Below are 41757 nucleotides of genomic sequence, written 5' to 3'. Positions count from 1 at the left end.
ATCATCGTTGCCGCATGCAATGCCGATCCTTATCCTGAGCAGGATGCGGCCATCGCTGCGCTAGGAGCGCATTTCGGTCTCACGCTCGATCGCCACCGCTGCTTCCCCTACGGCCGCTAAGGAGCCTGACAAGTATCGCTGCTTGGAGCGATGTCGGCTCATGGCCCGAAGGCGAAGATCGCCATCGTGTCCGGCACGTCGGCAGTCGGGGCCAGAGCGGACATCGAGAAGACGCGGGCAAAATCGACGCGAATGGCCCAACTCCGACTCCGCCGAACGATTGCGTTGATTTACGCGACGCGATCCTTGTCGGACTGTTCCTCGACTGCCGTCACGGTTTCTTCGAATCCCTTTTCGTAATTGCCCGCAAACCTTTCGATGCTGTCGGCCCACATCCTCAGAATTGAGACCTGAAAATGCATGATTGGCTTCAAGGCAATCATACCGATTTCTGTCGCTGCGGTTGTGCGCTTTTGGGCGTCGCGCGCGAAACGGCCTGAATTAGAGATGTTGTCTACCATGGCTGCTTGCTCCTTCTGCTCGGGTGATTAAGCCCAAAGCGACCTGCCAGGTTGTGCACTACGTGATGCTAACCCCTCGGCTAAAGCCTGATCTGCGGCGAGTCTCGCATGTCGGTCGTCATGCAGTTCGTCCAGCTTTTTCAGGTAAGCGACCGCTGCTATCTGCAAGAGATCGAAATCATATTCGCCAGCATCGCGAAGATTGGTGACGTAGCGAAAGAGGGCGGATCGCCTGTTATCGTTCTCACTAATACCACTATGGCGCAGCAAGTAGTTCCGCCAGGCGAACGCACATGCGCCTTCTATGGCTTGAGAAGTCATGGGCACCTCCCGAAGGTCAGAGAAAGACTGATGAGCCGTTTCGTTCCGCGAAGTTCTCCGATGTAATGCTGTTCCGTAGGTGCGCCGCAAGGTGTTTCGCGAAGAGGTCAGTGCTGTGGTAGTGGCGGTGTGCACGTCATCGTGCGCTCTGTTGCGCCTAAAGCCGGCGATCTCCTTGTCGATTTTAAACGCAAATGACAAGGTCAAAGAACCTACCGCTCGCGCGGCGTTAACGTCGCAATGCGATGGCTTCCGGATTGATCACGAAGTCAGCCCCATCTCGGCTTGAACGAAAGGAGAGGACACGCAACTTTGGGCGGAGCGGGGGATTTACGCCGTGGACATCGATCATGATGACTTCCTCGTTAATGAGGTTGGCCATTCTCAAGCCGATAACCTTCCGAACCTGCGTCGGCTTTCAGACGATTGGAGACGTAGCGCCCAAACGCGCCCGCGCGGTAACCCGGATTGGATCAGCAACACCGTTCGGAATGATTTCTGGTATTGGCCCTTTTCGTCCGCGCTAGACGCTTGGCTCGACCTCGGCTCTCGGGGCAATCCGGACGTTATCGGCGCTGGTTCAAATCGACATTCATGACCCGGAGCGGAACTCAGAGCCGAATTGGATTGACGCCAATGGGCGCTACAGATCAGGTGTTAGACCAGTCGTCCGGCCCTACGTGCTTCGCCCTCGCGACCTTGTGTTGTGGAATTCCTGAGCATGACTTGCCCCGGGAATTCTGAGCGACAGAGCTCGATCAGCGGTCCTCTAACATCGGCGCAGCTCGTCGCCTCAAGCCGATTCGGGACCTTGTCCATCTCCCGGATGGTCTCGCGGATCACCGCGAAGGCTGACCGACCTTGCCGTGAATTTCGTGACGGGACATCTAAATATGACCAGTGCCCTCGAACGCCTCCCGACTTAAGGTCAACGAGCAGATCAGCGGCCGGGATTTTCGGCCGCTGATCTTCGCTCGAATTAAAATCAGGCTGCTCGCTTCATGGTCTCGGTCATGTGTGTTGCGGCGTCATCCACCGCCTTCACCGAAACGTCAGCAATCCGGCGACTGCTCTGTAGCGTACGCTCCAAACTTTCCCGCAGCAAATCAGTCTGCATCGCCGCAAAGTCGTGAGGCGTTCGGCACTGCCAAAGTTCGCTCATTCCTTTCATGCTCCTCTCGATCTGATATCGCGCAAGCTCAAGGCACTCTCGAGAAGCATCGTTCAGACCTTTGCTCATTGCTGTGGCCGAATAGAGGATGCTCTCAGCGTTCCGGGCAGATCTCTTGGTCGCATCCTGAGCTTCATCTCCAGACACACCAAGGGCTCTGCCCATGTGATCTGCTGAACGCCCCATCATCGCCGTCATCATATCCAGGCCAAAGCGCCACGTGTTCTGGAACATCTCTGCATTCTGCTGTACAAGATTGGCGCCTGTCTTCACTACTTGCTCGTTTGTCTCAGCCGCGGCCAATCCGATGCGCCGGGTCTGCTCAGTTGCTCTCTCGGCAGCGCGAGAAGCTTTATCCTCTGGATTATGGGTAGCCCTGTTCTCGTGGCGTTCGTGGGCCATTGTCCTTCTCCATCTCTCACGGGCATTTTCGGGGTGCTTTGCGGCTCCCCAATCAGAGCTGCATCCTAAGCAAAAAAAACGTGGTCAGTTTACGTCCGTTCCGGAAGGAATGAGATTTCACGTGCGGCTCGGCCGAGCGTGGAGCACCAATGGATCCGTGGAGTTGGTTACCCAACCGGTGCGATGGACCATTGCCTCAAGTGGATAGGCGCGCTGCCGTGCCACAGTCAGGAGAACTGACGTTTCGCACCTAGGCTCCAATCGGGCGCGTACTGCTGACCAACCGCGAGCACAGCGCCATGGACGCCAGTTTCAGACGCTGCCGGGGACGAGATTTGTGGTCAACGGCGGACGGCAGGCGGCTGCTGACCGGGTGCGCCGAAATGAAATGGATCACCGGCTGGTCTACGGCCGCAACCTTCGAAGGGGAGTTCTCCAACGTGACGCGCAGCTACGCCCGATATGCTTGGTAACGTCGCGACTTCCGCTGTTGACCCATAGCGCCAGTTGCGAAGTGCAGCGACATGTCCGGACGCAGGCGAGGACCGGAAGTCGGTCGCTCAGCGGGAAACCGGACATCATCCCTCCGGCACCTCCGCCAGCCGCAGGCCCTGATACACACGCTCGCGTTTGGCGAGGTAAATTGGGTTATCGCTGCAAGCTCCATCTCGGAAGCGGCGGATGGTGAAGCTTGGAACCAGCGCAAATATCGCCTTTGCAGCAGCTTTCGCCTCGTCCAGCGAGCCAAGCAACGCGAGCGCGGCAGCCAACCCGAAATGTGCGTTCACGTCATTTCGATTGGCCTCGATGCTGCGGCGGAACCAGCAGATTGCTTCAGCATCCTCGTTAAGCTGCAGCTTGGCAAAGCCGGCTATCATGAGCCATCGATGGCCGAAGATATCACGAGGAGACAGGCGAAGTGCTTCGTTGATATGAGCCACCGTCTGCGCTCCGCGCCCCATGTACAACTTAGCGCCGCCGATTTGCGCGTGAGCCTCAGCCAAATTGTGATCCAACGTCAACGCCCTCTCGAACTCAGCGATCCCCTGAGCCGCGCGGTTCGTGCACATTAATGCGCAGCCCAAAGCCAAGTGTGCGTAAGCATGGTTGGGCGCGAGGCACAGCGCCCTTATTGAGGTCGCCTCGGCCACTGCGTAATGCTCGCTCGTGGCGTCATCCAAGTAGCTCGCTCCAAGCATCAGATCGGCGCCAGCCATCCACACCATCGCGTCGACATTCTTGGGGTCGAGGGTCACCGCCCGTTCAAAAATCGCGCGCGCTTGTGGCACACCCTCCAACGTCCACCCCTTGTGCAACAAAGCTTTGCCTCGGAAATACAAGTCCATCGAATTGGGCTGCGGAGATCGCTCTGATCGCCTGGCCTCTTGTTCAGTGAGTTGGGCGTCCAGTGTGTTGGCGAGGCGCGATACGATCTCGTCTTGCATATCAAAAAGATCGGCGACGGGTTTGTCAAAGCGGTCGGCCCATAGATGCGCGCTGGTTTCCGCGTCCACGAGCTGAACGTTTACGCGAAGTCGATCGCCGGCTCCCTGCATAGAACCCTTTAGCACGTACCGAACATTCAGTTCGCGGCCAATCTGCTTGAGATCGATCGCTTTGCCCTTGTACGCGAATGCGGTGTGTCGGCCGATAACGAACGAGCCGGAGATGCGCGACAAATCTGTGGTCAAACTCTCGGTCACGCCATCGACAAAGTAGTCCTGCCCAGGATCGTCACTGAGGTTAGCGAAGGGCAACACAATGATGGAAAGGCGGGGCGGTGAAAGTGCGCTTGATCCCGCCCCCGGAGATAGCGCCGCCGTGCCGAACCCATCCAGAACCACAGCATAAGCTCGAACCGGACGGCCGATGTTTTTGAGGTTCTGTTCACCAATATCGGCGAACCTGTCGCCAAACTTGCCCTGGACCTGATCGTAGACAGCCGAAGAGATGCAGATGCCGCCGGGTGCTGCGACGCTCTCAAGCCGTGCGGCGATATTCACCCCATCGCCAAAGATGTCGTGGGGCTCGACGATGACGTCACCAATATTAATGCCCACTCGAAAAGCGATGCGCCTGTCTTCCGGGGCGCCGGCGGTAAGTTCGCGAACGCGCGCTTGGAATACCATCGCAGCCCGAAGAGCTTCGACGGCACTCGGAAACTCTGCGAGAAACCCGTCGCCGGTATTCTTGACGATCCGGCCGCTGTGTTCGGCGATTGTTGGATCAACAGCCTCCGCCAAGAGAACTGTCAGTTTGGTATGCGTGGTCTCTTCGTCATGGTGCATGAGCCTCGAATAGCCAGCCACATCGGCGGCCAATATAGCCGCCAACCTCCGTTCGATCCGTCCTAGCCGCTCCTGTGCCATGACCCGCGATCCAATCTGAATGCCATTCTACGCCGGATCGGAAGGAATGCCCACCCGGACCGACAATCGGTTATTGGCCCTAAGAAGAGCGGTTCAGCCTCCCTGACGTCCGCTGTCGCTGGATAAACCGGACGCCGAGCTGCGCGTGGCTCGCCAGCTGCTTTTGACCCACAGCAGACCTTCCCGGACCCCTCGCTCTGGCGGATTTCCTCTCTCACAGCTAGCCTTGGCATTTTTTTGAACGCACCCGGTCATCTGCTGAGAGGGAGGAAGATATGGTACTTCTCCGTGTGCTCGCTGCTGCTATTGTATGGGTCTGTTTTCAAGCTGGATTTGCCCTTGCGGAGGATACAGCGGGGCAACTCGCAGGTAGTTGGAAGCTAAGCTCATGGACAATTCAGATTATCGGTGGAGAGGCGACTGAGCCTTTCGGTCCCAATCCCAAAGGCAGGGCGGTCTTCGCGGCAGACGGATACGTGACATTCGTCATCGTGGCGGCAAATCGCAAACCGGCAACGAGCAATGAGGAGTCGGCAGTCCTTCTGAAGTCACTCCTCGCCTACTCCGGAAAATTTATGATCGAAGGAGACAAGTTTACGACCAAAGTTGATATATCGGGAAATGAGCTTTTGACCGGACAGGACCAAATACGATTCTTCAAGCTGGAAGGAGATAAGCTGACCATTCGAACGGCGGAACAAGTCAGCTCCGTTTTTCCCGGAAAGAGAGTGGTAGGAAGCCTGACTTGGGAACGCGAGCGCTAATAGCGCTGGGGTGGCACCTGTGTTCTGCTCCGCCCCGCGTCGATCAGGCATGAACTAAGAAACGACGACTTCCGTTATCGGACCAACGGAGCCAATATGCGCCGCAGGAAAGCTGCGATGCCAATCACCCTTTGAACCTTTATAGTCGCAACTTTGATTTACATTCATCAATGCGAGCAAATTCGCAGCGCTTGGATAGCGCGGGCTTCGGCCGCCACCGCGCGTGACAACATTAAGCAGTCAAGGAGGTTGAATGCTTTCACGTCGTCGTCTCCTCACCGGCAACCGTCGTGACCGGTGTCGCGCTGTCAGTTCATCCGGCCACGACATTTGCGCAGCCAAAACGGGTGATCGTCGATTCGCAGGTTCACCTCTGGCCGGCGAGCACTCCGGAGCGACCTTGGCTACCCGGTGCCAAGCCGCAGCTTCCCGAGCCCTTCACCATCGAGCGGGTCATACCGCTGATGGACGAGGCCGGCGTCGATCGCGTCGTCATCGTTCCGCCGGCATCACTCGAAGGCGAGCGCGTCGACTATGCCCAAGAGGCCGTCAAACGGTATCCGAACCGCTTCGCGATCATGGCGCGTGTGACCCTCAACAAGCCCGAGGGCGCAGCGCGGCTTGCGACGTGGCGCGACCAGCCCGGCGTTCTGGGCGTGAGATTGAACTTCGGGCCCGACGAAGCCGCGTGGCTGACTAACGGGACCGCGGACTGGTTCTGGCCGGCCGCGCAGAAGGCTCGTTTGCCTGTGATGTTTCTCACATCGGGCCAGACGTCGCTGTTCGCACGTATCGCCGAGCGACACCCCGGCCTTACGCTTATCCTCGACCACATGGGCGTCGGCGCGGGTCTTCGCCCTCGTGCTGATTCATCACAATCCGGGAAAAACAACCAAGTGGCGGAAGCTATTGCCGAGGCGGCCGAGCTCGCAAAATACCCGAACGTTTCGGTGAAGCTGTCCTCGGTGCCACTGATCTCGACCGAGTCCTATCCATTCCGCGATACCATTCCGCATATTCAGCGCCTTTTCGACGCGTATGGACCGGAGCGCTGCTATTGGGGCACCGATATTACCAATTCGTTCGCCCGGGCCACCTATCGGCAGCGCGTGACGCAATTTACGGAGGAGCTTCCATTCCTCACCGAAAGCGACAAGGACTGGGTCATGGGTCGGGCGATCTTGGCGCGGCTTCGCTGGGCATGAGCTAACCTTGCGGCGATGCGCGAGTCTGCTGTTGGCCCTTCAGCGACCTCGGCAGACGTCCGCTTTCCCGCCGCTGGTAGGGGGTGAGCGGACATAAGGCGGCCAGCTGCTTAATGAGTACACAGACTAGGAGGGTCCTGCTGCCAGTTAAATTCGGCGACTGTTCGCGATTCCTCGCCGTGCGCAGACGCCGCCCCTGCACTGGCGGTGATCCACAGGCGATGCTTGCGCTATTCCCGCCGCGGCATGCGGCACGGATCCGTAGCCCGCACATCGCCTGTTTCGTCCAGCCGTTTGCACGCAAATTCCCTGTTCACTACCGATAAATTCCCTGTTCGGATTCGGCGGATCGCGCCCCGGATGCGCTGAATTTCAAGGCAAATGTTCGCATTTCCATGGGATAGCGGCCTCACCGCAGGCGCGCTTTCCCTGTAAAATTCCCTGTTCGCAGGGGAATTCGGACCGCATGTTGGCGCAGAGCGAAATGACAACCATCCAGTCGCGCACGAGCGTCCATTGCACGTCCCAGGAGAGATGGCCCGCGATTGGGACCACCCCTGAGACTAGTCAAATTGGGCCATCGGGTCTGTTCGCTTTCGCACTCGCGCGAGAGCCGGACCAGGGAGTCCTGATCGTCTCCCATGATGGTGCGTGCATCCGAACCGCCGATGAAATGGCGGCGGTCGTCGGATTGAACCTAACGATATGAGTTGGCGCGTCCGCGCCATTTGCCTGGACGAAAGCCACCGGGATCTCCTGTTGTCGCGTTGCGAATACAGCTCTTGGCTGCACTGCCGCGAACCCCGCAGCTGCGGGGCGAGACACCGGCTCGACCTGTGCGCCCGGTCGAATGAGTAACGCCTCCCAAATGCAGAGGAATGCCAGTCCTTTCTGCGGCAATGTTGTTGCTCATCTTGCGGCCAAATTTGTGGTGCAATCGATAACTGGGAACTTCAAGCGAGCGAGCGGGCGGCCCGGCACCGGCTCTCGCCCAAAAGCGACAAATCAAAGCCAAATGCATGAAGGGGCACGGCAATGAATCATGGCGAAAGAACGCCCATTGATCGCCGCACCGGTTACGCTAGAGCCAAAGCCGAACGGTCGATGCCAACAACTCTGCAGGAACACCTTGAACAGGTTGAGCGCGACATCGAATTATACGCAGAGTTTGATAAGGCCGAGAAAGCTCGGTTCAATCGCGAGTCTTACTTATGGACGGCAGAAGAACGCATCGAGTGGCAGGAGACACAATCTGACAATGCCAAAAGAGTTCGTGAATTGCTCGAACAGCGCGGCGCCTTGCGCCGGCAGCGACCAGTAAAGTGGCTGTGAAGCGGAGAGTTGAAACTGTCATTCTAAGTACTTCCGCCATCTTTAATCCGACGGGTCGCCTCGCCACTTTTCTGCACATGACATGTTGGTATTTGGGTTGCAGCGGGATTATGTTTTGCGGGCGTCCGCCGCAAGTTTTTTGGCCTTCTCGTTCTCCACCTGCTCTTCGACGAACATGAGGATCCTGCGGCGAGTAGCTTCGTATCACATGCTGAAAACCGCAGCATCCAAAGGCCTTCGATAGTGTTCGGCCGGGCTAAAGCCGCAAGCGTGATAGGGCTCCGCGAGCTCACAATCGAGGTGCGCGATCGAGGCGTGTGGCTGCTCGGCGCCAGTTCTCCGGGCAACAGTTCGCCGCCGCTCACGACATGCCGACCCGTGCTGCGTTTTCGCGGGTGAAGCGAATGACCGATTAAGGCTTCTGTCGTGTCGCCCGCCCGCGCCAGATCGATTTTCGTCTGTGAAATAGCCTGTGCGGACCGTAGTCTCTTCAGCCCTCAACACGCGGAGTCTAAGGCTCTGAAGTTCGGCAAGCTCGGAACGGGCGCATCGCAATGCTGTCTCAGCAAAATTGCGTGATTATACGCCGCAGCAGGTTTACTCGTTGCACGCCCCTAGAAATATACGTTGATCAAAAAAGCGGCAACAACATGCAATAGAAATACAACCTATGAGGTTACAATAGTCAAGATGCGCCGCGGCGACGTGCGTGAACCACCTCGAAAAGAACTTCAGCAGCACCGCGCTCTTTGGCGAAATTCTGTAGGCGGCGGCCAGTGCAGTTGACCCAAATCACGACGATGGCGGCCGTTACGGTGACTGGGTTTGCGCACTCAAGCGCGACCGGAGCGGCCGAGGGCAATCGCGGCACCGGAAGGAACTTCCTGCGTCTGTGGTGGATTTGCTGTTCAAACAAAGGGAGATCATCCATGATCAGAAAATCTGCACTCGTGGCACTTGCATGCATTGCTCTGTCCTCACCGGCCTTCGCGCAAGGAGGTGGCGGAGCAGGAGGAGCCGCTGGCGGTGGCAGCGCGGGGGCGGCGGCGAGTTCCGGCGCTGGCACCGGCACCTCAACGAGCAGCACTAATTCCGGAGCCTCAGCTCCCTCAGGCATGGGAACGCAGGACACCACGATTGGCGCCAGCCACAGCAATGCATCGCAGAACAATCCGAACGTCCAGCCGCCGACGCCAAACGGAACATCGCCGACCGCTGCACAGGCGGAGCGAAATAGCGGCGTAGGTCATGCCGCCAACGGGTTGCCGATCGGTAGTCCCGGTACGGGCACCAGCAACGAAGACCAAAAATAGCGCTTCCCTGAGACTAACGCCCGCAAGTTTTGTGGGCCTCTTTCGCGCGCATGCGGCGCGCACTCCGAACCGCGACTGGTGAGGAGCCTTGAAAGTAGGTAGGCAAGACGCTCCTGCATTGATGGGCACCTCCAACTCTATGGCCCGCCGAATGGCGGCAGCGAGATTCTTGAGCGGCAGACTTGAAGTGTTAGCCCGCCCAAGGGAAATGTCTTGGAAGGAGCGAGATCGGGTAGGAAAGCGATGGCGTCTCGACGCAAACTCGGATCACTTGTTCGGCCGATCGCTCATGCGTAGGCTCGTGTAGTCGCCCTTTTGCTTTGGCGCTTTTGCTGCGCGAGGCCCGCTTGCGGCCTTCTGTCTCTGCTTGGCATGGTTGAGACGAGTCTCATCTGCAATGGCCGTCGACAGACAGAGCTCATAATAGACGCTCCGTCCCGGGCGGCCACGCTTGGCCTTCAGCTTGCCACGGACGGCTTGCATGTCCTTTGACGCTTCGGGCGAACAGTCCGTGAAGCGTCGCCTCGTGCGGGTGTAGCTTGGTCGTTCGCCTGTCAAGCTTAACCTCAATCGGCTGCTCCAAAAATCTCGTAAGCTTCGACGGCCGCGGGAAGTGGGCGCTCTTCGGCCGGCCGCGCCGCTGAGGCTGTGGCCGGACTCCAAAGTGCGTTGCTTTAGGCGGCTTGCCGTAGCCGACCTCGTACGGACGTTCCTCGTGCTGCTTCGCAAGTTTGCGGCGGTCGGTGCCACCGCTCTCATCAGCTTCCATCATCTCAACTCCACTTCGGCATCAGCGCCTCGGAGTGAGAGGTCTTGCAGCAGAAAGCCACGAAGACGCCACACGCCCAGGCGCGACAATCGCGCATCTAAAGGCTTGATGACACTTTTTATTTTGACTTGGTTAGTTGGGATCAGCGCCGAATTTGCTTCATTTGCCCTGCTAATTCCCGTTCGGGCGTTCGCCTAAGATGATCGATGGTCGCCCGGCGCGCGCACCACTCCGTTTGAAGCGCTCCGAATAGATCGGACAGTCTGCGGCCGGTGTGTTAAAGGCGGGGATGAAAAAATTCATTTTGGCGACGCTGCTCATTACGACGCCGGCATTGGCGCAGACCGAACCGCCAGCTCCGAAGGCCCCATTGACCGATCGCGAACGGGTTCAGGCCGATCGTGCGCAGGCCGCCACGCAGGAGAAGGACGCCCCAACAGCGCGCCCTTGGGACAGAGGGACGGACGGCAAGCGGCCCTGGGAGCGGGGCGCGTCGCCGAAGTAGCGGCCCTCGCGGCAATCGGCGGTCCTTCCTGACGGAGCGAAGTCTTATTTGCCTGGCCCGCTGGCGGTGTTCGGCTTGTGCCCGACCCTGCAGCGCGAGCTGCATGACCAGCTCAAGGCCATCATTCAAAGCCAACACTCAAGGCCAGGGTCAAATACAAGGCTCAAGGCCAAGACGCGCATTCGTGCGCGAGCGCATTCTCAATGGGATCCAAACGAAAAACCGCCGCCGCTGGTTCCCAGTCGTGCGGCGGTTCATTATCGGAGCGCAGCTCGGCTCTTGCCAAGCGCGCACATATCTAGCGGACGTACCAATATCCCCACCAACGCTGGGACACGGGCCGCGCTTCCGCCTTCATGGCCGCGACGTCCTCGACGGAGCGTAGCTGCGGGCCATAGATCGCGGGCGGATAGACGTCATCCCACAACACGACCCCGGTTCGGATATAGGCGGCGTGATGATGTGGCGGAACGAGTGTGAGCTCCGCGGCAGGGGCGGCAGTCGTGGTCAAAGCGAGGCCAAGGGCAGAAAGAGCAATGAATGTACCGGGAGCGCGAAAGTTCATTGGATTGAATCCCTCTCAAAATGCGGCGTGAAAATAATGCGACGGCTTCGGAATGGTTGCAAGTGTCTTCCTGAGCGTCGGCTCATTCCCGAGGGGGATAGTTCGCAACCGAACCGGCTTGAGCAACGCCGCCTTGGAGGCCGTCCGCGCCACTTGCGAAAGCTTGCGCCTCGACGGGCAGAAAGAATGCCGGAGCACCGCTGCTCCCCGACAGAGCAGGCCTGAACAATCTTTCGGCGTCCTCAATCATCGCGAACCATGATGTCGACACACTGCGTGCTCTTGATGGGCATCGCACCATCCAGGACGGTTTCCATGGCTTCTGGATTGTTGGCGTCGTCCCCGGACCTCAACCTTCCGCCATTCCGACAAGCGTTTCGGTCTCATGGGTTCGCGTGACGGGATCTCGTTCGGATAAGACGTCAAAAGAAGGTACAAGGGCATGACCAAGGCGAGGAAGGATGCTCCGAGGCGCTACATCGTAGATGGAGCCGGACAGCGTGTCCTGGTCGGGCTGACGAGTTCGGAAACCGTCGAGTTCGAGAGGCTGGATAGTCCGGAAGGGTCTCTGGGAGGCCCTTCTTTGCTCCAGGAGCACCTTCGCCTTGGTCAGAACAACAGCGATGAGCGCTGGTTGGAACTTTACCTCAAGCACGAGCGGGCCTGGAGCGTTTGGATGGCGGAAAGCCGAGCACGCTCGCATTCGCTGTGCATGCTCAATTAGGTGTCGGTTGGAGGCATATTCGCCCCTCCTCGTAGAGCTCGCCCCGGCCGATCGACAGCAGGCGAATGCGGATCGTTCACACCGCGAGCATTCGGCTTCCCTGGATGCTCATCAGCGTGAGATTGCCCGTCGCATAGGCGCCTGTGTCGATGTTGGCGCGATTGTTTCGCACGTCGGCGCTCCGCACCGGCGTGTGACCGTGCACGATATATTTCCCGAAATGCTTCTCGCTCTCCAGGAACTCCGCGCGAATCCACAAAAGATCGTTTTCCTGCTGTTCGGACAACCCCACGCCCGGTCGGACGCCCGCATGCACGAAGAAGAAATCCCCGCACGTAAAGCTCAGCCGCAGATTGTCCAGAAATTCCAGATGTTCAGTCGGCATTGCGCGAATCAAATCGCGCAAGATCGATGTTGGCTCATCGCGCTTCAGATCTGCCGGAGCGAGTCCATAGGACATCAATGTCTGGGTTCCGCCGACGGCAATCCAATCCTCGAACAGTGAAGGGTCTTCGAGCACCTCCACCAGAAATGCCTCGTGATTACCCTTGAGGAAGACCGCATTTCCTCGGCGACTCCGCTCGACTAGGATGTCGAGGGTGGCGCGCGTGTCCGGACCACGATCGATGTAATCGCCCATGAAGACCTCGATCGCATAGTGCGGGCGGCTGCGAGCCATGTCGGCGTCGATGACCCGCAACATGGGCTGCAGCAGATGCGCACAGCCGTGGATATCCGAGATCGCATAGATGCGAACCCCCTCGGGCAAGTGCGGCTTTTGGATTGGCCGACGTCGTCGGGCGAGAGATATCATGGCGCACAATCGATCAGGTGGTCGACAAAATCTCCCCAAGTCGCCGCACCTGAGAACTCTCCATCTGACGCGAACAGTGTGCGGTGGATAGAGTGACGTCCTCATTCTCCGGTGATCACGCCAAAAGAAGGGCGGAATTCTTTTGTGTGGTCCGCCGGACAACAGGGCCGTGGAAACTGCATTACTGAAGTGCACCGCGCGGCAAAGATGCATGCCTAATGCAAAGCCGGGGTACATCCGTAGATAGATATCCGCCGGAGTTCGCGCAAATGACTCCAGTAGCAGTCTCGCAACACGATGGAAACGTCGCAAAGATGAGCGGACACCGCTCGCGCGACCATTGAAGCATCGTGTTGGAATGTGGAACTTGGTTCAGAACAGGGCAACGCGTCACCGATATGTCAGCACTGTGACGAGAGCTTTGAGCGCCACAAATTCGATGCGCATTTTCGACGCGACGCATATCCGGGCATCGTAAATTTGCGTGCGGCGCCACACAATCGCTGCGATCACTTAACACCCTCTGCTTGGGAAGCGGCAAATCTTCAGCATCACAATGACCGCCAGGCACCCTCCACACTTCGAGGATCGAATGGTTGTTGCAGCTTATAGCTCTGAAAGCGCTTATGCGGTGTACTCCGCACGGGGCACGGCTCTTCAGAGGCCTTTTCAGCTTTTCGTTATCGCGGCCGACCTTTTGCAGATTTTGCTCTGCTACGCGCTAGCGTCGGAGCTTTATAACCTCGCCACGCCGTCATCCAGAGACGGAGCGCCCATCGGCGCCGGATTGATCGTCAGCACAGTGTTTGTTGTGATCGCCTATTCGCAGGGTGTGTATGCAACGCACCGTCTGCTAAATCTGGTCTGGCAATTGCGCAAAGCGGTGATCATCTGGCTGGTGTCACTGACAATCCTTGCGGTCGCGGCGTTTCTATTGAAATCGTCGGACAATCTGTCCCGCGGCACGTTCCTCATCTTTACCGGCGTTGGCGGTGTTGGGCTGCTCAGCCTGCGCTTTGCGTGGCAGTGGGCGCTCCAGACGAGCTTTGCCAAGGGCCGATTGGTCGACCGCAAGGTTGCCCTACTCAGTCTGAAGCCGCTTGATTTCACCTCGAGCCGTTTCAAGGACCTGCGCAAGAATGGGTTCGACGTGGTGCGCCATTTCGTGCTTCCCGCTAATAACGATGGGAACGGTTGGGAGAGGCAAATCCGCGATGTCATCCACCAAGCCCGTGCAGCAGATGTGCAGGAGTACCTGCTGGCGGTTGACTGGAACGAGCTACCGTTGTTGCAGCAACTCGAACTGCACTTGCGCGCCGTGCCACAGCCGATCCGGCTATTGCCGGATAATTCGATCGCCGATCTGGTATCGCGCCCGTTTTTGCCGGTCAGCGGCACGGTGGCAATTGAGATTCAACGGCCACCACTCAGCGTGTTTGAACGTCTCCAGAAGCGCTGCCTCGACATCGGTCTGGCCTTGTTTTCGCTCGTGGCCTTGGCGCCGGTGCTGATCACGGTTTCCATTCTAATCAAGCTGGATTCGCCCGGGAGCGTGATCTTTCGACAGTCGCGCCGCGGCTTCAACGGCAAGCCGTTCGACATTTGGAAATTTCGCAGCATGAACGTGTGCGAGGATGGTCACTCGATTACTCAGGCGACCAAGCGGGACGCCCGCGTCACGAGGATGGGGCGCTTCCTTCGCATGACCAGCATTGACGAGTTGCCCCAGCTCTGGAACGTGCTGCGAGGCGACATGTCGTTGGTCGGACCACGCCCACATGCGCTTGCCCACGACAACTATTATGACGAGATCATCAGCAATTATGTATACCGCCATCACATGAAGCCAGGCCTGACAGGCTGGGCCCAGGTTAACGGCTTTCGGGGCGAAACGCCGACCATCGACCTGATGGAAAAGCGGGTAGAATATGACGTTTGGTATGTAAGGAATTGGAGCATTTGGCTCGACCTGAAAATCATGGCGCGCACGGCGGCTACCGTCATTTCCCAAGAGGCCTACTAGGTCAGCGCAGCGGCTTTGGCGGCTGGGGCCGTGGACTCATTAGCGCTGAGCTAGCTGTGGATTGAGGCAAGCAGGCTCAGCGGAGAAGTTGCGTGTGAGCTTGTCGAAGCGGTCTGGTCGTCGGAACTGTTTACGCTTGCAGAAGAAGCGTTCGGTTTAGGTTGCCCTGACGGCACATCGCAGACCCGCAGATTGGATGTTGGGCTGAGCAACATTGCTCCCGATCGGATCGACCACGGCATTGCTGTCCTCGCCGGCGACGACCCTCGTGTGCGTAGGCGGGCCGGCGAGAGGTTGAGGTACTGCGCTTGGATCCGAGGCCTGTGAGCGCGAGAGCGGCAATCTCATGGACCAGCCATCTTGATCCACAACAGCGTGGATTTTTACACCAGTCCTCCACGAGAGCGGCCAATTGCGTGATCTATCAGCCGCCACTCCGCCTCGGTCAGACTCTCGCGCGCCATCGCAATGCTCCTTTTGGAGCTCGCGCCAATCACCGACCTTCAGGTTTTATGCCTCCCGCGCATCTTGTTCCACAGCCCCACGATGGCCTTTCTCAGTGCGAGCAGCCGGGGCATCAGGACGAAGAAAACTCCCGTTGCAAGTAATCCGAGAGCGTGGCGAAGGGAGAATTGTTCGTTGTGATCGAGCTGGTCTTGATGCTTTTCGATCGGGACCGGCGCCAAGATTGTTCCTGATCTGTTGAGGCGCGATCGCGACCCGCGGGGAGGAACCACGATGAGCACGAATAAAACGTTGAGCAGCAGCCAGATGCTTACTATGGCAAGTACCGTCATCCAATCCCACCGAAATGCAAGCTCAAATATGGGGCTAAATTAACCTTAGAAACCTCGGAACGGAAAGGCGCATAGCGCGCCTGGAGCGTAGATCGGCTCGTTCCGGCCAATGACGTCCCAAGATACTCTATCTCAATCACCTCACGGCTGCCTTCATCAATCCGTGCAAAATCGGCTACGACAGTGAGGGGCGTTTGTGGACTCCGTACGAACTACGGTCGGCGCTGGAGCCATGGATCGCGCGAGCGCTATGCCACAACGAAGCTCGCGTAGAACCGCTCGACATTCGAGGCGCAGCAGATGAGTCGGAAAGATGATCGAGCGGCAGCTCTCGGAGTGTCTTGCGCAACGGCGCTCGGCTCCCGCACTGCCATGAACCCCGTCTGGATGGGCATGACAATATGTCGGGCTACGGTGGAAATCGTACGTATAGCGCAGGAGAACTGATTATGAAAGGCAAACGCGCAGCGACGCGCCACGCACAACGGTTTGCCTGAACGATGGACGACCTGAAGCTGTGACGAAGCGGTAAACTCGGGCATCACCCCAGATCGGATCTGGTGAGGTTGAGAAGACCTGGTCAACTAGGTTCGGGCGACTGCAGCGAAGCGCGCCCACTAAACGCCACGAGGTCAACCGCGCAGTGTCGCTAGGAAGGACGAATCGATCGATCCAACGGCATCTTCCAGGAAAGTCTTGCCCAGTTTTGATGCCCGCCGATAAGCGGACACGAGTGCTGATCTCGACCCGGGTCGGCGAATTAGGATGAGCCGAACGTCACTGCGTACGAGGTCCTTGACGTCCGGAAGGGCGAGTGCGTCGAAGCGGGTCGCCATGTCGATCCGCGCCGGCATCAATCGCGCGTCGTTTGGTGCGACGAAATATGCCATCTTCAGGGCCTCGACCACGACCGGATCGTGCGGGTCGCGCTGGACCTGAAGCAGCGCCAGCGCCAGCCATAGTTCAGGATTGTAAGGAGACATCGACAGCGTTCGCCGGACCCGGCTGAGAGCGTCGGTATGCGCTATGGATCGCAGGATCGTGGCCCTTTGCCGACCGGACTCAATTGTCTGCAGCGCGGCGATCAAGGCATGATTGCTCTCCAGCTCCGATCCAAACGGCGGGCGCGTTTCCAGCAATGAGGGCGCGTCTCCAGTCCACCGCGCCCCAATCTCGGCCGCATCTGTAGGAAATGTCGTCCGACCCAGCGCCGTCACCTCCGTTACGGCCGACACAATCGCATAGGATCCGACCGTCAAGGTCAACGCCATCAAAAGAATGCGAAATGTGCTCGATGAATTCATTTTCGATGCATTGTTCATACAAAGCCAATGTTACGGCGCGCGCGTCATTCCGCCGAGCGGTCGGCGCCACTGGTCCGTCCTACCGATTGTGCAAGTCCAACTCCGACCATCACCGCCACGATCGCCTGAATCGTGGGGTTTGAGAGGCTTGAATCAAGAAAGCTCTCGCAGAGCGCGACGACGACGACGGCCGCCGCGGCGGCGGCGAAAAAGGAATCGCGTCCTCGCCGAACGGCGCCGCGAAAGCTAACGAGGAAGAACTGGGCGGCGAAGGCTGCCAGGATGGCGCTCGCCAATCTTCCTGCCTCGACAGCCATCAAGACTGCGGTGGAAGGAGGATCTGCCAGAGCAGCGCCGAACTCCCGATAGGCTATCGAAGTCAGCCTAAAGGTTCCGAGACCATTCCCCCACGTCGGTGCATCAGAGAGCAGGTGCTTTGCCGGCGTAATTGCTTCCGGGGGAAGGCTGACGAATCCAAGGAGGCCCAAGCCGCCGGATAGAGAGTGCGGCACAACCATCGCGCTGGCGATTGCTGCAAGGCCCGAGAACAACAGCGCCGAAGGCCAAAACCGAAATCCCAAGCGTCGCACAGCGGCTATGAAAACAAGGACCATCAATCCGCAGCCAGTAACCGCCACCAATGTGTGTTGTTCGAGGGCCATAAGTGCGGCGAGCGCTACGGTAATTCCCAACAAGCCCCAGAAAACGCCGACCCACAGTTGGGGCGAGGCCAGATTGCGGATGTCCTGCTGGTGCAGGTGGCGTTCGACGGCCCGGGCGACGAGTGCGCCATTTATCAACATTGCAAGAGCGGCTGCTGCCGGAAACAGATTCGTCGCCGCGCCTGTCTGGGGAATGAATCCAGCGAATGAATCGAGCTGGCTGAGTAGGAACTCGACTGATATGAGGGTCGTCACTGCGCTCAATACGTACAGGATCGTTTCGGCCGTGCGGCGATCCCTGGTGATGACGACAGTCGACACCAGGAGCGACACATTGACCAGATAGAGGAACAGGCTTTGCAACGTTGCGCCCGGATCAACGCTGATGCGGCCCGGCAACGATGGTTGATTCAACGCGATCGAAGTCGCCGACCAGATTGGGTTCGCAAGCGATGACATTGGAAAGATTTGCAACGTCATCCAGACGACCGGAAGCAAGAATATGAGGAGAAATTGCTTCAGCAATTGCGCGGCAGACGCGATTTGCGTCTCCGGACCTCTTGTTATCACGGCCACCATCACCGCAGTAGCAAGTGAAATCACATGCTGTGCGGAGGAGCCGCCTGTGATGGCCAAGATCGGAGTCGCGGCCAGCAATGCGATCAAAAGCCGGGACGCCACGAACAATCGGAGAACCGTGAGACGAGGAAGCGGGAATAGAGTGCAGCATTACACGAGTGGGACATTGATATGCGCCGCATGGCCAAGAAGGCGACGCCACCCTCGTCTCGGTGATTGCCACTATGACCCATCATCATTACGCGCCCTCCCAACTGGCCCCAGCATGCGGTTGATTTGCGGCATTCGCGCGGCATGACAGTTCCGGGCCAAATTATCGAACGTAGCAGTACTGCGACAAGTAACGGAGAGCCGTCGCCAGTCCAGCCATCGGCACCGCTCCGTGGATCGCACTCGGCGCGGTCCCAATTTCAACCGCAAGCTCGTTTGCGTTTTGCCAGTCGCTGGCAGCAAGCTTCGAGGCGTCGGCGGGTAGTAGGAGCGCCACGCCGCTCTGGATCACAGATGCGTGGAACTCTGCGCGCTTCTCTCCTGCTATGAGGGCTACGTTCGGTTGCGCCGAGCGGGACAGTGGCTCGAGTACAATGAGTACAATTTCGATACCACCTTTTCCACATTGCAGGCTCAGGCCAGCAAGGCCCGTATCCGACTTGGCACTATCGACGACATGCATCACTGAAATGGCATCGGCGCCACCGTCCGGATTTTTGCTCTTCACCAGTCGCCATCCGCTCTCAAGCTGTGTCGATTGGCTGCCGGACTGGATCTGCTTGAACGCCTCTTCGTCGCAACGTCGACGCTGCTCGGCGGTGATCCCAGACCCGCAGTTCACAATGCCCGGACTCACCGGCTCGGCTCGGCCGGGAGTTGTCGTCATCAAGAGACCAACACAGAGCAGAATTGAGCGCACCATCAGAAGTCCCGAATGCGCTAGCGCCAAATCATTCATGTTGTACCCAACGGCCCTGTCAAATATCGGGCAAGCGCTGCCCGCAGCTCCGGATCAAGCATCGGATGTTAATCGACGTAACCGTACCTCTTGTAGTATCGATTGCGATAGTAGGTCGCGCCGTACGTATCGTAGCGGCTCATCACTGACACGTTCACCTTGTTGAGAACCGCACCGAGCATACGCTCGCGTACAACCGGCGTTTCGCTTAACACGCGCTCGACGATATCCACTTTGGACTTCGCCCATTCGATGACAAGGATATAGGAATCAGCCAGCCCCCTGGTCGCCCGGACGTCGACGACGGGCGCCAACGGGCTAAGATCAAGAACGATACGATCAAAGTGCTGCCGTAGTTCCTGGAACAGGTCTTCCATCTGTTTCGAGGCCAGCAGGTCGCTCGAATTCGAGAAGCGCGATGTGATGGCACAAGGCAGAAATTGTAGATTCGTCTGCGGGTCTATCCAGACGACATCCCTCCAGTCGGCTTGGCCCAGGACGACATGGATCAAGCCGCCCTGCGCAGCCGGAGTAAGCCTCGCCGTGAGGCTTGGGTTGCGAATGTCGCCGTCCATCAGCAGTGTACGGCAGCCGCTTTGCGCCAAGGTTTGGGCCAGCGCTTCGCTGATGGTTGACTTTCCCTCGTTCGGAAGAGCGGAGGTAATCCCCAGGACCTTGCTGGAGCCTGCACCGAAATTCGCAAAATCGCTGGCTAGCTTAATCGACCGAAATCCCTCTGCGAAGCGTGAAAACGGGGCATTGATCACGTGCCGCCCGACGCTCTCTTCGGTCGAAAGCAGACGGTCGCGGTGGGACTGCTGGTGGCTGAACCCGGGCGCGGATCCGTGGAGTGGCAACGTCGTGCCGGATCTTCCGTAGTTCGTGGGTGCCTGCTGCAGATTGGGCTTGTCGCGTTTGCCGAATCGCCAGGCCGCTTTGCCGGATTGAGCGGAATTCGCTTTGACGGCGCCCCGCTCTATCACCGGAATCGAAGCGAGACAGCGGGTATCCACGAATTGCTCGACCTGCGAAACGGTACGGAAGACGCGATCCATCATGTCAAGCAGGATTGCAACGAGAGCTGCGAGAATCGACCCAGCCACGATCGCCGCAAGTAGGATGAGTGTCGTTCTTGGCGACGTCTTGTTGGGCAGAGTCGACGCGGCCTGGCTGATCACCCTCGCTTCGGTAATGGGAAACGACTGCTGCTGAACCGAGACCATGTAGAGTTGCAGGAAGTTGTCAGACAATGCGCGAGCGCTCTGAGCGTTGCTTTCCAGATCTCTGAGGACGATTTGGGCCTGACCTGTATTATTCGAGATCGCTATCGTATCGTTCAAGCTCTTCTGGCTGGACTCTTCGCGCGCCTTGGCAATTTCAAGGTCACTCTTGTAGACCTCGGCGGTGCGCCGCAATTCGTCAATGATCGAGCGTCGGAGTTCCCGCATCTGGTTGCGCAAATTGACGACCGCCAGATGTGTTGGTCCATATCGGTTCGACCAATCGGCCTGCTTGGCCGCGTACTCGAGATAGGTCTGGCGCAATTTGGTGATGACCGGGTTGGCCATCGTCTCGCTCACAGTCGCGAGGTCATTCAGAATGACCTTAGAATCGTCGCTGTCCGCATTCAATATCGCGGTGATGCGTTCGAGCTTAGCTTGTGCCTCCGCACGCTGGCTACGCGCAGCCGTCAGCGAAGTATTGATTTCAGCGAGTTGCTGCTCGGTGAGCAGTCGCCCGCCGGCGTCGATGATGTTGTTCTTGGCCTTGAAATCCGCAACAGTGCGTTCGGCAGAAGATGCCTGCGACCGCAATTCCTTCAATCGGTCCTGCAGCCAGACCGCCGCCCGTCTCGATGACTGATATTTCGATTCCAACGAGTCCAAGATATAGCCGTCGGCAACTGCGTTGGCGATCCGCGCTGCCAGCTCCTGCGATAATGCCTGAAAGGAGATCTCGATAACATAAGTCACGCCGACGCGCTTGATGCTGAGGCCGCTCGCAAAGCGAGAGAGTGCTGCGCGCAGTATTTGCTCTTCCGTGGGCGGGGTCGATTCGGAGAATATTCCGGTAATCGCGCCACTGATGCTGCTGAGCAATCCGCCACCGTCGCTCATGAAGTCTGCCGACCCCACAAGTTTTAAGTCCTTGATAACTTTGGTGGCGATCGCTTCGGACTTGAGAAGTTCGACCTGACTGTCGACCATCGCCGAGTCGATCGGGTTATCTCCGCCGCTCGCGGGCGCTTGTGTCTGCAGGCCCTGCATCTTACGGCTGTCGATCATCAGGATCGCCGTTCCGGTATATCGCTTCGGTGCCGTGAACACGTAGATGCCGGCAAGACCGATGCACAGGAGCAGCGTGAAAATCATCACAGGATACTGCCGGCTCACCAGCGCAAGCACGGAGGAGATGGTCTGCTCCAGCGATGGAGCCTCCGGCGCGGTGGTTTCGATCTCTCGAGATGTGATCTTCTGAAGCATCCCGCCCGCCTACCTAAATCTCTGTGAATGCGGCAACAGGCTGCCTTGCCGCCGCGCTGATTCTTGAATGGTAAAGTGCCGCTTAGAAGTCATGCCTTGGCAGAACTCGACACGCCGGATGTGGTGATCGAGATCGCGGCGCTCGAGGGTCGACCAATGCCATCGAGGCTCCGGCGAAACACCTACTTGGATCGTCCGACACGCTGTTTGGTCAGACAGGTTTCGGCAACGCTGCCGGGCCAACGTCGGGGCCGATCGCCGCAAAATCGTCACAATGCCTCTCCGCCAACTCTGCCAAAAAAAGGGACCTTCAAAACTAACGATTTACGCCGCCTGAGAAGATCAGGGGTTGCCCATGATCTGGGCAGACAGCTCGACCCGCCTGGCGCCGCGGTGGATTACGCGCGACCAGCATCGAATTCTGCAATGCAATATCGGCCTCAGTGTGACGGACAAGCATGAGGATCGAGCAACTCCCAGAGGCAAGGGATCCGGTCCGGAGTTACGTCCGAGCACGAGATGCCGGAGTGCGAACGAGCCGGGGGGCTTCGGAGCATCCGCTGTAGTGGCGAGGGTCGGCTTTGGAGTTCCACCGGTGAATCTCTGATCGGCCGGGCACTTAAAAATTAAGCCAACGAGACCTCAATCAAAATCCTTGGTCGAGGATTCCCGATGCCAATCGACAAGCGAGCTTGCCAGGTCGTAGTCGAATTTGAACCCGCTTGCGATCAGATGCTTCGGCAGAATGTTCGTAGAAAACCACAACTTCTTGATCCGGTCACGATTGATGCCGGTCTTGATGCCGACGGCCTGCAGCACCTCGAATGGAAGCACGGCGAGATCCATCAGCCATACCGGAATCGTTATCGTCGGCTTGGGGTATTCGGCAGCTTGAGAGAAGGCGGAGCAAATCTGGCTGATGGTGTAACGGTGCTCATAGCAGAAATTGTAGATCGACAGACTGTCGTTGCGAGACGCCATGAAGAGCATCGACGAGACGAGGTCCTTCACGTAGCCGCACGACTTGATAGTGTCGGTTCGGCCGGGATAGATGAAGGCCCGCCTTTCGAGAAGCCTCGACAATCGCGTGAAATTGCCTCGCTCGTAGCGGCCATAGATGACGGCGGGACGTACGATGGTCAGCCGCCTGTCCGGGTGTTCGGACTGCCATAGACGATGGATCGCTTCGGCCGAGAGTTTGGAGCGTCCATAGGCACTGACAGGGACTGGCGTCGCATCTTCGGTAAGTGGGGTTTCCGTCGGACCGTAGACCGATATCGAACTGGTAAAAATGATGTTCCGGCTGCCAGTGTCTTTCGCAAATCGGCAGACGTGCACCGCCCCCAGCACGTTTGTATAATAATAGTCTCCGTCCGGATGACCCGGGGTGACATGGATCGCAGCCAGGTTGAAGATGTCGGCAGGCACCCCGCCACCCAGCTTCGGGTCGATTGGCTCACGGACATCATGATGGACATATTCGACGCCTTCGACGTGCGCCCTAGGCTTCCCGATATCCACCGAAACGATCCGGTTGTAGCGCCCGGAAGCGAGCATCCGCGTCATCAGATGTGTACCGATGAAGCCTGCGCCTCCAAATACAATAGCCTGGGTGAGATTGGACATGTGCGCGAGGGTCAATGTGAGTGAAGGTGCCGAGTTAACTGCGATGAACTTCGGTCAAGGCTCCCCGGTAATCGAGCGCGCGCATCAGAGAGCTGCACGGCCCGCCGGTGCAAAAATTGTGCCCGCCAAAACCGAGATCGCTTGACGTGTGGTGCCCCCGCCGGCGAGCGTTGTTGCTTCTGCAGATCAAGCATGCGTGGCTCATGCGGCGAGAACAACATCGTTAGCGGGTGTGACATGCTCAGCGTCATCGGTTCCATTTAGGTGATCCTGAATGCGGTGGCACTGGTTCGATCGGCAACGCGAGTAGATGGGAGGATGTGTTCGCCACGGGTATGATCGTAGATGTCTTGTGAAGGTATCATTTCGCGTTCAACCAGGTTGCTCGTTTGGTTCAGCAGCTCAATAGAGCTCGCGATACTCAAATTGAAAATTCGTTGATCCGGCCGCGATCCCCAACAGCCTTTGCAGCTTCTGGTATCCTGCGAGTGGCACGTCCATGCAATCGGAACTTCCCGCGTAGCAAACCCGAACCCGGATCGATTGACCGCAAATGTTTTGAACCAGCACAATCTGCTCGATGATCTTGGGGTTGTTGGCTTGGGGGTGCGTCAACGGATTGACTGATATGCAAAGCTTTCCGTCTACTGTCGTGTGATTTGGAGCGAACGTACCTTCCATCGGCCGAACCGAACTCGAAGGCCGAGTGGAAATGCCGGAGCCGCCATACATCGGAGGAGACGTGCGACCGAAGCCTGAAATTTGAGCATCGGCTGTCGTTGCGACGAGCGATGAAGCGATCACCACAGAGATCGCCAAATAACCGTCTAAGTGCCTAGATAGGTTATCATGCATCTTCACTGCTCTGCACATCCATGATGGTTGGAAGCCGCGGTTATCGGCGGCAGGATAGAATTGCAGTTGCGGCAACAGAATGACGGGTAAAATAGTTCCGTGGAATTGCGGGCGAGGAACTTGCCTCTTCCTTGCGCTTGAAAACACGTGCTAAAGGCTGCACCTTCCTGGATTGGTGTCTGACGTCCGTTGAGTGTGATGTTCTCTCGGCCGTCATGCGACGTACTTACAACGCGAGTATTCTAGGCGGCGAATGTTGAAGAGACCAGGACACGCTGTGTTGTCGGAAGTCGAGCTGGCGATCCTGCCGCGCCTCTCGGTCGTCATTCCGAACCACAATTACGCAGCTTACGTGGGATCCGCGATCCGCAGCGCGCTGGATATACGATGGCCAAACGTCGAGGTGATCGTCGTCGATGACGGGTCGACGGACCATTCACTCCACGAGATCAACGAATTTGCAGACGAAGTCACAATCATCAGCCAGGCGAACGCCGGGCAAATGATGTCCTGCGTGAATGGCTTTCGCAGGTCGTCCGGCGATATCGTCATATTTCTCGATTCGGACGATGCCTTGCACCCTGATGTGATGACGGAGATCGTATCCGTTTGGTCCAAAGCCGCGAGCAAATATCAGTTTCAGATGCGCGTGATCGATGCCGAGGGGCAGCCGACCGGAAACCTCCTGCCGCAGTACTTCTCCTGTCCAACCTCGGAGGACGTCCGCAAGTGGATGGCAACCACCGGCGCTTATCCGACCCCGCCCGGGTCTGGAAATGCCTACCCGAAATGGTTTGTCGAGCGTATTTTCGATTTTGAGTCCGACTTCGTTGATCGGGCTCCCGACAGTTATCTGTTGGCGGCCGCTCCCGCCTGTGGCGAGATCGTGACGATCACCAAACCATTAGCATATTATCGGGTGCACGGCCTCAATCACGGGGCGTTCCTTCAACTAGACGATACCCGCTTTGCCAGAGAGATCGACCTCACGCAGAGGCGGTACGGATTCTTTTCCGAGATCGCACGCACGGAGAAGCTGCCGGTTGCGCCCGATGCGCTTAAGAGTAATTTGATATTTCTTTGCTTGCGGATAGCGTCGTTCAAGCTGCGGCCGGACCTTCATCCAATCGCGGCGGATAGTTCATTGAGCATCGCTGTCGATGCCCTTGGAGCGGCTGCGTCGCCACAAGGCTTCTCAAGGTCGCAGCGTATATCGCTGCTGGCGTGGATCTTCTGCATCCTCATCAGTCCGCGGTACTTTCGTCGTGCCCTGGTGAGTTTGCGGTACGTGCCCGCCCAGCGGCCGAAATGGTTGCGTGCGTTGCTCGGTCGATTCCGCATCATTCGATGATGGGGCTGGCTGGGACACTTCGGTCAGAGAGCCTGAGGACGGATCGACCTCAGGGCAGCGCCTGGCGATTGCGACCATACGCACAGCATTGCCATCAAGATCAGGAATGGAGCCATGGCGAGGTTGCCGCCGCCGAGCTGATAGCAGGCCAGCATTGTCAATGCGAGCATCGAGTTGTCTTTTCTGAATATCGAGAGGACGAGATAGAACAGGAAAATCAGTAGCCCGACAATTCCGTAGTCCGCAACGAGCTTGAGAACGGGATTTCCGCTGCCGCCGAAGTAGGCGGGCGACCGTTCCAATCCGCCGGGCCCGGAGCCGATAAGCACTCTGTCGGTCTGAAAGAGATAGTCCCAGGTCTGCAGTTGTGCGACGTAGCGGGCATAGCCGCTCGACTTGGTTGAACTGAATTCATCAAGCCTACTAACGATGGGATCAAAAGGCTCCGGTGCAATGAGGTACGTTGTACCGATCATCAAGGCAACGGCCGCCCCGATGGCGATAACCCGTAGTGATTTGAGCGGAGCAATCAGGGGATAGACACTCAGGGACACGACGAGCACCAGGAGGCCTGATCCGGACCGGGTGAGCACGTACGAGATGGCGTATAACGGAAGATAGGCAAGTCGCCGCAAAATGAACACATCGACGACAACTCCTATAGCGAGCAATTGGGACAGCGCTCCCGGCTCCATCGGGAAAAACCCGTTCGCGCGCCGATTCAGCGAGCCATAAAATTCCACCGCATTTTGATTGTAGGCGGACTCGACGAGGACGGGATCGAGCGCCGGGATTGTATCCTTGAACGAGAAGATCCGTATTCCGCCGAATTGAAGAACGATCTGGACGATTGCCAGAACGGCGCACAGGCGAACATAGAACAGGAAGACGGGAAGGACCGCCTCGTTGGAGAATCTCGTCGAGGGTCCGAACAGGAAGATCGAATTCGTGACAAGAACCATCGCAAGCGATGCCGAGCTGATCTCCACGCCGCGATCGGGAGATTCGGCTGCGGCGACCGCGCTGAAGAGAAACCAGACGACGACGAGTCCGAATGCGAGAGTCTGCGGCCCGCGAATGCTCACCAGACCAACCCACCATCCCCACGCGACGAGCGCGAAGAATCCGAACAGCGAAAAGAAGATCTGTCCGGTTCCAATGAGGAGTCCGAAGCGCTGCATGCAAATGCACAGAATGAAGGCGATGTGCGCGAAAATGACGCTATTGGTCTCGTCGCTTGACGCTGCTGCAGCGCGCTTGTTAGACGAGGTTCTGGCTGGGAATGTGTCGAGGCTCACCATGTTGGGACTCGTCGATTACTGTTTCGTGGCGCCTCGGTTGGTGGGTGCGTCTGGGCACAGGGTAACGATCGCGATCCACCTTGGTCTCTCTCGTGAGGCTGTTCACCCTCTATACTAGAGCCTGTAGCGACTTCCCACATGGAACACAACGCGAGCGCAAGAATTAACCCTTACGTTCATGGTGCCAGAGGTTTGTTTTGCCTCATGGTATTCGTCTATCACGTCGTTCATTCCGGATTACCCACGTTCGATCTGTTTGCCAGAGGGCTGTTGGGTGAAGCGCTGCAGTCCGGAAAATTCGGTGTCGAGTTCTTCTTCGGCATCAGTGGAATCGTGATTCTGCCAAGCCTTTATCGAGCATCCTCGGTCGTGACCTTTATTCTTGATCGCTATGCGAGGATTCTTCCTGTGCTCTGGATGACCGTGATCGCGATCGCGATTTCTGGCTGGCTTTCAGGAAAGGGTCCAAGTCTGCTGTTGGTTGGTGCAAATCTGTTGGCGCCGCCGCCATTTATTGACATCATCCAGATCAATCCCGCGGCGTGGTCGCTCGGATACGAATTCCTGTTCTATGGAGTATGTGCCGTCGTTTTCCTAGTCAGCGGCGTCAGTCGGCCGCTGGCGCTGACGTTAGCCGTCAGTTCGCTGGTCTTGCTCGTGTACTATCCCCGCGCGCTCCTGATGATTGGTGGCGTGCTCATTGCGGAGAAGTACCTATCGTCGACGTCGTTGCAATCGCTGGCGAAGTACCCGGCGATCTTCTTCGTGCTGTTCCTGACTGTCTGGAGAGGCCTCGAGCTTGCCAGTGCAACAGACTACGTTGGCTTTGTCACGCCGGCATATTTGCCATTCCATGACTGGATCTCTGCTTTTCCATTTGTTGTTCTTGGTGGCGTCTTCGGGACTATTTTCCTGCTTGGCATGTCCCGAGGGAACGGCCTGTTCGGAAGAATGCTGCGTTGGCAAATGATGCAGTGGCTTGGAACGATCAGCTTCAGTTTCTATCTCTGGCCGCCGATCGTCATGGCCGGGGTCAAGCTGATCATGTATCGAACGGGCATGGTCGATGCATTGGGGAGCGGATCGCAACTGTTTTTTCTCCTGGCCTCGCTTCCGCCGTCGCTTGTCGTTGCAACGATCAGCCATCGCCTGCTTGAAGTGAAGATGACGGGACAGATTCGAAGCCGGCTTGACCGCGCCGCGAACCGGCAGTCCGGCCGATCAATCAAGCACTCGACGGCACTCAAGGAGGGAACCTGATCGGGGAACAGTCAAATGTTCTTGATTGTTCGACAAGTCACCGCCCCAAAACGATCGCAAGTTGCACGTCTACTTGCGAAAAAGCCGCAGGGCCGTGCGCTTGCGTGTGCCGGCTCGCGACGTGGCAGCGTCACCATTGCCAAAGTCTTTGCGCATTGAGCCGGCACAGCGTTTCTCAGCCGGCTAACAGCCGTACCGAAAGGATCTCGTTGATGTTCGCAGCCGTGCGCAGGCAAGTCCTTTGTGTCGCCTCGATAGTCGTTGCATTCGGATCCGCAACGCCGGCCTGGTGCGCTGGCTGGGAGCTGGTGTTTTCGGATGAGTTCAACGGCGACAAGCTTGATCGAACCAAATGGGCGACCCGATACATCTACAACAACGAAACGATGGATCATTTCAACGATGAAAAGCAGCGCTACCGCGACAACCACGTGGTGTCCGAAGGTACGCTGAATCTGACTGCAAAAAAGAATGAGGGGGCGGACACGTTCGATTCCGGGATGATCCGGAGCCATCAGACATTCTACTACGGCTACTATGAAGCGCGGGTCTTTCTTCCGAATGCGCGGGGATCGTGGCCGGCATTCTGGCTCGAAGCCGATTACGATATCGATGGAAAGTTCTGGCATCCGCCGGAGATCGACATTTTCGAGTACGTCATCAATGGTGTGGAAGACAAGCCGAACATGCTGCACTCGAATGCCATGACTAAAGATAAGTGGACGCCGCAGTCCTACACGTATGTGGACAGCTCCTTCGTGCTCAGGTTTCAGGACATGGTCAGCAAGGAGGATCTGAACAAGGACTGGCATATTGCCGGCTTCGTTTGGGCTCCTGACCGCATTTCGTTCTTCTGGGATGGCCGTCTCGTCTACACGCGCATGTACCAGTGGCTCAGGAAGGATGGCCAACTGGGACCACCGGCGCACATCGATCTCAATTTTGCTGTCGGCGGAGCAGCCTGGGCCGGCCGGCACGGGATCGATGATGCGGCTTTCCCGCAGGCGTTCAAGATCGACTACGTTCGCGTCTGCCAGTTCACGCCCTCCGAACGGGGAAGCCGAAAATGCGGTCCGAGCGACGTGACACCGGATCCGAATGATTTTGGATATAGGGCAGCGCTCAACGACATGCCCAAGCCGACATTCCTCAACGTTACGAACGTAGTAGCGGATAAGAAGCCGAACGCGGGGGTATTGTCGCTGGGCACGACCGATCCGCTCAAGATCGAAATTCCGATCAAGATTCCGGACGACTATCCGACAAATCGAACGCTTCACGCGTACGTCTTCGACGAAATAACCGGCGCTATGGTCGCATCGGCAAAGAAGCCGCTGCAACAGGACTCTCGCAAGGAAGGGGAAAATGGCGTCAGCGTGATCGAGTTTGCGCTGCCGGCCGTGCGGCGTGAAGGGAACTATCTGCTGGGCAGCAAACTGACGGCCGAAGTCGCGGGCGAGGTCGGCCCCAAAGAAGTCCCAGTTGCTTGCGACACCACGGTGATCCAACCAAAAAAAGCCAGATCTTGCCGTCTACTGTCGCTGCATGTGCACCGCTGATCGGAGGGGTGCACATGCAGCGTGAGCACAGCTCCGTGTGATCTGAATCAAGCCGAGTACCGCTGATTGCGCTCGGCACGCTATCCGAAGGTCGGTCTGAATTTTGCTTGGCTGTGGCAGGTGAGCCGTCATGCGGGCTTGCCTGTCACGGTCAGTGTCTCTTGCATTGGTAGTTGTCCATGAACTCAAAAGTTCGCGCCGTCAGGCAAATCCTCCGTGGTACATTGCGCGGCAGCCCGAGCCGGCTTTGTGATCATCGCACGTGGCGAAGTGAACATCCGCATACGTGGGTCACTGCCGTCGAGGAACAGGTCCTGACCCGGAAGGCACCGGTTCGATTCGGCAGCCGCGACGCAGGTTTCGGTGAAAGCGTTGACAACAGAATGCCCGAGCTGGGCGTTCTCCGCCTGGACAAGGCCCGCATCCTCGGTCCCGACGGCTGGCTCGTGACGGAGGATGGATCGCTGCTCTACGAGAGCACTTGGTACGGATCGTCGTTCTCGCGCCATCCGCGATCAGTTGCCTATGGGACGCCGCTGCCGCTAAGCGGCACCTGTCTCTCGCTAGCGAGTGATTTCGCCGGAGGGAACTATGGGCACTTCCTGCTCGATTGCCTGGGACGCTTGGCGCTATTCCAGAAAAGTGGCCTGTCGCTCGAGGATGTCGACTATGTCTATTTGCCCAAGCCTGCGTCCGAAACGGCAGCCAAACTCGTTCGCCGGCTTGGAATTCCAGTGCACAAGTGCGTGTGGGCAGGCCAGGAGGACATCCAGGCCGATCTCGTGATCGGCACTTCGTTTCCAGGCTTGCGACGGAATTATGCACCATGGCTTACGGAGTTCTTCCGCTTGCCGGTCGCCAAGTCGCCGCTTCGTCACGACAGGCGCGTATACGTTCCGCGCAAAGGACAAAGGAAGGTTGCCAACGAACAAGAGCTGATGCCTGCACTGAGAAAGTTCGGCTTCCAGATCTACGATTTTGATGACGTTGAGGATGAAGCGGCGTTTTTCTCGGAATGCGCGATTGTCGTTGGCCCACACGGTGCAGGGCTGACCAATCTCGTATTCTGCTCGCCTGGAACGAAAGTCCTGGAGCTGATCCCCTCAGACCACGTGCATCCCTATTACTACACGATCGCTACGTCGGCCGGCGCGCACTATTCTTACATCGTGGGAGACAGCAAGGGAACACGCCCGCGGGGAGCGTTTGGGCCCAGTCCATTCGATTTCGAGGTTGCGCCTGACATCTTCGAGCGCGCACTGGAAACCATCTGTCAATGAACGAGCATTGAAAATGGTCGCTATTGGTGCGCGTACGGCGCTCCCTTTGTCGAAAAATTCAATCGCCATCGGAGCCGCCTGGATCGGCGTGAGCCGGCTGGTGGTTGCCAGTCTCGGCTTGCTGAACACGCTCATATTGGCGAGAATGCTCACGCCGGAAGATTTCGGCCTGGTTGCCGTCGCGACGGCCATCATTGCTGTTCTGACGTCGATGACGGAACTGTCCCTGGCATCGGCGCTCATTCACCACAAGGATCCTAGTGAGGATCAATTCCACTCCGCGTGGACGTTGAGCCTGGCTCGCGGCTGCTTGCTGGCACTCTTGCTCTCGCTGCTCGCTTATCCGGTGGCATTGTCGTACGGCGATGGCCGCTTGATTCCGATCCTGTTGGTCCTGAGCTGCTCGATTGTGATATCTGGGCTTCGAAATCCGATGCTTGCGATGATGCAGCGTCAACTCGTCTTCTGGCAGGAATTTGTGACGAGCAGCAGCCGGGCGCTCGCAACCATCCTCGTCTCATCCGGGATCGCCATTTGCTTCAGGAGCTACTGGGCGCTTATCGCAGGAGCCGTCATCGCCAACTTCATCGATGTCGTCGCCTCTTATCTCATCCATCCGTTCCGGCCGAAATTCCGGATAAGGGGGAGCCGCTCCCTATTCTCGTTCTCTGTTTGGCTATCACTCGGACAGGCCGTCAGCACGCTCAACTGGCGTTTCGACCAAATCATCATCGGATATTTTCTCGGGAAATCCGCCCTGGGTGCGTATGTGCTGGGCAGCGACTTGGCCGCCACGCCGACAAGAGAAGCAACAAATCCACTCGCCGGGACACTGTTTCCCGCGTTTGTGAGGCTGAGGGACGACAAGGCCGCCCTTCAACGCGCTTATCTGTCGGCGCAATCAATGCTGTGTGCGATTGCCTTTCCGGCTGGGTTCGGCTTCGCGTTGATCGCCGATCAATTCGTTCCGCTCGCACTGGGTGAAGCCTGGGCAGGCGCGACAATCGTGATCCAGCTCCTCGGTGGTGCAATTGCGTTGCATACGCTCAGTGCGACCGTCCAACCCCTTGGTCTGGCCCTTGGGCAGACGCGCAGGTTATTTCATCGCGACGTTGCGATCCTGATCGTGAGGCTGCCTGTCATCGTGGCGGGCTTGTGGGTCGGGGGGGTACTTGGCCTGCTGGTCGCTCGCGTGGCGGTTACGCTCGGCGGTGTCGTCTACAACATGGTCCTGGTCCGCGAATTGATTGACACTTCTGTCTCCCGACAATTTCTCGTGAATCTGAGGACCGCTTTGTCCACCTGCACGATGATCATTGTCGGTCTTCTGACCAATTGGAGTTTCATCACATCGTTTGGCCATGAGTCTCACGTCTATGCTCGGTTGATCGCCATTGTTCTCGTGAGCGCTCTCGCTTATGTCGGGTCCCTCTTTGGAGTCTGGCGAGCGACAGGCGCGCCGGCCGGGCCAGAGCGTGAGATCCTGCGAATCCTCGGCGCAATTGCCAACAGGTTTCGGGAAACTGGGAAAATCGTCGATGATAACCGAGGAGTCGGGTGAGTAATATGGATGAAAGGTCGAAGCGCCGCGTCGCGCTGGTTACGGGCGTCACCGGTCAGGATGGTGCCTATCTCGCCGAGTATCTGGTCGGGCTAGGCTACACCGTTCACGGCATCAAGCGGCGATCGTCCTCGTTCAACACCGCCCGTGTCGATCATCTTTATCAGGATCCGCATGCCGACAATGTGCGGTTCCTGATGCATTACGGCGACATGACGGATTCGACAAACCTGATCCGTCTAATGCAGCAGATCCGACCAACCGAGATCTATAATCTGGCTGCACAGAGCCATGTGGCGGTTAGTTTCGAGAGCCCGGAGTACACCGCGAACGCCGACGCGATCGGAACGCTGCGGCTATTGGAGGCGATCCGCATTCTTGGCATGGAGAAGGAGACACGGTTCTATCAGGCGTCCACCTCCGAGCTCTACGGCCTCGTGCAGGAAGTGCCGCAGAAGGAAACGACCCCCTTCTACCCGCGCTCCCCTTACGCGGTGGCGAAGCTTTATGCGTATTGGATCACCGTGAACTACCGCGAGGCCTACGGCATGTTTGCCTCGAACGGCATTCTCTTCAACCACGAGAGTCCGATCCGCGGCGAAACCTTCGTCACCCGCAAAATCACGCGTGCCGTTGCCCGCATCGAGACGGGCCTCGAAGAGACGCTGTATCTCGGGAATCTCGAGGCCAAGCGCGACTGGGGCCACGCCAGGGATTATGTCGAAGGCATGCACATGATCCTGCAGGCCGACCGGCCCGATGATTTCGTACTGGCGACCGGGGAGACCCGCTCGGTGCGCGAGTTCGTGGAGCTCGCCTTTGCGGAAGTCGGCCGCAAAATCGAATGGCAAGGCAGGGGCGTCGAAGAAACCGGCCTCGACAAGGAGTCAGGCAGGATCGTCGTGCGGATCGACCCGACTTATTTTCGTCCCACCGAGGTCGATCTCCTGATCGGCGATCCCAGCAAGGTGCGCGAGAAGCTCGGCTGGAAATCCAGGACCCCGTTCGCGCAGCTGGTCAAGGAAATGATGGCTTGCGATTTGCTCGAGGCGAGGCGAGAGGTTGCCAATGGCAAGTACTCCATTTGAACTGGCCGGCAAGACCGTCTTCGTCGCCGGCCATCGCGGCATGGTTGGCTCCGCGTTGGTGCGGCGACTCGCTGAGGAAAATGTCGAACTGCTGACGGCCTCGCGGAGCGAGGTCGACCTGCGTGACCAGACCGCCGTCGATAAATGGTTCGCTGCTAGGCGTCCGCAGGTAGTGTTCCTTGCTGCCGCCAAGGTCGGCGGTATCGTCGCCAACAACACGCTGCGGGCGGAGTTCCTCTACGAAAATCTCGCGATCGCGACCAATGTCATTCACGCAGCGCATGTCAATCGATGCGAGAAGCTGATGTTCTTTGGCTCCTCCTGCATCTACCCCAAACTGGCAGTCCAGCCGCTGCGCGAAGAGTCGATGCTGACAGGCCCGCTGGAGCCGACCAATGAACCCTATGCGATTGCCAAGATCGCCGGCATCAAGATGGTCGAAGCCTATCGCAGCCAGTACGGTTCAAACTTTATCAGTGTGATGCCGACTAACCTTTATGGTCGCGGCGACAATTATCATCCCGAATACAGCCACGTCGTCGCGGCGTTGATCCGCCGCTTCCATGAGGCCAAAACGTCGGGGGCGAAGAACGTCATGGTGTGGGGCACCGGCACGCCGCGGCGCGAATTCCTCTTTGTCGACGATCTGGCGGACGCCTGCATCCACCTCATGAAGACCTATTCGAGCGGCGAGCTCGTCAACGTCGGTACCGGCACGGACATTGCGATCGCCGAATTCGCCCGGGTGGTCGCGGCGACCGTCGGCTATTCCGGCGAGATCAGCTTTGACAGCTCGCGCCCCGACGGCACTCCGCGCAAATTGCTCGACGTCAACCGGTTGGCGAAACTGGGTTGGCGGGCCAAGACCCCGCTCGAGGATGGGCTCAAGCTGGCCTATCAGGCATATCTCGGCGAGAACCGGCAGTCCGGAGAGTAGGAAGCGCACTTCCGCCATTGCGAGCCGACGGTCGCGCACCCGATGTCCGCGGCTGGCGCGATTCATCGGTGGGGCCACGGTGGCGATCACCCCGGAGCGAACCAGCATTTCGGCAGCACGACATCATCCCTATTGGCGACGTTTCTCCTGTCGAGGTCGTGAGGAAACCTTCTGGCAGGCGCTCGGCGAGAAACGCGATCCTTGCGCAAGAACGAGAATTCCATGATCGGCGGGACCTTGAAGTCCCTGTATTCGATGGGTTTGAAGTAATTATTCGGATGAATGTGTACGACGTCGAAGTGCTTGGTGATCTTCTTGAAAACAGCGCCGATCAGCTTGAGACCGATAGGATTGAAAATTCTGTCCAAGGAATGGAACTCGATGATCATGATCCTGAAGCGCTTCAGGTCGTCGCAGCTCGTTTCGATGATAACCTCGTATTCGCCGCCTTCAACGTCCATCTGGAGGATGAGATCGCCGGTCCGAGCGCCCTTTCTCGACATCCAGTTCTCTAAAGTCATGAACTTGGCGTTGTTTTCGTTTCCGAGGAATTTTTTTTCGAAATCGAGCAGGTCATTTTGGGTCGCGGGTGCATCCACCGAGAAGTCGGCGAGGAAGCACGGGATGCCGCGTTCGGCAAGGCCGAGCTCGAAGTCAGAGACGTTGTAGACGCCCGGCGAAAAGCAACCGACGCAGCCTTCGAGGTCATCCGGAACCAAATAGCCGCCATCAGCGGATCCGCCCAGTCGAACTAATTTCTTGTCCGTAACGACAGGGAAAAGGTCCCGGAAGAATTCCCTGAGCTCCTCCTCCTTTGAGGTGCCGGATATCATAACGTCGCTGTTGAGCAGGCGTGTCTTCACGTAGTCTTTTAATAAACCGATCATGCGATGACTCCGAGCTCGCTAACGCACCTGGGTGCAAGACGTGCTGCAAGAATCGGCATTCCTGCAGGCTCGCTGCCTATGTTCGTTGCGATCAACACATTTGCCTGCCTTAAGACTCCAATAGATTCGATTCTTGTCATGAATATGTGCGGTGGTATCGCTATTCGGCAGTGTTGCCGAGACTTGCCTTTTGGCTGCTAAGCCGATCTATTCCGTGCTCTGGAACCGGTCGGCTTCCGCATCGGCGAGGGGACCGAGTGAGGCACGAGAGCGTAGAGGCGGAAGCGGCTGAGCGCGAAGATCGAATGACAGACGCGGGAAGCTCGCAGCGCAAACATCCGGCGTCCGCGCTGGTGGCGCGCAGATGCGTTGTTTGCACAACCGTTGCGGGTGCTTGGCGCAATGGCAGAAGTGGATTAGTCGAATGGGAAGTTTTGCCGATGCATCGAAAGCCATTCGATGCTGTGATGCGACCGATGGGACCGAACTCAGGACGATGGCCGAAATTCCCATGAAGGATTCTCGTACACTGATTGCAGAACTGCAGGATGAGATCGAAAAGGTCATCGGGCCCCATCTGGTGGGTGTCGAGAATTTCGCGCTGGTGGATTTCCCCAACCACTCCAATGTGGGCGACAGCGCCATATGGTTGGGTGAAGAGACCTATCTGCAGAAAAAGCTAGGTCGAGCACCCTCCTATGTCTGCACCTATGACACCTGGTCAAAGAAGGAATTTGAAAGAGCCGTTCCTGTTGGACCGATCCTTATCCATGGTGGGGGCAATTTTGGCGACCTGTGGCCCAGCCATCAGGAGTTTCGGCTCAGGCTTCTGTCGGAGTTTCCGGATCGCCCGATCATTCAGTTGCCACAAACTATACACTTCTCCTCGAAGGCAAGTCTCAAGCGCGCCGCGGAGATCATCAACTCGCACAAAAAATTCCGGATTCTGGTCCGTGACGTGCAAAGTTTGAATATCGCGACAGCGGAATTTACTGCGCCCGTGGATCTCTGTCCGGACATGGCGTTCTGCCTGGGGGCGCAGAGCTCGCCAGCGGCAGTAACCAAGAAATTGTTGCTGCTGCTCCGAACCGATCACGAGAAGGTAGAGCAAAAGCATTTTCCGCCGCTCCCAAACTTTGCTGTTGTCGAGGACTGGCTCAACGAACAACGAGGCTTGGGAAAGTGGTTGTTTGTCAAGGCGCTGCTCGAGACGGCGCTCCTCTTGCTCAAGGGCAGGACGTCGTCGGAGCTCGACGTGCGCATTCGGTGGTTTCACCTGCTGGCGTCGAATCGTGTAGCCCGTGGAATGAGGCAGGTTGGATCGTCGGCCTACGTGATCACGGACCGGCTTCACACGCACATCTTTTGCGTGTTGCTGAATCTGCCGCACTCGGTTCTTGACAATAATTATGGGAAAATCAGCACGTTCGTCGATGCGTGGAGCAAGCCCTTCGAAAAGTTGAGCCGGCCACTGAGCACGAGTGTGGACGGCGCCCTCGCAAAGTTTCTGGATATCTGCCAGGGCAGTTCGGCGCCGACGGATCAACGTTGAGGGTCGAGCATCATCCTCCGTACGGGCGGTTCGCCGGCTCGTGCGCGTGGACGGTGAACGTTGTTGTGCTCTTTGTGGTCTGGCCCGCATTGTTCGCGCAGGAGATTGTTAGGTTGGCGACCCCTGCCGCCGTGGGAACGCCATTGATCAGTCCGGTGGAAGGGTCAAAGGCGAGCCCCTGCGGCAGTCCTTTGACGGACAAAATCTTCGGCATCATGACGCCGACATCGCACTCCCCATAGATATCGTGGTGATAGCTGTCGCCTGCGGCGGCTGAAAGGGGGGGCGTCGTCACGCGCGGGCCGCGATTGATGGAGAATCGCAGGGGCTCCATCGTTGAGCCGTCAGGTTTGTAGCCGTAAACGACGACATGGGACCGCCCGGGATTTCCCGTAGCGGTGGTGAAGTCCGCCTTGATCGTGCGCGCCGCCGCATCGTACGAAATTCCTTCCGGGAATTGCGTAAACGTCGACTGCTCCGCCATGCCCGGTTCGGAGCTGTCGTAGGGTACGACCTGGACGAATTCGGTGACGCTTGCATCACCCCACAGGGCCTTGGCGCTCGGGAGCACGACCTTGCCGCTGCCGTCATAATCGACATTAAGGTCTTCGACCGAAACCAGCGGCTTCCAATGCGCGACGCCTGCCGTCCGCCAGCCGCGAATCCAATCGACATCGAGATAGGCCCCGGTCGTGGAGCTGGCCCACGCCGCGGCGTCGTACGCCTCGCCCGCGAACGTATTGTTGAATATGTGTGACGTCAGCAGCAGAAATGAGGGCATATTCTTGGTATTGGAGTCCACGCCAATAAACTGGGACCGAAGGGCACTATCGACGTAAAGCTGGGTGCTTCCGCCGTTTCGAAAGACGAAGCTGAAGACGTGGAACGTATCGTCCATATAGTCGAACGGTCCGGCGCTGTTGTCGGTCGAGATTGCCCCCGAGGTGTGGACGATATTGCTGAAATGCATCCCTTGAGAGTTGCACTCCAGATCCCACTCGTTGCCGGTTGGGTTGAGCACGGGTGCAACGGAATAGGTCCAGAATGCTGGATGAAAGCCAGCCGGATTCGTAAGCCTGGAGCTGAACCGAGCACGTATCTCGACGATGACGGCATTGGTGCTCGGGTAGTATGCAAATGCCCCGGCCGTATGGATCATCGCGGAGAGGTGCGGGCGGACGCCTCCGTTGATGGACTGGTCGGTCGGTGTAAGGAATGCCTGCTCGCGCACTGTTGCCTTGCGCGCCCCGAGCCGCAGCACCGAACTGGAAACCGACATGTTGTCGAAGTCGACCGCGACGCCGCGGTTCCGGTCTTTGTAACCTGTCGTTAGCGGGTCGGCATCAAAGCCTGTCCCTAGCGACGTGGTATTGCCGCGGATGCCTGGATGATAGGCGCCAGTCGGGAAGAACTTGCCGCGCGGGTTTGCCGGACCAACGATATCGAGGGCGTCGAAATCGTCACCCCAGGACAGCGTATAGCCCGCATACAACCCGCTGCCATTCTGGCCGACGACGGCGCCACCGACGATCTGGCTGCTTCGCTTGGAGGGCGTGATGGATCGCAGGCGCTGTCGCACACCATCGTTGCTCAGGCCTAGATAAAGTGCTGAGCCAGCAACAGCCAACGATGCGACGAACAATGCTGCCATGGTGCCGTTGATTCGACGCTTTGATGGCATCCACGCCTCTCTTGCCTAACCGTCATCATTTTTGCGGCGTACACATTCACTCGCAAGTGTGGAAACCTTCGGTTTGCACCAACGCGTTCGAATGCGGACCATTTCAGTGTGTAGCCGCAGATTTCGTGCTGACGGGGATAACAATGTGAAACATCGTCGCGAACATGGCAGCCTGGGCGCTTGCCTCCTCCTTGTCAGCAGAGACAAGTTCGCGCTAATCCTTTTGAGATCATGTGCAATGCGGTTCCAAGTTGACAGCGCAGGACTGACTAATCAATGGGCAGCGATCTCAGAGTTGTGGCGATTAGTTTGGACGGTTCCGTGCGCCGCGAGCGCGCGAGTGCAAATCTGGATTCGCTTGGTATTCCCTGGACCTTCTTTGATGCCTTGCGTGTGCCAGCCACGGGGCTCCCGCAATATGATGAAGCGCTGGCCATCCGCTTTTGGGGCAGGGGCCTTTCACGAGCCGAGATCGGCTGCGCAGCGAGCCATATGAGCATCATGGCGCAACTGGGGGCATCGGACACCGACGATTCATGGACACTTGTGGTGGAAGACGACGTCGTTCTCGATGCCGGATTCAGCTTTCGATCGCTTCCGGATATCTGCAAGGCTGCCGAGATCGGTTATCTCCGGCTGTATGGGCGACACATGGCGCCGTGCAAGCACGTGGCCTGGCTGGATCAGCGGGAATTGGTGCGGTTTGAGCGCGCGCCAATGGGAACGCAGGCCTATCTGATCTCCAGCGGCGCAGCGCGTCGATTTATCCACAGCGTGACGACGATCCATCGGCCAGTCGACTGGGAGATGGATCGCTTCTGGGCAAATGGGCTGTACAACTATGGCTTGTTTCCATTTCCATGCCTTGAGCTGACGCTGCCATCCTCGATTGCAAAAGCGGCGGAGTCGCTCCGCGAGCCTACTGCGCTTGACAGGGCGGCATGGTTTGCGTGGAAATCGAAGGAATACGTTCTGCGCTTGTCGGAAAATATTCGCCTTCGCCAGTCCGACAGGCGGATTCGCGGCCGCCTTGCCGGCGTAACCAGTCTTTACGGGCCAATGCCGGGGACAATTCGCGGGGTTCGAAAGCCTGTGATTGATGCCTGAAGGGCGTGCGACGAGGATCTTGCGAGGTGGGTTGGCTTTGCGCCATCGCGCATTCAGGCGTGCTTGCGTCGGATAACGCTGCCGAACCTCAGGAGCGGCCGAACCTCAGGAGCGGCCTCAGGAGTTCTGCCCTGTTGAACCGGAGCATGATCAGCCGGTATGCAAACCAGGAAGGACTCAAGAATAACACAGTGAACCAGACGATATGAGAGGCGGCGGTCCGCCATTGTGTCGTCTCGGTCAGAGCCAGCCATATGCCGCGACGCAGGAGCGAACTCGATGTGTCCATCTCCTGGGCGACATACCTCAGTCCCAATTTTCGGGACGCTAAGCGATAGTTGATAAAGACGATCTCGTTATCGATTGGCCTTGCCGATTGCACATGTACCGACTTCCTGTCGCAATGCGCCTTCAGGATATCGAACTCGGCGACGCGAAACCCGATTTGCCTAGGGAAATCGGGAAAGCGCTGGGCGCGGCCCTGCGCGTCGTTCCGGCTGATATTTCGACCGTGGAGCCGATATTGCCCCAAGATTGCCTGCACCGTGACGACGTCCCCGTAAAGCGGCGCGATCGTGTTGAGAGCGCCATCGTATCCGACGGGCGGATTGAGAGGGATGACCTGACGAAGAAACTCTCTGGAATACGCATTGCCCGACATGACCGGCCAGATGTACGTTCCTGACCGGATAAATTCTGCATGCACGTCCTGTAACGTATACGACGTCGGAAACGCACAAAATGACCGTCCAAGAGGCGTACCAGCGCCGTCGATGAGTTCCAGATTGAACTGAACTTTCGAGAGACCCTCGCGCCAGTGTGCGGCGACATTTTCCACTGCTGTCGGCATCAGGATATCGTCCGCATCAAGGAACAGCAGCACATCGCCTGTCGCTTCGCGATACCCAACTTCGAATGCTGCGATGTTGCCTTGATTTGCCTGAAATATGGCTCGAATCCTGTCACCATACCCGGCGATGATCTGACGGGAACCGTCGATCGAGCCATCGTCGACGACAACAATTTCATCCGCTGGACGCGTCTGATTCAACGCGCTGTCGATTGCGAATCCGACATACCGTTCGTAATTGTAGACTGTTATGACGATGCTAATCTTCAACGCGTCTCGCTCAGGAAATCTGCCAGTGTCATCGAAGGCTATCAATCCATGCGTTGATGAGCCAGAAGTAATTTCACAGTCCGCAAGCATGGTTGGTGAGACAATCGCATGAAAATCGCTCTGATCGATCCGTCACTGTTTACCTGGCCGTATGATCTTAAATTAGCCAAAGGATTGACCGATATTGGGCATGCAGCCAACATTGTCGGGCGCCAGCTTGGGCAGAAGCCGTCCGTCGACGAAGTGCGGTTTCTTGACCGACATTTTTATCCTGGGATGCAGTCGCGCTTTTTCAAGAAACTTCCGCGCAACGTGCAGCTGGGACTGAAGGGTCTCAGTCACGCTGAATCAATGGCTCGGCTGATCAGGCGCTTCAGGAGAGCGCCGCCCGATGTGATCCATTTCCAGTGGGCGCCCTTGGCGATTGTTGACAGCCAGTTCGTTCCCAAGTTCAGAAAGGTCGCGCCAACGGTTCTGACCGTTCATGACTCGAATCCGTTCAACAACAATCCGAGCTCGCGGATACAGCGGATTGGCGCGCTCAAGATTCTGCATTGCTTCGACCATCTCATCGTTCATACGGCCGTTGCACGCGATCGCCTTCTGGGCGTCGGTATCCCGGACGAGAAGATATCCGTTATCGCGCACGGATTGCTGACGGATCATATCGCCCGACCGGCGGACGAGCCTTCGGCCGGTGGCGGGCGCGTTCAAATACTCCTGTTCGGCAAGATAAAGCCCTACAAGGGCGTCGACGTTATGCTTCGCGCACTTGCATTGCTTCCCCGAGAGGTCAGGGCACGTTGCGTGGTGAAGGTCGTGGGCTGGCCGGAAATGGCGATGGAGCCGTTGTTTGCGATGGTGAAGGATCTGCAGCTCGACGACCATGTCGAATTCGACCTGCGGTTCGTTCCGGACGATGAAATGACCTCGCTGGTCGCGCACGCCGACATCCTGGCTTTTCCGTACCGAGACATTGACGCATCGGGGGTGCTGATGCTGGCGATCGCGGCGGGACGT

The 41757-nt window shown here is 57.8% G+C and carries 33 protein-coding genes and 1 pseudogene (1 of these 34 running past the window's edge); 16 read left to right on the top strand and 18 right to left on the bottom strand.

Translation table 11 applies throughout. From position 1 onward, the window contains the following. Nucleotides 1-290: 290 nt before the first annotated feature. The 3 genes from BRA1253DRAFT_RS14545 to BRA1253DRAFT_RS14535 all read right to left on the bottom strand — a co-directional run bounded on the left by BRA1253DRAFT_RS14545 (nucleotide 291) and on the right by BRA1253DRAFT_RS14535 (nucleotide 2415). Nucleotides 291-521, bottom strand: a complete 231-nt coding sequence (locus tag BRA1253DRAFT_RS14545; protein ID WP_007595374.1) for a hypothetical protein — start codon at nucleotides 519-521, stop codon at nucleotides 291-293. 27 nt (nucleotides 522-548) lie between these two features. Next, nucleotides 549-842: a hypothetical protein gene (locus tag BRA1253DRAFT_RS41465; protein ID WP_007595373.1), complete on the bottom strand. Its 294-nt coding sequence runs from the start codon at nucleotides 840-842 to the stop codon at nucleotides 549-551. Nucleotides 843-1827: 985 nt separating this feature from the next. Then, nucleotides 1828-2415, bottom strand: a complete 588-nt coding sequence (locus BRA1253DRAFT_RS14535; protein ID WP_007595372.1) for a phasin family protein — start codon at nucleotides 2413-2415, stop codon at nucleotides 1828-1830. 301 nt (nucleotides 2416-2716) lie between these two features. Between BRA1253DRAFT_RS14535 and BRA1253DRAFT_RS45215 the strand changes: the two are divergent. After that, nucleotides 2717-2888: pseudogene (locus BRA1253DRAFT_RS45215) on the top strand (autotransporter outer membrane beta-barrel domain-containing protein); the annotation flags it as partial. Between the two features lie 105 nt (nucleotides 2889-2993). Here BRA1253DRAFT_RS45215 and BRA1253DRAFT_RS14530 read toward each other — a convergent pair. Beyond that, nucleotides 2994-4784 carry an adenylate/guanylate cyclase domain-containing protein gene (locus BRA1253DRAFT_RS14530; RefSeq protein WP_007595371.1) on the bottom strand — a complete coding sequence of 597 codons (1791 nt, stop codon included), beginning with the start codon at nucleotides 4782-4784 and terminating at the stop codon, nucleotides 2994-2996. Nucleotides 4785-5059: 275 nt separating this feature from the next. Here BRA1253DRAFT_RS14530 and BRA1253DRAFT_RS14525 point away from each other — a divergent pair, with 275 nt between their 5' ends. From BRA1253DRAFT_RS14525 to BRA1253DRAFT_RS14510, 3 genes are all read left to right on the top strand, one after another. Continuing rightward, nucleotides 5060-5548, top strand: coding sequence for a lipocalin-like domain-containing protein (locus BRA1253DRAFT_RS14525; protein ID WP_007595370.1), 489 nt, complete (start codon nucleotides 5060-5062; stop codon nucleotides 5546-5548). A 290-nt stretch (nucleotides 5549-5838) separates the two neighbouring features. Next, the gene (locus BRA1253DRAFT_RS14520; protein WP_007595369.1) at nucleotides 5839-6753 is read left to right on the top strand and encodes an amidohydrolase; all 915 of its coding nucleotides are present in this window, start codon (nucleotides 5839-5841) and stop codon (nucleotides 6751-6753) included. A 1035-nt stretch (nucleotides 6754-7788) separates the two neighbouring features. Further along, nucleotides 7789-8085 carry a hypothetical protein gene (locus BRA1253DRAFT_RS14510; RefSeq protein ID WP_245285915.1) on the top strand — a complete coding sequence of 99 codons (297 nt, stop codon included), beginning with the start codon at nucleotides 7789-7791 and terminating at the stop codon, nucleotides 8083-8085. A 685-nt stretch (nucleotides 8086-8770) separates the two neighbouring features. On the opposite strand, the gene BRA1253DRAFT_RS43560 is transcribed toward BRA1253DRAFT_RS14510, so the two are convergent. Next, on the bottom strand, nucleotides 8771-9052 hold the full coding sequence (locus BRA1253DRAFT_RS43560; RefSeq protein WP_157158590.1) for a hypothetical protein: 282 nt from the start codon (nucleotides 9050-9052) through the stop codon (nucleotides 8771-8773). Nucleotides 9053-10456: 1404 nt separating this feature from the next. On the opposite strand from BRA1253DRAFT_RS43560, the gene BRA1253DRAFT_RS14495 reads away from it, so the two are divergent. Then, nucleotides 10457-10672 (top strand): hypothetical protein, encoded by a 216-nt coding sequence (locus tag BRA1253DRAFT_RS14495; RefSeq protein WP_007595348.1) that lies wholly within the window; start codon nucleotides 10457-10459, stop codon nucleotides 10670-10672. 298 nt (nucleotides 10673-10970) lie between these two features. On the opposite strand, the gene BRA1253DRAFT_RS14490 is transcribed toward BRA1253DRAFT_RS14495, so the two are convergent. Both BRA1253DRAFT_RS14490 and BRA1253DRAFT_RS14480 read right to left on the bottom strand, forming a co-directional pair. Continuing rightward, nucleotides 10971-11237, bottom strand: a complete 267-nt coding sequence (locus tag BRA1253DRAFT_RS14490) for a hypothetical protein (protein WP_007595347.1) — start codon at nucleotides 11235-11237, stop codon at nucleotides 10971-10973. 800 nt (nucleotides 11238-12037) lie between these two features. Continuing rightward, complete coding sequence (locus tag BRA1253DRAFT_RS14480) at nucleotides 12038-12775, bottom strand: metallophosphoesterase (RefSeq protein WP_007595343.1); 738 nt, start codon at nucleotides 12773-12775, stop codon at nucleotides 12038-12040. A gap of 592 nt (nucleotides 12776-13367) precedes the next feature. Here BRA1253DRAFT_RS14480 and BRA1253DRAFT_RS14475 point away from each other — a divergent pair. Continuing rightward, the gene (locus tag BRA1253DRAFT_RS14475) at nucleotides 13368-14798 is read left to right on the top strand and encodes an undecaprenyl-phosphate glucose phosphotransferase (protein WP_007595341.1); all 1431 of its coding nucleotides are present in this window, start codon (nucleotides 13368-13370) and stop codon (nucleotides 14796-14798) included. 503 nt (nucleotides 14799-15301) lie between these two features. Here the strand turns inward: BRA1253DRAFT_RS14475 and BRA1253DRAFT_RS14470 are convergent. From BRA1253DRAFT_RS14470 to BRA1253DRAFT_RS43555, 7 genes are all read right to left on the bottom strand, one after another. Then, nucleotides 15302-15595, bottom strand: a complete 294-nt coding sequence (locus BRA1253DRAFT_RS14470) for a hypothetical protein (protein WP_007595339.1) — start codon at nucleotides 15593-15595, stop codon at nucleotides 15302-15304. Nucleotides 15596-16227: 632 nt separating this feature from the next. After that, nucleotides 16228-16917, bottom strand: a complete 690-nt coding sequence (locus BRA1253DRAFT_RS14465; RefSeq protein ID WP_157158589.1) for a hypothetical protein — start codon at nucleotides 16915-16917, stop codon at nucleotides 16228-16230. 26 nt (nucleotides 16918-16943) lie between these two features. Further along, complete coding sequence (locus tag BRA1253DRAFT_RS14460; RefSeq protein WP_157158588.1) at nucleotides 16944-18248, bottom strand: hypothetical protein; 1305 nt, start codon at nucleotides 18246-18248, stop codon at nucleotides 16944-16946. Between the two features lie 205 nt (nucleotides 18249-18453). Further along, nucleotides 18454-19089, bottom strand: coding sequence for a hypothetical protein (locus BRA1253DRAFT_RS14455; protein ID WP_198288249.1), 636 nt, complete (start codon nucleotides 19087-19089; stop codon nucleotides 18454-18456). A 68-nt stretch (nucleotides 19090-19157) separates the two neighbouring features. After that, nucleotides 19158-21572, bottom strand: a complete 2415-nt coding sequence (locus BRA1253DRAFT_RS14450) for a polysaccharide biosynthesis tyrosine autokinase (RefSeq protein ID WP_007595333.1) — start codon at nucleotides 21570-21572, stop codon at nucleotides 19158-19160. A gap of 642 nt (nucleotides 21573-22214) precedes the next feature. Then, a complete protein-coding gene (locus tag BRA1253DRAFT_RS14445; RefSeq protein WP_007595332.1) occupies nucleotides 22215-23198 on the bottom strand; it encodes an NAD(P)-dependent oxidoreductase in 984 nt (327 codons plus the stop codon). A 402-nt stretch (nucleotides 23199-23600) separates the two neighbouring features. After that, nucleotides 23601-24059: a hypothetical protein gene (locus BRA1253DRAFT_RS43555; RefSeq protein ID WP_157158587.1), complete on the bottom strand. Its 459-nt coding sequence runs from the start codon at nucleotides 24057-24059 to the stop codon at nucleotides 23601-23603. Nucleotides 24060-24333: 274 nt separating this feature from the next. Between BRA1253DRAFT_RS43555 and BRA1253DRAFT_RS14435 the strand changes: the two genes are divergently transcribed. After that, nucleotides 24334-25404 (top strand): glycosyltransferase family 2 protein, encoded by a 1071-nt coding sequence (locus BRA1253DRAFT_RS14435; protein WP_007595327.1) that lies wholly within the window; start codon nucleotides 24334-24336, stop codon nucleotides 25402-25404. A gap of 23 nt (nucleotides 25405-25427) precedes the next feature. Here the strand turns inward: BRA1253DRAFT_RS14435 and BRA1253DRAFT_RS14430 are convergent, their stop codons facing one another. After that, the gene (locus BRA1253DRAFT_RS14430) at nucleotides 25428-26705 is read right to left on the bottom strand and encodes a hypothetical protein (RefSeq protein ID WP_007595325.1); all 1278 of its coding nucleotides are present in this window, start codon (nucleotides 26703-26705) and stop codon (nucleotides 25428-25430) included. Nucleotides 26706-26843: 138 nt separating this feature from the next. On the opposite strand from BRA1253DRAFT_RS14430, the gene BRA1253DRAFT_RS14425 reads away from it, so the two are divergent. From BRA1253DRAFT_RS14425 to BRA1253DRAFT_RS14400, 6 genes are all read left to right on the top strand, one after another. Further along, nucleotides 26844-27965, top strand: coding sequence for an acyltransferase (locus BRA1253DRAFT_RS14425; RefSeq protein WP_083869846.1), 1122 nt, complete (start codon nucleotides 26844-26846; stop codon nucleotides 27963-27965). Nucleotides 27966-28177: 212 nt separating this feature from the next. Beyond that, nucleotides 28178-29524 (top strand): family 16 glycosylhydrolase, encoded by a 1347-nt coding sequence (locus BRA1253DRAFT_RS14420; RefSeq protein WP_007595322.1) that lies wholly within the window; start codon nucleotides 28178-28180, stop codon nucleotides 29522-29524. Between the two features lie 179 nt (nucleotides 29525-29703). Next, complete coding sequence (locus BRA1253DRAFT_RS14415) at nucleotides 29704-30804, top strand: DUF563 domain-containing protein (RefSeq protein ID WP_007595320.1); 1101 nt, start codon at nucleotides 29704-29706, stop codon at nucleotides 30802-30804. Between the two features lie 13 nt (nucleotides 30805-30817). Further along, nucleotides 30818-32365 carry a lipopolysaccharide biosynthesis protein gene (locus tag BRA1253DRAFT_RS14410; protein ID WP_007595318.1) on the top strand — a complete coding sequence of 516 codons (1548 nt, stop codon included), beginning with the start codon at nucleotides 30818-30820 and terminating at the stop codon, nucleotides 32363-32365. 5 nt (nucleotides 32366-32370) lie between these two features. Continuing rightward, nucleotides 32371-33453 carry a GDP-mannose 4,6-dehydratase gene (gmd, locus tag BRA1253DRAFT_RS14405; RefSeq protein WP_035993338.1) on the top strand — a complete coding sequence of 361 codons (1083 nt, stop codon included), beginning with the start codon at nucleotides 32371-32373 and terminating at the stop codon, nucleotides 33451-33453. Further along, a complete protein-coding gene (locus tag BRA1253DRAFT_RS14400; protein WP_007595314.1) occupies nucleotides 33434-34390 on the top strand; it encodes a GDP-L-fucose synthase in 957 nt (318 codons plus the stop codon). The genes gmd and BRA1253DRAFT_RS14400 overlap by 20 nt, the downstream gene beginning before the upstream one ends. An 86-nt stretch (nucleotides 34391-34476) precedes the next feature. Here the strand turns inward: BRA1253DRAFT_RS14400 and BRA1253DRAFT_RS14395 are convergent, their stop codons facing one another. Then, complete coding sequence (locus BRA1253DRAFT_RS14395) at nucleotides 34477-35277, bottom strand: FkbM family methyltransferase (protein WP_007595312.1); 801 nt, start codon at nucleotides 35275-35277, stop codon at nucleotides 34477-34479. Nucleotides 35278-35701: 424 nt separating this feature from the next. Here BRA1253DRAFT_RS14395 and BRA1253DRAFT_RS14390 point away from each other — a divergent pair, with 424 nt between their 5' ends. Next, nucleotides 35702-36829 carry a polysaccharide pyruvyl transferase family protein gene (locus tag BRA1253DRAFT_RS14390; RefSeq protein WP_007595310.1) on the top strand — a complete coding sequence of 376 codons (1128 nt, stop codon included), beginning with the start codon at nucleotides 35702-35704 and terminating at the stop codon, nucleotides 36827-36829. Between the two features lie 10 nt (nucleotides 36830-36839). Here the strand turns inward: BRA1253DRAFT_RS14390 and BRA1253DRAFT_RS14385 are convergent, their stop codons facing one another. After that, complete coding sequence (locus BRA1253DRAFT_RS14385) at nucleotides 36840-38510, bottom strand: putative Ig domain-containing protein (protein ID WP_007595308.1); 1671 nt, start codon at nucleotides 38508-38510, stop codon at nucleotides 36840-36842. A gap of 276 nt (nucleotides 38511-38786) precedes the next feature. Here BRA1253DRAFT_RS14385 and BRA1253DRAFT_RS14380 point away from each other — a divergent pair, with 276 nt between their 5' ends. Then, entirely contained in the window at nucleotides 38787-39617 is an 831-nt protein-coding gene (locus BRA1253DRAFT_RS14380; protein WP_007595306.1) for a glycosyltransferase family 25 protein, read from the top strand. An 88-nt stretch (nucleotides 39618-39705) separates the two neighbouring features. On the opposite strand, the gene BRA1253DRAFT_RS40460 is transcribed toward BRA1253DRAFT_RS14380, so the two are convergent. Further along, the gene (locus BRA1253DRAFT_RS40460) at nucleotides 39706-40737 is read right to left on the bottom strand and encodes a glycosyltransferase (protein ID WP_007595304.1); all 1032 of its coding nucleotides are present in this window, start codon (nucleotides 40735-40737) and stop codon (nucleotides 39706-39708) included. Between the two features lie 108 nt (nucleotides 40738-40845). On the opposite strand from BRA1253DRAFT_RS40460, the gene BRA1253DRAFT_RS14370 reads away from it, so the two are divergent. Continuing rightward, nucleotides 40846-41757, top strand: partial view of a glycosyltransferase gene (locus BRA1253DRAFT_RS14370; protein ID WP_007595300.1) — the 5' portion only. It continues 285 nt past the right edge of the window; only the first 912 of its 1197 coding nucleotides appear in the window; it begins with the start codon at nucleotides 40846-40848; its stop codon lies off the right edge, out of view.

Origin of the sequence: Bradyrhizobium sp. WSM1253, from assembly GCF_000244935.1 — a bacterium.
In the GTDB taxonomy this organism is placed as follows: domain Bacteria; phylum Pseudomonadota; class Alphaproteobacteria; order Rhizobiales; family Xanthobacteraceae; genus Bradyrhizobium; species Bradyrhizobium canariense.
This window is presented reverse-complemented; position numbering and strand designations above follow the sequence as displayed.

Excerpts from the sequence above, each read along its gene's own strand:
- BRA1253DRAFT_RS14455 (WP_198288249.1), bottom strand. The coding sequence starts at position 19,089 with ATGAATGATTTGGCGCTAGCGCATTCGGGACTTCTGATGGTGCGCTCA.
- BRA1253DRAFT_RS43560 (WP_157158590.1), bottom strand. The coding sequence starts at position 9,052 with ATGCATGCAAGTGCCACGAGTGCAGATTTTCTGATCATGGATGATCTC.
- BRA1253DRAFT_RS14415 (WP_007595320.1), top strand. The coding sequence starts at position 29,704 with ATGAACTCAAAAGTTCGCGCCGTCAGGCAAATCCTCCGTGGTACATTG.
- BRA1253DRAFT_RS14475 (WP_007595341.1), top strand. The coding sequence starts at position 13,368 with ATGGTTGTTGCAGCTTATAGCTCTGAAAGCGCTTATGCGGTGTACTCC.
- BRA1253DRAFT_RS14400 (WP_007595314.1), top strand. The coding sequence starts at position 33,434 with ATGGCAAGTACTCCATTTGAACTGGCCGGCAAGACCGTCTTCGTCGCC.
- BRA1253DRAFT_RS14450 (WP_007595333.1), bottom strand. The coding sequence starts at position 21,572 with ATGCTTCAGAAGATCACATCTCGAGAGATCGAAACCACCGCGCCGGAG.
- BRA1253DRAFT_RS14495 (WP_007595348.1), top strand. The coding sequence starts at position 10,457 with ATGAAAAAATTCATTTTGGCGACGCTGCTCATTACGACGCCGGCATTG.
- BRA1253DRAFT_RS14535 (WP_007595372.1), bottom strand. The coding sequence starts at position 2,415 with ATGGCCCACGAACGCCACGAGAACAGGGCTACCCATAATCCAGAGGAT.
- BRA1253DRAFT_RS14530 (WP_007595371.1), bottom strand. The coding sequence starts at position 4,784 with ATGGCACAGGAGCGGCTAGGACGGATCGAACGGAGGTTGGCGGCTATA.
- BRA1253DRAFT_RS14445 (WP_007595332.1), bottom strand. The coding sequence starts at position 23,198 with ATGTCCAATCTCACCCAGGCTATTGTATTTGGAGGCGCAGGCTTCATC.
- BRA1253DRAFT_RS14385 (WP_007595308.1), bottom strand. The coding sequence starts at position 38,510 with ATGCCATCAAAGCGTCGAATCAACGGCACCATGGCAGCATTGTTCGTC.
- BRA1253DRAFT_RS14490 (WP_007595347.1), bottom strand. The coding sequence starts at position 11,237 with ATGAACTTTCGCGCTCCCGGTACATTCATTGCTCTTTCTGCCCTTGGC.
- BRA1253DRAFT_RS14525 (WP_007595370.1), top strand. The coding sequence starts at position 5,060 with ATGGTACTTCTCCGTGTGCTCGCTGCTGCTATTGTATGGGTCTGTTTT.
- BRA1253DRAFT_RS14420 (WP_007595322.1), top strand. The coding sequence starts at position 28,178 with ATGTTCGCAGCCGTGCGCAGGCAAGTCCTTTGTGTCGCCTCGATAGTC.
- BRA1253DRAFT_RS14465 (WP_157158589.1), bottom strand. The coding sequence starts at position 16,917 with ATGAACAATGCATCGAAAATGAATTCATCGAGCACATTTCGCATTCTT.
- BRA1253DRAFT_RS14390 (WP_007595310.1), top strand. The coding sequence starts at position 35,702 with ATGGGAAGTTTTGCCGATGCATCGAAAGCCATTCGATGCTGTGATGCG.
- BRA1253DRAFT_RS14430 (WP_007595325.1), bottom strand. The coding sequence starts at position 26,705 with ATGGTGAGCCTCGACACATTCCCAGCCAGAACCTCGTCTAACAAGCGC.
- BRA1253DRAFT_RS14380 (WP_007595306.1), top strand. The coding sequence starts at position 38,787 with ATGGGCAGCGATCTCAGAGTTGTGGCGATTAGTTTGGACGGTTCCGTG.
- BRA1253DRAFT_RS14470 (WP_007595339.1), bottom strand. The coding sequence starts at position 15,595 with ATGACGGTACTTGCCATAGTAAGCATCTGGCTGCTGCTCAACGTTTTA.
- BRA1253DRAFT_RS14395 (WP_007595312.1), bottom strand. The coding sequence starts at position 35,277 with ATGATCGGTTTATTAAAAGACTACGTGAAGACACGCCTGCTCAACAGC.
- BRA1253DRAFT_RS14545 (WP_007595374.1), bottom strand. The coding sequence starts at position 521 with ATGGTAGACAACATCTCTAATTCAGGCCGTTTCGCGCGCGACGCCCAA.
- BRA1253DRAFT_RS14425 (WP_083869846.1), top strand. The coding sequence starts at position 26,844 with ATGGAACACAACGCGAGCGCAAGAATTAACCCTTACGTTCATGGTGCC.
- BRA1253DRAFT_RS41465 (WP_007595373.1), bottom strand. The coding sequence starts at position 842 with ATGACTTCTCAAGCCATAGAAGGCGCATGTGCGTTCGCCTGGCGGAAC.
- BRA1253DRAFT_RS14510 (WP_245285915.1), top strand. The coding sequence starts at position 7,789 with ATGAATCATGGCGAAAGAACGCCCATTGATCGCCGCACCGGTTACGCT.
- BRA1253DRAFT_RS14480 (WP_007595343.1), bottom strand. The coding sequence starts at position 12,775 with ATGATATCTCTCGCCCGACGACGTCGGCCAATCCAAAAGCCGCACTTG.
- gmd (WP_035993338.1), top strand. The coding sequence starts at position 32,371 with ATGGATGAAAGGTCGAAGCGCCGCGTCGCGCTGGTTACGGGCGTCACC.
- BRA1253DRAFT_RS14410 (WP_007595318.1), top strand. The coding sequence starts at position 30,818 with ATGGTCGCTATTGGTGCGCGTACGGCGCTCCCTTTGTCGAAAAATTCA.